Annotated in this window: 55 protein-coding genes and 2 pseudogenes (1 of these 57 running past the window's edge); 52 read left to right on the top strand and 5 right to left on the bottom strand. The window is 29.7% G+C overall.

The features are described from left to right. On the top strand, positions 1 to 189 hold the final stretch of the coding sequence (locus T513_RS0104235) for an LbetaH domain-containing protein (RefSeq protein ID WP_031589091.1). It extends 471 nt beyond the left edge of the window; only the last 189 of its 660 coding nucleotides appear in the window; its start codon lies beyond the left edge, outside the window; it ends in the stop codon at positions 187 to 189. Positions 190 to 198: 9 nt separating this feature from the next. Further along, the gene (locus T513_RS0104230) at positions 199 to 1,155 is read left to right on the top strand and encodes a glycosyltransferase family 2 protein (RefSeq protein ID WP_029071253.1); all 957 of its coding nucleotides are present in this window, start codon (positions 199 to 201) and stop codon (positions 1,153 to 1,155) included. A gap of 61 nt (positions 1,156 to 1,216) precedes the next feature. Here the strand turns inward: T513_RS0104230 and T513_RS0104225 are convergent, their stop codons facing one another. After that, a complete protein-coding gene (locus tag T513_RS0104225) occupies positions 1,217 to 2,113 on the bottom strand; it encodes a diacylglycerol/lipid kinase family protein (RefSeq protein WP_031589086.1) in 897 nt (298 codons plus the stop codon). A 197-nt stretch (positions 2,114 to 2,310) separates the two neighbouring features. Between T513_RS0104225 and pgsA the strand changes: the two genes are divergently transcribed. The 15 genes and pseudogenes from pgsA to T513_RS11690 form a co-directional block, all read left to right on the top strand. Then, the gene (gene pgsA / locus T513_RS0104220) at positions 2,311 to 2,904 is read left to right on the top strand and encodes a CDP-diacylglycerol--glycerol-3-phosphate 3-phosphatidyltransferase (protein WP_029071255.1); all 594 of its coding nucleotides are present in this window, start codon (positions 2,311 to 2,313) and stop codon (positions 2,902 to 2,904) included. A gap of 40 nt (positions 2,905 to 2,944) precedes the next feature. After that, positions 2,945 to 3,352 (top strand): GtrA family protein, encoded by a 408-nt coding sequence (locus T513_RS0104215; protein WP_029071256.1) that lies wholly within the window; start codon positions 2,945 to 2,947, stop codon positions 3,350 to 3,352. A 173-nt stretch (positions 3,353 to 3,525) separates the two neighbouring features. Continuing rightward, positions 3,526 to 5,697, top strand: a complete 2,172-nt coding sequence (locus T513_RS0104210; RefSeq protein WP_031589085.1) for a hypothetical protein — start codon at positions 3,526 to 3,528, stop codon at positions 5,695 to 5,697. A 216-nt stretch (positions 5,698 to 5,913) separates the two neighbouring features. Further along, positions 5,914 to 6,837 (top strand): glycosyltransferase family 2 protein, encoded by a 924-nt coding sequence (locus T513_RS0104205; protein ID WP_031589084.1) that lies wholly within the window; start codon positions 5,914 to 5,916, stop codon positions 6,835 to 6,837. Positions 6,838 to 6,861: 24 nt separating this feature from the next. Next, positions 6,862 to 9,630: a YfhO family protein gene (locus T513_RS0104200; protein ID WP_031589083.1), complete on the top strand. Its 2,769-nt coding sequence runs from the start codon at positions 6,862 to 6,864 to the stop codon at positions 9,628 to 9,630. A 91-nt stretch (positions 9,631 to 9,721) separates the two neighbouring features. Continuing rightward, the gene (locus T513_RS0104195; RefSeq protein WP_031589081.1) at positions 9,722 to 10,378 is read left to right on the top strand and encodes an SWIM zinc finger family protein; all 657 of its coding nucleotides are present in this window, start codon (positions 9,722 to 9,724) and stop codon (positions 10,376 to 10,378) included. 12 nt (positions 10,379 to 10,390) lie between these two features. Next, positions 10,391 to 10,894 (top strand): VanZ family protein, encoded by a 504-nt coding sequence (locus T513_RS11695; protein WP_051654383.1) that lies wholly within the window; start codon positions 10,391 to 10,393, stop codon positions 10,892 to 10,894. Positions 10,895 to 11,090: 196 nt separating this feature from the next. Then, positions 11,091 to 11,444, top strand: a complete 354-nt coding sequence (locus T513_RS0104185; RefSeq protein ID WP_031589079.1) for a hypothetical protein — start codon at positions 11,091 to 11,093, stop codon at positions 11,442 to 11,444. 66 nt (positions 11,445 to 11,510) lie between these two features. Continuing rightward, on the top strand, positions 11,511 to 13,280 hold the full coding sequence (locus T513_RS0104180) for an ABC transporter ATP-binding protein (protein ID WP_051654382.1): 1,770 nt from the start codon (positions 11,511 to 11,513) through the stop codon (positions 13,278 to 13,280). 5 nt (positions 13,281 to 13,285) lie between these two features. Continuing rightward, entirely contained in the window at positions 13,286 to 14,353 is a 1,068-nt protein-coding gene (locus T513_RS0104175; protein WP_031589077.1) for an acyltransferase family protein, read from the top strand. Then, a complete protein-coding gene (locus T513_RS0104170) occupies positions 14,331 to 14,600 on the top strand; it encodes a PqqD family protein (protein WP_031589076.1) in 270 nt (89 codons plus the stop codon). The genes T513_RS0104175 and T513_RS0104170 overlap by 23 nt, the downstream gene beginning before the upstream one ends. Next, positions 14,597 to 15,328, top strand: coding sequence for a hypothetical protein (locus tag T513_RS0104165; protein WP_031589074.1), 732 nt, complete (start codon positions 14,597 to 14,599; stop codon positions 15,326 to 15,328). Before T513_RS0104170 ends, T513_RS0104165 begins: the two co-directional genes overlap by 4 nt. Then, positions 15,325 to 15,750 carry a S24/S26 family peptidase gene (locus T513_RS0104160; protein WP_031589072.1) on the top strand — a complete coding sequence of 142 codons (426 nt, stop codon included), beginning with the start codon at positions 15,325 to 15,327 and terminating at the stop codon, positions 15,748 to 15,750. The genes T513_RS0104165 and T513_RS0104160 overlap by 4 nt, the downstream gene beginning before the upstream one ends. A gap of 6 nt (positions 15,751 to 15,756) precedes the next feature. After that, positions 15,757 to 16,941 carry a nucleotidyltransferase family protein gene (locus tag T513_RS0104155; RefSeq protein ID WP_031589071.1) on the top strand — a complete coding sequence of 395 codons (1,185 nt, stop codon included), beginning with the start codon at positions 15,757 to 15,759 and terminating at the stop codon, positions 16,939 to 16,941. Between the two features lie 478 nt (positions 16,942 to 17,419). Further along, positions 17,420 to 17,650: pseudogene (locus tag T513_RS11690) on the top strand (transcription termination/antitermination NusG family protein); the annotation flags it as partial. A gap of 54 nt (positions 17,651 to 17,704) precedes the next feature. Here the strand turns inward: T513_RS11690 and T513_RS0104145 are convergent. Further along, the gene (locus T513_RS0104145) at positions 17,705 to 17,980 is read right to left on the bottom strand and encodes a hypothetical protein (protein WP_031589070.1); all 276 of its coding nucleotides are present in this window, start codon (positions 17,978 to 17,980) and stop codon (positions 17,705 to 17,707) included. Positions 17,981 to 18,470: 490 nt separating this feature from the next. On the opposite strand from T513_RS0104145, the gene loaP reads away from it, so the two are divergent. Both loaP and T513_RS0104135 read left to right on the top strand, forming a co-directional pair. After that, complete coding sequence (loaP, locus tag T513_RS0104140) at positions 18,471 to 18,983, top strand: antiterminator LoaP (RefSeq protein ID WP_031589069.1); 513 nt, start codon at positions 18,471 to 18,473, stop codon at positions 18,981 to 18,983. 34 nt (positions 18,984 to 19,017) lie between these two features. Next, positions 19,018 to 20,373: an exopolysaccharide biosynthesis polyprenyl glycosylphosphotransferase gene (locus T513_RS0104135; RefSeq protein WP_031589068.1), complete on the top strand. Its 1,356-nt coding sequence runs from the start codon at positions 19,018 to 19,020 to the stop codon at positions 20,371 to 20,373. Between the two features lie 111 nt (positions 20,374 to 20,484). Here T513_RS0104135 and T513_RS11930 read toward each other — a convergent pair whose 3' ends face one another. Beyond that, positions 20,485 to 20,892 carry a transposase gene (locus tag T513_RS11930; RefSeq protein ID WP_162176420.1) on the bottom strand — a complete coding sequence of 136 codons (408 nt, stop codon included), beginning with the start codon at positions 20,890 to 20,892 and terminating at the stop codon, positions 20,485 to 20,487. Positions 20,893 to 21,247: 355 nt separating this feature from the next. Between T513_RS11930 and T513_RS12415 the strand changes: the two genes are divergently transcribed. The 13 genes from T513_RS12415 to T513_RS0104070 all read left to right on the top strand — a co-directional run bounded on the left by T513_RS12415 (position 21,248) and on the right by T513_RS0104070 (position 33,993). Further along, positions 21,248 to 21,385: a hypothetical protein gene (locus tag T513_RS12415; protein WP_201783587.1), complete on the top strand. Its 138-nt coding sequence runs from the start codon at positions 21,248 to 21,250 to the stop codon at positions 21,383 to 21,385. 213 nt (positions 21,386 to 21,598) lie between these two features. Then, complete coding sequence (locus T513_RS12650) at positions 21,599 to 21,775, top strand: CHAP domain-containing protein (RefSeq protein ID WP_201783589.1); 177 nt, start codon at positions 21,599 to 21,601, stop codon at positions 21,773 to 21,775. 301 nt (positions 21,776 to 22,076) lie between these two features. Continuing rightward, complete coding sequence (locus tag T513_RS0104120) at positions 22,077 to 22,787, top strand: sugar transferase (RefSeq protein WP_080703107.1); 711 nt, start codon at positions 22,077 to 22,079, stop codon at positions 22,785 to 22,787. A gap of 1 nt (position 22,788) precedes the next feature. Next, entirely contained in the window at positions 22,789 to 24,939 is a 2,151-nt protein-coding gene (locus tag T513_RS11925) for a glycosyltransferase (RefSeq protein ID WP_080703106.1), read from the top strand. 4 nt (positions 24,940 to 24,943) lie between these two features. Beyond that, positions 24,944 to 25,714 (top strand): glycosyltransferase family 32 protein, encoded by a 771-nt coding sequence (locus T513_RS0104110; protein ID WP_031589063.1) that lies wholly within the window; start codon positions 24,944 to 24,946, stop codon positions 25,712 to 25,714. 5 nt (positions 25,715 to 25,719) lie between these two features. Then, positions 25,720 to 26,910: an O-antigen ligase family protein gene (locus T513_RS0104105; RefSeq protein WP_031589061.1), complete on the top strand. Its 1,191-nt coding sequence runs from the start codon at positions 25,720 to 25,722 to the stop codon at positions 26,908 to 26,910. Beyond that, positions 26,907 to 27,815 (top strand): glycosyltransferase family 2 protein, encoded by a 909-nt coding sequence (locus tag T513_RS0104100; RefSeq protein ID WP_031589060.1) that lies wholly within the window; start codon positions 26,907 to 26,909, stop codon positions 27,813 to 27,815. Before T513_RS0104105 ends, T513_RS0104100 begins: the two co-directional genes overlap by 4 nt. Further along, a complete protein-coding gene (locus T513_RS0104095) occupies positions 27,787 to 28,509 on the top strand; it encodes a GT-D fold domain-containing glycosyltransferase (RefSeq protein ID WP_031589059.1) in 723 nt (240 codons plus the stop codon). The genes T513_RS0104100 and T513_RS0104095 overlap by 29 nt, the downstream gene beginning before the upstream one ends. An 18-nt stretch (positions 28,510 to 28,527) precedes the next feature. Then, a complete protein-coding gene (locus T513_RS0104090) occupies positions 28,528 to 29,109 on the top strand; it encodes a CatB-related O-acetyltransferase (protein ID WP_031589057.1) in 582 nt (193 codons plus the stop codon). Positions 29,110 to 29,121: 12 nt separating this feature from the next. Beyond that, a complete protein-coding gene (locus T513_RS0104085) occupies positions 29,122 to 30,171 on the top strand; it encodes a polysaccharide pyruvyl transferase family protein (protein WP_051654380.1) in 1,050 nt (349 codons plus the stop codon). A gap of 7 nt (positions 30,172 to 30,178) precedes the next feature. Continuing rightward, on the top strand, positions 30,179 to 31,696 hold the full coding sequence (locus T513_RS0104080; RefSeq protein WP_031589052.1) for an oligosaccharide flippase family protein: 1,518 nt from the start codon (positions 30,179 to 30,181) through the stop codon (positions 31,694 to 31,696). A 13-nt stretch (positions 31,697 to 31,709) separates the two neighbouring features. After that, entirely contained in the window at positions 31,710 to 32,858 is a 1,149-nt protein-coding gene (locus tag T513_RS0104075) for a Coenzyme F420 hydrogenase/dehydrogenase, beta subunit C-terminal domain (protein WP_031589051.1), read from the top strand. Between the two features lie 46 nt (positions 32,859 to 32,904). Further along, positions 32,905 to 33,993: an acyltransferase family protein gene (locus T513_RS0104070; RefSeq protein ID WP_162176419.1), complete on the top strand. Its 1,089-nt coding sequence runs from the start codon at positions 32,905 to 32,907 to the stop codon at positions 33,991 to 33,993. Between the two features lie 144 nt (positions 33,994 to 34,137). Here T513_RS0104070 and T513_RS0104065 read toward each other — a convergent pair whose 3' ends face one another. Further along, the gene (locus T513_RS0104065; RefSeq protein ID WP_051654379.1) at positions 34,138 to 35,355 is read right to left on the bottom strand and encodes an IS256 family transposase; all 1,218 of its coding nucleotides are present in this window, start codon (positions 35,353 to 35,355) and stop codon (positions 34,138 to 34,140) included. A 235-nt stretch (positions 35,356 to 35,590) separates the two neighbouring features. Between T513_RS0104065 and T513_RS0104060 the strand changes: the two genes are divergently transcribed. The 20 genes and pseudogenes from T513_RS0104060 to T513_RS12640 all read left to right on the top strand — a co-directional run bounded on the left by T513_RS0104060 (position 35,591) and on the right by T513_RS12640 (position 56,899). After that, positions 35,591 to 36,178, top strand: coding sequence for a hypothetical protein (locus T513_RS0104060; protein ID WP_031589046.1), 588 nt, complete (start codon positions 35,591 to 35,593; stop codon positions 36,176 to 36,178). A 297-nt stretch (positions 36,179 to 36,475) separates the two neighbouring features. Continuing rightward, positions 36,476 to 36,616 (top strand): annotated as a pseudogene (locus tag T513_RS12645) (transposase); the annotation flags it as partial. Positions 36,617 to 36,706: 90 nt separating this feature from the next. After that, on the top strand, positions 36,707 to 37,456 hold the full coding sequence (locus T513_RS0104055; protein ID WP_031589044.1) for a hypothetical protein: 750 nt from the start codon (positions 36,707 to 36,709) through the stop codon (positions 37,454 to 37,456). A 99-nt stretch (positions 37,457 to 37,555) separates the two neighbouring features. Continuing rightward, complete coding sequence (locus T513_RS0104050) at positions 37,556 to 38,446, top strand: hypothetical protein (protein WP_031589042.1); 891 nt, start codon at positions 37,556 to 37,558, stop codon at positions 38,444 to 38,446. A gap of 1,391 nt (positions 38,447 to 39,837) precedes the next feature. Next, the gene (locus tag T513_RS0104040) at positions 39,838 to 40,107 is read left to right on the top strand and encodes a hypothetical protein (RefSeq protein ID WP_031589040.1); all 270 of its coding nucleotides are present in this window, start codon (positions 39,838 to 39,840) and stop codon (positions 40,105 to 40,107) included. A 393-nt stretch (positions 40,108 to 40,500) separates the two neighbouring features. Continuing rightward, positions 40,501 to 41,331 carry a hypothetical protein gene (locus T513_RS0104035; protein WP_031589039.1) on the top strand — a complete coding sequence of 277 codons (831 nt, stop codon included), beginning with the start codon at positions 40,501 to 40,503 and terminating at the stop codon, positions 41,329 to 41,331. Between the two features lie 615 nt (positions 41,332 to 41,946). Continuing rightward, entirely contained in the window at positions 41,947 to 43,659 is a 1,713-nt protein-coding gene (locus T513_RS0104030; protein WP_031589038.1) for a retron Ec67 family RNA-directed DNA polymerase/endonuclease, read from the top strand. Between the two features lie 524 nt (positions 43,660 to 44,183). Next, a complete protein-coding gene (locus tag T513_RS0104025; RefSeq protein ID WP_031589037.1) occupies positions 44,184 to 45,041 on the top strand; it encodes an ABC transporter ATP-binding protein in 858 nt (285 codons plus the stop codon). Further along, on the top strand, positions 45,022 to 45,675 hold the full coding sequence (locus T513_RS0104020; protein ID WP_031589036.1) for an ABC-2 transporter permease: 654 nt from the start codon (positions 45,022 to 45,024) through the stop codon (positions 45,673 to 45,675). The genes T513_RS0104025 and T513_RS0104020 overlap by 20 nt, the downstream gene beginning before the upstream one ends. Before the next feature lie 10 nt (positions 45,676 to 45,685). Then, positions 45,686 to 45,850 (top strand): hypothetical protein, encoded by a 165-nt coding sequence (locus T513_RS12150; RefSeq protein WP_155266066.1) that lies wholly within the window; start codon positions 45,686 to 45,688, stop codon positions 45,848 to 45,850. A gap of 431 nt (positions 45,851 to 46,281) precedes the next feature. Beyond that, entirely contained in the window at positions 46,282 to 46,830 is a 549-nt protein-coding gene (locus T513_RS0104010) for a hypothetical protein (RefSeq protein WP_029071000.1), read from the top strand. 12 nt (positions 46,831 to 46,842) lie between these two features. Continuing rightward, positions 46,843 to 48,255 (top strand): hypothetical protein, encoded by a 1,413-nt coding sequence (locus tag T513_RS0104005; RefSeq protein ID WP_031589035.1) that lies wholly within the window; start codon positions 46,843 to 46,845, stop codon positions 48,253 to 48,255. Positions 48,256 to 48,411: 156 nt separating this feature from the next. Further along, on the top strand, positions 48,412 to 49,413 hold the full coding sequence (locus tag T513_RS0104000; protein WP_031589034.1) for an acyltransferase family protein: 1,002 nt from the start codon (positions 48,412 to 48,414) through the stop codon (positions 49,411 to 49,413). A 478-nt stretch (positions 49,414 to 49,891) separates the two neighbouring features. Further along, complete coding sequence (locus T513_RS0103995; RefSeq protein ID WP_031589033.1) at positions 49,892 to 51,148, top strand: AAA family ATPase; 1,257 nt, start codon at positions 49,892 to 49,894, stop codon at positions 51,146 to 51,148. 1 nt (position 51,149) lies between these two features. Next, positions 51,150 to 51,812 (top strand): RloB family protein, encoded by a 663-nt coding sequence (locus tag T513_RS0103990; RefSeq protein WP_031589031.1) that lies wholly within the window; start codon positions 51,150 to 51,152, stop codon positions 51,810 to 51,812. 687 nt (positions 51,813 to 52,499) lie between these two features. Continuing rightward, positions 52,500 to 53,465 (top strand): choloylglycine hydrolase, encoded by a 966-nt coding sequence (gene bsh, locus T513_RS0103985; RefSeq protein WP_029070992.1) that lies wholly within the window; start codon positions 52,500 to 52,502, stop codon positions 53,463 to 53,465. Positions 53,466 to 53,580: 115 nt separating this feature from the next. Next, entirely contained in the window at positions 53,581 to 53,937 is a 357-nt protein-coding gene (locus tag T513_RS0103980; protein WP_031589030.1) for a hypothetical protein, read from the top strand. Positions 53,938 to 54,170: 233 nt separating this feature from the next. Further along, complete coding sequence (locus tag T513_RS0103975; RefSeq protein ID WP_031589029.1) at positions 54,171 to 54,917, top strand: LytR/AlgR family response regulator transcription factor; 747 nt, start codon at positions 54,171 to 54,173, stop codon at positions 54,915 to 54,917. A 401-nt stretch (positions 54,918 to 55,318) separates the two neighbouring features. Further along, positions 55,319 to 56,179, top strand: coding sequence for a GHKL domain-containing protein (locus T513_RS0103970; protein ID WP_162176418.1), 861 nt, complete (start codon positions 55,319 to 55,321; stop codon positions 56,177 to 56,179). Positions 56,180 to 56,296: 117 nt separating this feature from the next. Next, a complete protein-coding gene (locus T513_RS12640; protein WP_051654378.1) occupies positions 56,297 to 56,899 on the top strand; it encodes a CPBP family intramembrane glutamic endopeptidase in 603 nt (200 codons plus the stop codon). A 207-nt stretch (positions 56,900 to 57,106) separates the two neighbouring features. Here the strand turns inward: T513_RS12640 and T513_RS0103960 are convergent. After that, on the bottom strand, positions 57,107 to 57,671 hold a 565-nt coding region (locus T513_RS0103960; protein WP_031589026.1), incomplete at its 5' end, for an IS110 family transposase.

Here is a 57,671-nt window from a genome sequence, read left to right as displayed (position 1 = left end):
ATTGAAACAGGATTAAAGAAGATGGGGGCAATGCTTGGTGACTATGTAGAAGTTGGCTGCAATTCAGTATTGAATCCAGGAACAGTTATCGGAAGACATTCTAATATCTATCCTACTTCATGTGTAAGAGGCGTTGTACCTGAAAATTCTATTCATAAAAATGATGGAACAGTGATCAAAAAAAGATAGGAGATCATTATGGAAACAAGATTATGTATGGTTATTCCTTGTTATAATGAAGAAGAAGTTCTTCCTACAACATCAAAGATGTTTTTGGATGAACTTCATCTCCTTGTAAAAAAAGGAAAAATCAGTGATGAGAGTCGTATCATGTTTGTCAATGATGGAAGCAAGGATACCACTTGGGAAATTATTAAATCTCTTTCAAAAGAAGATGAACATTTTATTGGCATTACACAAAGTAGAAACAGAGGACATCAGAATGCGGTGTTAGCAGGTTTAATGGAAGCCAAGGATATGTTCGATATTACGATTTCAATTGATTGTGATGGACAAGATGATATTACAGCCATGGAAGGCATGGTAGATGCCTACCATGATGGCTGTGAAGTTGTTTATGGTGTAAGAAGTTCAAGAGATACTGATACATTCTTTAAAAGAACAACAGCTCAGGGCTTCTATAAGTTCTTGAATATGATGGGGGCAGAAGTTGTCTATAATCATGCGGATTATCGCTTGATCTCTGCTCGTGTTCTAGAAGAATTTGCGAACTTCAAGGAAGTTAATCTTTTCTTAAGAGGAATGATTCCTCTTGTAGGATTCAAAAGTACATCTGTCTACTATGAAAGACATGAACGTATTGCCGGTGAATCACATTACCCATTGTCTAAGATGCTTTCTTTGGCGTTTGATGGCATCACAAGCTTGAGTGTTAAGCCAATCCGCATTATTACATGGTTTGGTCTTCTCGTCTCTCTATTGAGCTTTATTGGCGTCATTTGGGCAGTGATTTCTAATCTTACTGGTCATACTGTTACAGGATGGAGCAGTACACTTGCTATTATGTGTTTCTTAGGTGGTGTACAGCTTGTGTCATTAGGTGTTATTGGTGAATACATTGGTAAGATCTATATGGAAGTAAAACATCGTCCACGTTATATTATTAGTGAAAGAACTTGGAATAAAGAAAAGTGATGTGAATAGCATCACTTTTATTATAGAGCCAAAATAAGGCGTAGCTCATTTGAGCTACGCCTTATTCATTTCTTGTAAGTAAGTTGACAGCTTTAGGTAAACAGTTGATTTCAAGAGGGAAGGTACTTCCTTCTTCACCATCTACATCATAGAGAATATTCTTGTCGCATTCGATACGAAGATGTTTTGCCTGCACATATTTGATATTTGGATTATTGAGATGTGCATTGAATGCTAAATCTTTCATTAAAGCGATAAGTTCTGCAACATTTGATTTCTTGATAATAAGCAAGTCAAGCTTGCCATCCTGTACACTTGCTTTAGGAGTAATACCCTTAAAGCCACCAACTGACTGAGAGTTGGCTACTAAGAATAATGAAGCTTCTTCTTCAAACTCATGTCCATCAGCAGTGACCTTCAATTTAAGATTTAAAGAAAGCTGCTGAGGCAACTGAGATAAGCCTGTAATATAGTAAGCTAATGGACCCCATGTGTTCTTATCCTTGCTTGTAACCTGGAAAGCAATATCACTGAACATGCCTCCGGCAACTACGTTGGCGAAGACTTGTCCCTGGACTTCTCCAACATCAATCTTTTCTGTATGGAAATGATTGATCATTTCTACGAAATCATTAACTTTAACAGGAAGGTTAAGATAGTTCGCGAAATCATTGACAGTACCTGCTGGAATCAAGGCAATAGGAATATCACTGCCAGATTTGATCAGTCCACCTAGACATTCATTGACAGTTCCATCTCCACCTACTGATACAATGAAATCATAGTCGCCTTTTTTAAGTGACTTGCATTTCTTATACGCATCATCTTTGCCTTTAGTAAAGAATGTATCAATAGTATTGACATCTGTTTTCATTATTAAAGTTCCTACAAAAGAATTAAGCTTTCTATGGAAAGCTTGTGTTCCTGAAACAGGGTTAATGACAAATAAACACTTCATTTCACGACCTCCAATTACATAGTTTAAGTTTACTAGATTTTTTTTGAAATACAAGTCTATACAAAACAAAAAAACATATTATGAAAAAGCTTACACAAATATGATGTTCTCAAGATTTTTTGATTGATGAAAAGAAAAAATTTTGTTATAGTACATATAGCTCTAGTAACAAATTGAAAATAGAAAGAAGGATTTACGTGAATCTACCTAATAGGTTAACAGTGGTACGTTTAATCATGGTGCCATTTTTTATTGTTGTGTACTTATTCCCTTATAAAATGTGTGGTATCCAGGTACCTGTCTTTGATATCCTATGGACACATATTTCATTGGTAGACCTGATTGCATTTGGTGTTTTTGCAATCGCATCTATTACAGATTTCCTTGATGGAAAGATTGCAAGAGCCAATAATCTTGTTACAACTTTCGGTAAGTTTGTCGATCCAGTTGCAGATAAGATGCTTGTCAATTCAGCATTGATCTTATTAACAGTTGATCAAAAGATGCCTGCAGCACTTTTGATTATCATGATTCTAAGAGATACAATCGTAGATGCAGTAAGATTCTTAGCAGCATCTAATAATGTCGTTATTGCGGCTAGTATCTGGGGTAAGTCAAAAACAATGACACAGATGATTGCTATCTGTTTAATGTTATTGAACAATCCAATCTTTTCCGTATGCCACATTCCGGTAGACTTGATTCTAATGTACTTGGCAACAGCCTTCTCAGTCTTCTCTGGAATTGATTATCTTCGCGGTAGTAAAGATTTTATTATGGAAAGTATGTAAACAGTTCTTATGAACTGTTTTTCATTAATAGGAGAAAAGTATGAATAAATTTTTTGATAAGACATTCTTAAAATTCATTATTGTCGGTGTAGCCAATACACTCTTTGGTACAGCAGTTATGTTTATTGCTTATAACTTGTTACACTTCTCATATTGGGTGTCTTCAGCTTCTAACTATGTATTTGGTAGTATCTTAAGTTATTTCTTGAATAAGTATTTTACTTTTGAGAATAAGTCTAAGGATGTAAAGAATGTTTTACGTTTTATTGTTAATATTACAATCTGTTATTTAGTTGCCTACGGTGTTGCTAAACCATTAGTAAGAACTGTTCTTTCATCTATGTCTACTAAGTTGCAGGATAACTTATCTATGCTTGTAGGTATGGGATTGTTTGTGATCTTGAATTATTTTGGTCAAAGATATTTTGTGTTTAAAGCTGATAAATAATTTCTTGTTTATTAGAAAGTTTTATGAATGAAACTATGGTCATTTTATAATTTGTGAAGCATCTGTATGATGACTAGTGATGGTTATGAAGAGGAATCTATATGATGGATTTCTCTTTTTTATGGTTTATTTTAGTCTTTCACGTTATAATGGCTACTAGTGAGGTGAGAGAGATGAATAAGAAACTTACGTCTATTTATATATCAGCGACAGTTCTTTCAGGGGTGATTAGTGTTCCTTCTGCTTCTACAGTAGTGAAACGCTATCCACGTCTTGATTTTAGTAACTTGATTAATAATATGGGAGAGATTCGTTTTTCTAATGAGAAGTCATATTCTATTAAGAAGACGATGATGGATAATGAGCAGGATAATGATTTAAATAATAATGAAGAGACTTCAGATGAAGATACAACTCAGAATGATACTTCTAATAATGATACTGCAGAGGAGGATTCTTCTAAGAAGACTGTTCAGGGTGAAGTTTCTAATGAAGATGTTAAACAGGAAGATTCTACTAATAAGAATACAAAACAAGATGTATCTTCTGAAAATAGTGTGAATCAAGAAGATACAGTTAAGAGAAAGGGACTTTTGAAAAGTGATGTAGAATCTCCTTCTGAAGATGATCCTACAACTACTGTTAATAGTGTATCTGATGAAGAAGTCCATATCGCAAATCAAAAAGAAGAGGATGCCAAGAAAAAATATAAGGACCTTGAACGTTTTGATCAGGATGATAAAGATATAACTGTTCCAAGAGTAAACAAAGAAGTTAAAACTAATGAAATTGTGGATGTACCACAAGGGTTAGCTATGGATGATAACTATGTCTATATTTCTTCATATGATGGAATAAAGGCTTATCTTAGTGACTTAGGGAAGAGTAATGAACAGATTCAGGTACATAATTCTGTAATCTATGTGTTAAGGCTTAATGATGAGTTAAGAAAGTATAAGACTATTGTTCTTCCTGATACTAATCATGTAGGTGGATTGACTTGCTTGAATGGTCAGTTGTGGATATCACTAGATACTGGTAATTCTAGTGGGCAGAAGCTTGTGTATCTTAATACGAAGACTATTCATGATCAGCTTAATTGGGATAATGATGATGAATATGTAGTGGATCATTATGATGGAGAGAACAAGATTAATGGTGTTACGTCTGCTTCTTTTGTGACTAGTTTTAATGATGATTTGTATGTTGGTACATTCAATAGTTCATCAAATAGTGTTATTAAGGGATTTCATCCTGGTAGTGAGAATGCTTTTGTAAGTTATTCAGTCATAAAGAAGGCGCAGGGAGCGGCCTTCTTGACTGTCGATGGTATAACTTATCTGATGGTGTCTTCTTCTTATGGAAGGGTGAATTCGTCTGGTTTATATGCTTATTCTGTAACTAATGTGGGGCAGAGTGATTCTAAGATCAGTGCTGTTTCTTCAATCGTATTGCCTGGCATGTCAGAAGGTATTGTGGAAAAGGATGGCACATTATATGTCTTGTTTGAATCAGGTTCACATCGCTACAATGCTAATCCTATGAATAGTGCAGTAGCACCTATGGGAAAGGTGATTGCTGGTAAATCATCCAATATGGTGAATATGAAGCGAACTTTAAGTGATAGTGATATTGATGTTAGTGTGAATGCTACATCATTTAGTTACAATGGAAAGATTCGCTATCCAAGTGTTACCAGTGTTAAGTATAAGAACATGTACCTCCCTTACAGCATCAAATACACAGCGTCAAAGACGCCAGGAACATATGTGATGACAATCACGATCAATACACCGACATATAGTGGAGTGAAAAATATCCGTTATACCATCATCAAGGCGAACGCCAATACTTATGGAAGTGTAAGCTTGTCTCGTACTTCCTTCACTTATAACAAGAAAGTACAAAAACCAAGCATAAAAAGTGTTGTCATTTTTGGACATAAGATCAAAGTTAAAAAAGTAGAATACCTCTCACCAAAATCTAAGAAGGTAGGCATCTACACAATCAAGATCACCTTGCAGGACAATCCATACGCTACACGTGTGATTTATAGAACTTATAAGATTGTGCCAAAAGCCACAAAGATCAAGTCCCATAAAGCAAAGAAGGGTGCTATCACACTTAAGTGGAAGAAACAGGATGCGCGTTATGAAATACAGTATTCAACGCATAAGAATATGAAAAATGCGGTAAGCAAGAAGTTTAAGACGGCCACCTCCACAACATTAAAACATCTCTCTCGTAAGAAATACTACTATGTAAGAATACGTACATATAAGATTGTAAATGGAAAATACATTTACTCTGCTTATTCTTCAATAAGAAAAATTCGTACTAAATAAGGAATCACGCAAAGTGATTCCTTATTTTTCTTCATATTCAGTTCATAAAGGTGAATTAAGTTGTACATTTGTCAATGAAATGTCAAATGTAACAACTACACATATTTAATAAGTATTAAATTATGAAAATAGTAGATTTCATTGCCATAAACGGTATTGAAGTGTTAAACTTATGGTGTTATTATTGCAATACTTATAAAGGAGTTTTGGGAAAAAATGGATAAAATATCATTGGTTGTACCTTGTTACAACGAAGAAGAAACTATTCGTATCTTCTATAACGAAGTATTAAAATACGAATCGCAGTTAGATGCAGAATTAGAATTTTGTTTTGTAGATGATGGTAGTCATGACCATACTTTAGATATATTAAAAGCATTGCATGAAGAAGATGAACGTGTACACTATGTATCGTTCTCTAGAAACTTTGGAAAAGAAGCGGGTTTATATGCTGGGTTAGAATTAGCGACAGGTGATTATGTCGTTACTATGGATGTGGATTTACAGGATCCACCTCATCTTCTACCTGAAATGTATAATATCGTAAAAAATGAAGATTACGATTGTGTTGCTACGAAAAGATCGACACGAAAAGGTGAACCACCTATTCGTTCATTCTTTGCGAGAATGTTCTATAAGCTTATTAACAAGATGTCTTCAACAGAGATAGTTGATGGGGCCAGAGACTATCGCTTTATGAGTAGACAGATGGTTGATGCGATTATTAAAGATCAGGAATATAACAGATTCTCAAAAGGAATCTTTAGCTGGGTAGGATTCAAGACTAAATGGTTGGCTTATGAGAATGTAGAAAGAAGTGCCGGTAATACAAAATGGTCATTCTTTAGTTTATTTAAATATTCGATTGAAGGTATTCTTGCTTATTCTGTAGTACCATTGTTTATTTCATCTATTTTGGGATTGATTTTCTTTGTCATTTCTGTCATTGCCTTATTTGGTATTGTCATTAGAGCGATGCTATTTGGTGATCCAGTATCAGGATGGCCATCAATGGTAAGTATCATGTTGCTTTTAGGAAGTATGATCCTATTATGTCTTGGAATTGTGGGATTATATATTTCTAAGATTTACCTAGAAACAAAGAAGAGACAAATCTATATTGTTAAAGAAAAAGCATAATATGCTTTTTCTTGGGAGGGTTCTATGAAACTATTTACACCCGCGATAAGCGAGAAGGGAAAGAGAAAGCAGCTATTTGCGGCTTACACTTTCCTGTTTATCGTTATTGCACTTGTTGTTTATATGGCTTTCTATCTTGGAGGACGTTCATTTATTTGGAGTACTGGTGGCAATACGGATGGTATTGATCAGCATGTTAATGCTTTTACTTACTATGGACGTTATCTAAGACACCTTTTTTATACTATCTTTGTAGATCATAGTCTTAACCTTAAGACATTCGATTTAAGTATTGGCTATGGCCAAGATATCATCTCTACCATTCATTACTATGCGGTGGGTGATATCTTTGCCTTAGTTTCAGGATTGGTTCCTACAAGATATGCTGAAATCGCATTTAATGCATTGGTACCAGTTCGTCTTTATTGTGCAGGGATTGCCTTTATTGTTTACAATCTCTATCACAATCGTAGCAAGAAGGGGATCCTTCTTGGTACGATTGTTTATTGCTTTTCAGGTTTCTCCATCTATTGTATTAAGCATCCCTATTTCTTAAATACGCTTGTCTATTTCCCGTTATATTGTTTAGGAGTAGATCGTATTCTAGATCGTAAGTCTCCTTGGTTTTTCTGTATGGTTGTTGCGTTGTCATTATTAAGCAACTTCTACTTCTTCTACATGTTGGTTATCTTTACCGTCCTCTATGCGATTGTATCGATATTAGGACATGAGAACTTAACTGTAAAATATGTATTCTACAGTGTAGCGAAATGTGTGTGGTATGCCCTTATTGGTGTGGGGATTTCATGTATTATCTTCTTGCCGGTAGTCTATCTCTTCTTCTCTTCAGCGAGAGCTGCTGAGAAGTCGTTCGTGCCACTTGTCTACACTTGGAACTACTATCGTGATCTGTTCTTATCGTTTGGTTCCTCTTATCTGGCACCAGATTGGGTAAGACTGTCACTTTCCGCTATTGCGATTATTGTCATTAATGTCATTGTCGTATCAGGGAAGAAGTATATTAGAGAGAAAGTAACGCTTATACTTATGTTGCTATTCTTGCTTTTCCCATTCTTTGGATCATTCTTCAATGGATTATCTTATGTAGCTAATCGCTGGACGTTCGTCTGCGCATTGGCCATTGGTACAATGTTAGCGAAGATCTATCCAGATCTTGAGAATCTCTTGGAAGATAAGAAGAGAGCGATAGGTGTCTTTGTCTTATCTTCCTGTTATGTGCTCTTCTCATTTATGTTTGTATTCTTCACCAAGGATGCCAGCAAGCTGTGGGCAATAATCATTACTATTGTCTGTATGTGTTCATTATTGATAGTACTTTATGTAAAATCAATAAAGAAGAATATGTTCCCATTGATGACACTTATTGTCGCTGCCAATGTGGCACTTAATGGAGCCTTCTTCTACAATAAGAATTTTGGTGGATATTCCAAAGAATATCTTAAATATGGACATGTGGAAAAGGATCTAATCCTTAATGAAAACTTCAAGTTATTGCCACATAATCAAAACTACCGTTTTGATTATGTAAACTTCACAAAGAAATATAATCGTACAATGAATACCAATCAGTCATCAATCATGACTTATCTTTCATTGTTGCCAGGAGATTCTTATCTTTTCCTAGAATCATTGGGATACACCAACAATGTAACTCACCGTATTAACTTCTTAGAAGGACGTAGTGCTGTGGCTAATCTGTTTGGTGTAAAGTATCTTATCGGAAAAAAGAATTCCGTGACGATACCACCATATGGCTATGAACGCTCGGATAAGCTTTCATCATTTCGATATGATGTCTACGTCAACAAGTATGCATTGCCACTTGGGTTTACTTATTCATCAGTCATCAAGAAATCAGACTATGAAAAGATCAATGTGTTAACAAGATCGCAGGCCTTATTGCAGTCTGCTTTAGTAGATGACAAGGATGCTAAAATCAAGAGTGAACATATCGATCTTCCTGAACAGGAACTTCCTGTGAAGATAGAGAACTTAACACCTGACACGTTGACATACTATGATGGGACATATATTTCTACTGGGAAATCAAAAATCAAATTGATTTTTGATGCACCAGAAGATAATGACATCTACTTTACTGTAGAAGATTTCTCAATGAAATCTTTTACTAAAGAAGATGAAGGATTACCTAAAGTATTAGGAATTGAAGATAAGAAGATTTCTTATCGTGAGAAGAGAATCAAGTCTTCTACTCTTCGTTTACACGGCAGCAATAAAGCAAAGAGATATATAAGCTATAGAACAAAGTACAATAGTCGATATATCAAGAGAAAGTTCTATACAGTGGGGATGTCTTCTTTTAAGACAGGTAAACAGTCCATTACACTGACTTTAGATAAGAAGGGCATCTATAAGCTTGATCAGATGAAAGTCTACAATGTACCTCATGTCCATACAAAAGAAAGATTGGAAGCATTGGGTAAGGAGACTTTACAGAATATTTCCATCGATAACAATATCATTAAGGGTGATATTACTGTAAGTGATAAGAAACTATTGAATATGACAGTCCCTTATTCATCAGGATGGACAATCTATGTAGATGGCAAGAAAGTCCCATCCTATAAGACAAATGGTATGTTTATTGGGACTTATCTTGAAAAAGGACATCATAACATTGAACTAAGATATACCACACCAGGTTTTAAGCTTGGTTGTATTATATCTATTCTTTCTATTATTCTATTGATTATCTCTTTACAGATAAGAAGAAGATATAGACATTTGATCACAGCACAACTATTTAAATAAGAGCCAGAATCATTCTGACTCTTTTTAAAATGATAAAGAAATTAGACAAAAGTATTAAACCCTGTATAATAAATTTTAGAGGGTATTTGATATGAAATGGAAAAGAATGTTTACGCAGACTATAAAAAATAGGGGAAAAAATTACGCAAGAAGAGGAAAGGTTATAAAGATTGCAGAAGAGAATGGCAAAATTATCGGTGAAGTAAAAGGAAGTCGAATTTATCATGTGAGCATTTCATATGCCAATGGGAAAGTTACAAGCATGACTTGTGATTGTCCTTATGCCAGACAAGCTTTTAATTGCAAACATATGGCAGCACTTTTATATGAGTGGGAGAAAAGGCATCAGAATGTATTCATGTTAGATATCTATGCTCAACAAATTGAAAAAGATATCAAGACTGGTGACAATGTGTGGCTTTATAACCGTTTATATGATCACTATCTATATGATACTGTAGAAAATCTCATTTTTGATGAACAGAATCCTTTAGATGCTTTTGATCTTATTAATTATGTATTATTGATTGCTGATGAATTAGATCTCTTAGATAATAATAAACGATTTATTGAATACATGACTATTGTGACAAAAGATTGGCTTACCTGTTATAATTTTGCATCAAAGAAAGAGCGTAATGATATCATTTACTGGTTTCGCCAACAAATAAAAAAATGTGATTACTCAAAGTGTGTAGAGAAAGAAATTAATTCTTTTTTTGAATGTTTTTTTGTAGAGGAAATATAGAAGGAGTTAAAAATGGAGTATGTCTATTCGTTATCAGAATTAGCTATGTCCATCAATCCACTACGCTCGCTTATAGTGAGCATAGTGGTATTGATGTGTGTTTGTTTATTTCAATATAGAAAGCACTTATCGTTTAAGAAATGCATTCTATTATATTTGATAATTATGTACATGTATTTAGTGCTATGCCTTACTCTATTAGATCGACATAGTACTATAAGAATGGTAAAGCTCATACCACTATGGTCTTATCCTGTCATCTTTCAAGGAAGTAGGGAACTATTTCTTGAAGTGATCATCAATATTGTCATGATGATGCCTTTGGGATTTCTTCTCCCCTTAGCAACAAGACTTAAGACAAACAGTGCAGTTGCACTGTTTGGTTTTCTTTTTTCATTGAGTATAGAATGTTCTCAGTTTATCTTTATGAAAGGCTGGTTTGAGATTGATGATATGATACACAATACTTTAGGTATTGTCCTTGGCTATATGATTTATAAAAAATTAAAGAGATAATCCAAACGAATCGAGAGATTCGTTTTTCTATTGAATGATTTTTTGATAAATTGATGATAATTTGACAATGTAAGCGTTTAATGTTACATTTAAGTCATAGTTTAGTTATATTTTTAACAAACGGTTGTTTAATGAGGAGTAGATCATGAACAATAAATCAAAAACCTATAGGTAATTTTTAGAAGGAGGTTTATTTATGAAAATGAACAAACCATATATTGAAATCGTACGATTCGATGCTGAAGACGTAATTGCTACAAGTGGTGTTATAAATTGTACAGTTAATTCGTTGCAAACAGGAGATAGAATTTTGCATCGCAATAATCAAAACAATAGTTATTTTGTTTATGATTATAATTCTAACACTAACACACCTGTTGCTGAACTTGGTAGCAACACAGAATTAAAACATAACGGGGGGACTACACAATATACAAGTGGTATTACCTATGATGGATCATCTACTGGCTATAGTGCTTATATTTATGATGGACATAGCGATTGGTCTTGGTGGAATGAAGCTCCCGACGCATCACATGGCGATTATTAAATGAATGCTTTAAAAGATTAGGAAGGCTACTCACTTCCAATCTTTTTCTTATAGGGGGAATGAGGTATGGAAAAAAAGAAATACTCAGGTGTGAATAAGTTTATTCAAAGTGGGGCTGTTCAATTGTTGATGGACAAGATTGACGATGGAACTTTTTCTGAATTCATTGACGATTGGAAATGGATTTTTTCTTTTTCCAAAAGATATCGTTGGATTATTGTTTTCTATACTTTTTTAGGAATATTCAGTTCTACCTTATCATTAGGAGCCTCGTATATAAGTCGTATGCTTATCAATATTATCGTTGAAAAGCAATATCAAAATCTTTGGATCTTGATTATTACTATGCTTATTTCCACACTTTTTTCTATGGTTTTTAGCTCTGTCATGAGTCGTATTTCTATGAAGATCTCTATTTTTGTAAACAATGATATTCAATCTGAAATCTTTGATCAGATTATTGATGCTAAATGGGAAGATTTAAACAAATATCAAAATGGAGATCTATTGAATCGTTTTAATTCTGATGTCAGCACCATTTCTAGCAATGCCATTGGGTGGATTCCTAGTCTTATCATTAATGTCTATACATTTATTATCACCTTTGTGGTTATGGTAAGAATGGATGCTATTATGGCTTTAATAGCCTTTTTATCTGCACCTGTTCTTATGGTCATGTCACGATTCATCATGAGAAAGCTGAAAGAGTATAGAAAGAGGGTCTTGGAATTGAATTCTCAGATGATGTCTTTTGAAGTAGAGACATTTGAGAACTTTGATACAATCAAATCTTTTGGAATTATTGACCATTATTCAAGAACATTAAGAGAGTGGCAGAAAAAGTTTAAGATCTTTAATCTTGATTATAATAAATTTGAAATCAAGGCTAATATCATGATGACACTTCTTTCTACCGCCGTTGCGATGGTGGCCTTCTTTTACTGCCTCTATCGTTTATGGACAGGTCAGATTCTTTATGGGGATATGACATTCTTTCTCCAACAAAGAAGTGCCTTGTCTAGTAATTTTAATTCATTGGTAAGAACATTCCCCAGCATGATGAACAGTGCTGTTTCAGCTCACCGTGTAAGAGAATTGGTGGAATTGCAAAAAGAATATCATGATCCACAAAGCTATGAAGATATGAAGAAAATGGCAGACAAAGGCATTTCTGTAGAAATGCGTCATGCCACTTTCTCATATAGAAAAGATCATGTTATCTATAAGGATAGTCATTTCATCGCTAGACCAGGCGAGATTGTAGCTATCTTAGGGCCTTCGGGAGAAGGGAAGACAACCTTATTAAGAATGTTGCTGGGTCTTATTCATCCTGAAGAAGGAGAAGTCCTTCTTTATGGCATTGATGGTCACGAAGTGAGTATCAATGCTGATCTTAGAAAGCTTTTCTCCTATGTACCACAGGGGAATACGGTTCTTTCAGGGACAATCGCAGAGAACATGCGAATGGTCAAGGAAGAGGCCAGTGACGAAGAAATCGTAGATGCATTAAAGCTATCTTGTGCATGGGAGTTTGTAGAACAGCTTCCAGATGGCCTTAATAGCCGACTTGGCGATAATGGGCGAGGAATATCGATGGGACAAGCACAACGTATCTCTATCGCAAGAGCCATTCTTAGAGATTCACCTATTCTAATGCTTGATGAAGCCACTAGCGCATTAGATAAAGAAACGGAAAAACGAGTGCTTAAAAATATCATCCAACAACGTCCCAATAAGACATGCATCATATCTACACATCGTACAAGTGTGTTGGATCAATGTGATCGCATCTATAGACTTCAACATAAGACAATCATGGAAGATAATAGGAGGTGATAATCATGAGAAGACGTTATTACTATATTGATATACTAAGATGGGTTCTTATGATCTTTGTCTGTGTAAATACTTTCTCATTTCCAGGACAGCTAGGCGCTTATTTAAAAATCATTAGTGGTTTTGCCTATATTTGTTTCTTTATTCTCTCTGGTTTTCTTGTCTTACGTCATAATCACCATATTGAACAAAAAATAAAAGCAGCAATACGTCGCACAGGCATAATGGCATTAACATTATTTTTCTTTTATTTACTTCTTAATATTGTTTATCTTGCATTAAGAAAACAATCATTTTTAGAAGTCATGAAAGCTTTCATGACTTCTAAAAGAATGATCTTCCAGTTTGTTGCATTGAACGCCTGGTTCTTACCAATTGGAGATACGTTCTGGTTTATTCAATGTCTCCTTTATGGCTATGTCGCAATTTATATACTTAAAAAGCTGGATCTTTTGAAGTATGACTACATCATATGTTTGATTTGTCTTATTATAGCTGTTTTAACAGGTGAACTAGCAAATATCATTCATTTCAATTTCTTAGGCTATACTCATATTCCTTCAACCGTGATAACAAGATCACTCCCTTATCTTCTGCTAGGAAGAATCATTGGCAGAAACAGAAAGTATTTTGTTAAACATAGGATGGAGATTTATTTAACATTTATCCCTGTTTCAGTCTGGTTAACTGTAGTAGAAATACAAGCATTATCTAAAAGCAACAATCTCATTTATACAGGCCATATGATAGGGAATGGGTTATTGGCGTGTGTGCTATGTGGTTATGTCATTATGAGAGAAGACTGGGGACAGCAACCTATGTACAAAGATAACTATTTAATCAGTAATGCGAGACATTATGTGAAATACGTTTATGCTTTTCATCAAATATGTGGAATCATTTATTTGTTGATGATTAGAAATTTGTTATCTCGTTACTATTATTATCTCGCTCCATTAGTTTCTATTGTGGCGTTTATTACAAGTTTACTTATAGGAATCGTAGTGAGAGGATGCGTGGATTCAATGCGTTTTGAGGAGGATGAAGAAAATGAAGTTAAGATATCAGTTTAAGATTGTGGATATGGGAGATGAGATTGTCGCTGTACCAGTAGGTGATGAAAAGGATCAATTGCATGGTGTAATTCGTCTAAATGATATAGGCGTAGAGATCTTTTCATTACTAGAAGAAGATACAACACCAGAAAAGGTTCATGCGGCCATGATGGAAAAGTATCCGGATTCTAGTAAGGATGAAATAGGGAAGATGCTGGAGTCTTTCTTTAATACATTATTACATGAAGGTGTGCTTATTCCGTGATCAAAGGAATCTATAGAATTGCGGATACTCTTGTAGAGATTGATTCTCTTTATCAGGAAGTGCATGATCTGTGTTCTGATTATAGGTGTGATGGAGTGCCGCAGTTTATTATTACAACTATGCCAAGTGATATCGACTATGAGCGAATGAAATCAAAAGAAGAAGATCTTTATGAAGGAAATCCTATTCGTATATTCTCCGATAGTTATTTAGAGACACTTGCGGTGTACCGCAAGCTTGTCGAAGAGCTGCTTTCTCAAGATATTCTTTTGTTTCATGGAAGTGCTATTGCCGTGGATGAAGAGGGGTACCTCTTCACCGCCAAGAGCGGCACAGGCAAAAGCACACATACTAGGTTATGGAGAAAGCTCTTTAAAGAAAGAGCGGTAATGATTAATGATGATAAGCCCTTGATTAAGATTGAAGAAAACCAAGTTATCATCTATGGGACACCCTGGGATGGCAAACACCATATCAGCACCAATATAAACGTCCCCCTCAAAGCCATCTGCCTACTCGAACGCTCCCCCCACAACAACATACACCGCCTCACATTCACCCAAGCCTTCCCTGCACTACTAAAGCAATGTTACCGTCCGACTGATATTGACAAGATGGAAAAAACCATGTTTCTTCTAAAAGAATTAGGCACCAAAGTGCCACTGTATAAATTAGAGTGCAATACACGAGAAGATGCGGCGAAAGTCGCCTACGAGGGTATGCAATGAAATCTACATTCGAAGAAGAACTACAAAAACATGGACACATTGCCTTTACAAATGTAGGAGTAAGCATGATGCCTCTCATTCGCCAGAATAAGGACATCATGCTTATAAATAAGAAAGGAAAAGAGAGATGCAAAAAATATGATGTGGTCCTTTATAGGATAGGAAACAGATACATATTGCATCGTATCATCAAAGTCAGAAAGAATGACTACGTGATTATAGGAGATCACTGCGTCCATAAAGAATATGGCATTACTGATCAGCAAATTATTGGGGTTTTAGAAGCGGTGATCAGAGACGGAAAAAGAATAGATCAAACAAATAAGATTTATCAGATTTATGTACATTTATGGTGTGACTTTCTATATATTAGAATAATGATTCTTTATATGAAATCACTCCTAAGAAGAATAAGGAGGTAAAAAACTATGAACGAAGTAGATAAGAATGTATTAACATTATTATCAAAAGCATTAAACAATGAACAAATAGAAGAACTTCCTCATTGGAATGAAACATTAGAAGAATTAAAAAATCATACCGTTTTTTGTCTTCCTTATAAAAACATTGTAGAAAGCAACCTCTTAAAATCAGAAGAACTTAAGGAATATAAGAGGCTTTGTTTTCAAAATATAGCTCATAGCTATCAGCTGCTTCACGCACAAACACAAATGTTAGTACTGTTTAAAAATGCAGACATTCCCCTTGTTATATTAAAAGGTGCAGCTGCAGCTATGTACTATCCTCATCCAGAATATCGTACTATGGGTGATATAGATATTATTGTTAAGCCAGAGGATTTCAATAAAGCTTATGAGTTACTAAGTAGACATTATGTACTTGTTTATGACAAGCAGAAAAACTATAAGTTTAAGGATGATTTGTATAAAAATGATCGTCATATTAGTTATAAGACAAATGAAAACATTATAATTGAGTTACACAATTATTTTACATATGGTGAACGTACCAAAGAAAAAAATCTTTTAGATCAGATGATCTATGAAGGTATTGATCAATGTGAGTATCATTCTATTAATGAACATACATTTCCGTGTTTACCACCATTGATTAATGGATTGGTATTATTGAAGCATATCTTGCAGCATTTTAAAAATAGTGGTGTAGGATATCGACAGCTTATTGATTTTTATGAATGTATAAAGCATATAAATGATATCGAAGAATTCTTAAAATATAGTGAAAAAGTCAATCTTCGTAAGTTTGCGGAAGTGTGTATTCAAATATGTATAGATTATTTCGGATTCGCTTATCATGATTTGGATTGCGATAAGGACTTAGAACAATATATATTTCAAAGCGTGACAAGTTATGGGAATTTCGGTAGAAAGAGTATAGATATAACTAAAGCAGAAATGGTTATAAAATTGTATTCACAACCATTTCATGTTTTCAGAAATCTACATAGGTGTGGCAGAGTTAATTGGAAAGCATCAGAGAAATACATTGTATTAAGACCATTTGCATGGATCTATCAGATTATTTATTACATAAGACAAGTGAGAAACAGTAGAGGAATCTCTACTGTAGTAGACGGATATAAAAATTATAAGAAAAAAAATAAAATGATAAAAGACTTACATTTGAAATAGAGATTATCGAAATAATCTCTATTTTCTATTTTAAAGCTAACATATTTATTAAAATATGATGATTTTATGATGAACTATTAATAATTCTGTATTTAGGATAATTAGATGTGTAAGCGTTTAAAATACGGTGAAGGGCGATTTAAGAGTTATATTTACGTAAAATAAAATTGTTTTACAACACAAAATGTAATATAGTAGAAATATCAAAAAGTCAAAATTTTGTAAAAATTGTTTGATTGATAAATCGTCGCTTTGTCGCGTTTAAAGATAAAACATGTCATATTTAAATGATTCGCTTTTAAAAAAGCGAAGTGGCGAAGCATGCCTTTTGGGGGAATAGGAATGTATGAGAACTGGACAGGAACAAGTGATAGCTGATAAATGTCAGTCACTTATTTCTAAAGATATTCTAGAAGAATGTGTAGTCTTGCATTATGAACATATGAAGAAGTAACAAGGAAGATGGCACAAGGAAGAGAAAGTTTTATTTCCTGGTTATCTGTTTATGGTTACAAATAAGGTTGATGAGTTATATGTCAATCTAAAGAAGATTCCTGATTTCACCAAGTTACTTGGTGAAAGTGAAATCTTTCCTATCTATAAGGAAGAAGTGCTTCATCTTCTTAAGTATTCTGATAAACATCTTATTGAGATGTCTAAAGGAATCATTAAAGGGGATCAGCTCATTATTGAAATTGAGCCCTTTTGATCGGCGTATGCCGATCTTTTCTATTGAAAAACGGATAGAAATTCTATCCGTTTACTAATAACAAATTTTACATGCTTTTAATTTCTTCTTTTTAGCATTAGCTAAAGAAGTAGAATAAAGCTTCTTAGAACGTTTAAGACTACGGCAAGACTTAGTACTGTGGTACTTCTTGCTTTTTTTTGCATAATAGACCTTCTTTGCTTTCTTTTTCTTTGCAGACACATTAACTATCACTGGTGTTGACACTTGCTGCTTAGTAGCTTTGTCAATACCAGACATTAATGTGAATGCAAAAAGAACTGATAAAGCTATCTTCATGATACTTTTCATAATAATTTCCTCCTTAATTTGAATATAATTAATCAGGGTCATATAAATGTAAATAATTCACAGGTTAGAAATATTTTTTAATTATATCTTTATCAAATAAAAGAAAGGTATAGGTATCTATATAATAGAAAATAATAAAAAGTCAATAATTAGTTAATTTCATAAATATACAACCGAATGGTTGCTTAATAATTCAAAAAAGTTAAGAATAGGGGGGATGATTATTCTTTATTTTAAATAATGAAAATATTAGGAAAATGTAAAATATAGCGAAATGTTACCGCTTTTTCCTTAACTATAATATTACTTAAATTTGACTATAATATCTAAACGTAGTATATTAAAGATGTAGAAAAATGTTATTCTAACTAACAAATTGTTTATTTCGATAAATCGTCGCTTTGTCGCGTTTAAAGATAAAACATGTCATATCTATAAGGATTCACTATGAAAGTGAAGTGGCGAAGCATGCCTTTTTGGAGGTGTTCTTATGTATGAGAACTGGTATGTACTACAGGTGATGACTGGACAGGAAGAGCGTATTGCCAATAAGTGTGAAACTATGATTTCTAAATCTATTCTTAATGAGTGTGTTGTTATTCATTATGAATATATGAAGAAATATCATGGGAGATGGCATAAAGAGAAGAAAGTGATGTTTCCTGGTTATTTGTTTGTGGTTACTGATCATTTAGATGATCTTTTTATTCAGTTAAAGAGGATACCTGAATTTACTAAGTTAATAGGTAAGGATGATATTTATCCTATTTATAAAGAAGAAGTGCTTCATCTTCTTAAGTATTCTGAGGAACATTTAATTAAAATGTCTAAGGGTATTATCGAGGGAGATCACATTATTGTAGAAAGTGGCCCATTAAAGGGATATGAAGGTTTTATTAAGAAGATTGATCGACATAAACGGTTAGCATTTATTGATGTAGAATTGTTTAATACAGTGACTACAGTTAAAGTAGGATTAGAGATAGTTTCTAAGTTTTCTTAGAAACTTTTTTATTATATAGGGAAGAAAATAGTTTATGAAGGAAAAGAAAAGAAAAGTTACCTTTATCAGAATTATCAAGCTGATTAATATTTTGTTGATGACATATCTCTTTAGTATCGTGTGGTTTAAATGTTTTTCATGGAGATTAACTGATCCATTCTTTTATAAAGGTAATTATTATGTTGTATTCATTTTTATGTTACTTTATATAGTATTAGTGCAAGTCTATGATGGATTGATGATATCTTATTCTAAGTTTTCTGAATTAGTATATAGTCAGATGTTATCAGCTTCTATTTCATTATTTTTTATGTATCTATTGATTATTCTCTTGGTAAGAGAGTATACAGTCAATCCAATTCCATTAATTATGTGTCTAATCGGACAATTCTTTGTATCCATTATTTGGTCTTGGCTAGCACAAAAAATATATTTCAAGATCTATGAAAAAAGAAAATCCGCAATAATCATTGGTAATGAGAGAGAAGTATCTCATAAGCTTTCAGAGTTCTACATGGATTCTAAGTTTACTATCTTAAAGATTATTAAAATTGATGAAATATTACATAATCATGAAGATATGCTTGAAGGCATTGATACAGTCTTCTTTGTAGACGTACATTCAAAAGATAGAAATGAAATTATGAAATATTGTGTGCAGAATAATATTTTATGTTTTGTTATTCCAAGAATTGGGGATACACTTATGATGTCTGCAGAAAGTATGCATTTCTTCCATTTACCTATCTTTAGAGTTACAAAATATAACCCTAAAATTGAGTATTTAATTGTAAAGAGACTAATAGATATTATTGCTTCTTTATTAGGTATAATCATTCTTTCACCAGTAATGATTATTGTAGCTATATTTGTTAAGTCTGATGGTGGACCAGTATTCTATAAGCAAGTAAGATTAACTCAAAACGGAAAGAAGTTTAAGGTGTTAAAGTTCAGATCCATGAGAGTTAATGCAGAAAGTAATGGTAAAGCAGTACTTTCTGCAGGAGAAAATGATCCTCGTATTACTAAGGTAGGGAGAGTCATTAGAGCGATTAGATTTGATGAATTGCCTCAGTTAATTAATATTCTTAAGGGTGATATGACAATTGTTGGACCTAGACCTGAAAGACCAGAAATAGCTGAAGAGTATTATGAAACTATTCCTGAATTTAGATTGCGTCTGCAGTGTAAAGCAGGTCTTACAGGTTATGCACAGGTATATGGTAAGTATAATACTGAACCATATGATAAGTTATTAATGGACTTAATGTATATTGCTAAACCTTCATTATTAGAAGATCTTAGAATTATTTTTGCGACTGTTAAGATTTTATTTGTTAAGGATAGCACTGAAGGTATTGATGTAAATCAGGATACTGCAATGAAATAGATTAAGTATTTATTAATAATTGAGAAGATTTATATGTATTATCGTAATAATTATCGTAATAGATATTATGGATTAATTTCAAGAGTGGGGGTAAATGATTTTTGAAATCATTTATCCCTTTTTTGTTTCTTCAAAATTAAGAGTGTATCTGAAGCCTAAATGAAGAAGGATTCTCTTTCTCAGATTTATGAAGTACTTATAGCCGAATGCATTTCTTTTGACCAGTTTAACCTTGTTGTTCTGTGATTCGCAAAAGCCGTTGTTGAATGATGTCCTGTATGTGATTCCATTTCTTCTGTAGTATGCAGTGTACGTCAAAGATCTCAGTATGGCCAGGAACCAGTTCTTCCTGAAGTTCTTGGCTGATGCACTGAATGCCTTGCACTCACCGTCGATGCATTTGTCTATCCAGTTGTTCAATGCTTCCTTGTAGTCGCTCTGCGGGAGATGCAGTATGTCCAGGAACTCCTGATAAAGATCATATGCAGGTTTGAAGTCAGCGCATTCCTCACGATCCACTTTTATTATAGAGCCGATAAAATAAGGGAAAACGCGAGTTTTTTCTTTGCTAAAAAATTGCGAAAAATCATCAAAAATTCACTTTAGATACCTTTTCACAGGTGTTTTTGAAATAATAAATATTGTGATATAAAAATGAAAAGTAGGTGATTTTATGGGGCTATTTGACTTGAAATATTTAAGAGAATATAAATCTTTAATGCAGCAAATAGATGATTTGAATGAAAAATACATAAAAGAGATTTTTTAGAAATTTAATTCAATACAATATTCTACTGAGAAAGTATCAATTGAAGACGGAAAATATAAAACTATATTAAAAATAAAGATTACAAGCAAAAGCAAAGAAGAAGTTATGAAAGATCTAGGTTTTAGTCAAACTGAAATAGCAAGTGTCAATGAACTATTAAGTGACAAATATGATTCTCTATGGAGAAACTTAAAATATGGATCTTTGAATGGGAATAAGCAGATAGTAGAAATAGCCAAGTAGTAAGTAGGAAATATAGGAAGAGAACCTTATTGGAGATGGTACGGATTTGATCACAGAATTGAATGGTGTGCAGTTTTTGTAAGTTGGACTGCAAATCAAGCAGGAGTACTAAATGATAAGATTCCAAAATTTGCTGGAGTTGCTACTGGAATAGAATGGTTTAAATCTAGAGGGCAATGGCAAAGTAGAGGATATTTTCCATGACCTGGAGATATTATATTCTTTGACTGGGAAGTAGATGGAAAACCAAACCATGTTGGTATAGTGGAAAAGAGTGAAAATGGATACATTTACACAATTGAAGGTAACTCTACTGACGATGGTTGCAGAGCTAAAAAGTATTCTGTTGATAGTAATGTTATATATGGATTTGTGTTACCATCCTATTAAAAAAATACTTTTTATGATATGCAAGGATACGTTGTCTCTAAAATGTTGGATATTTTAATGATAAAGTATTGAATTATTTGTTTTTTATGGCATGATACTACACTCTTTGAAAGAGGGGGTTAACCATTTTTGTAATATAAAAACGTTTGAGCAAGAAAATACGTCCAAATGGTTGTTGAAAATGTAAAATAAGTGTAAAATATAACAAGATAGTCACTTAGGTGATATTTTTTATTAGGGGCAAACTGGTTAGGTACACAAAAACATTTTTGGTTTTGTCATAAGGAATGGATGTAGGGTTATGAACGAAAATATTGTTGAAACTTACGTTACTTTAAATGGAAATGTTATTCACAGAAAAATTTATTCACAAGCATTGATAGTTGTATTTGCTGGAATTAAATTTATGTTTGATCGTCTTTTAGCTATATTTGGATTAATGGTTGCATCACCATTAATGATAATAATTGCTATTGCAATTAAGTTAGATAGCAAAGGACCAGTTTTATTTAAACAAGAAAGAACAGGAAAACATGGTAAAAACTTTTATATATATAAATTTAGAACTATGGTAGAAAAAAATGATGTTCATGATTTTAGTAAAGCTGATGAGCATACAAAAATTGGAAAAATCTTACGTAAGACGAGTTTGGACGAGCTACCACAGTTATTTTCAATTGCAATTGGAAAGATGTCGTTCATCGGTACTAGACCATGGATTACAGACTATTATGACAACATGAATGAAGAACAGAGAAGAAGATATGCAGTTAGACCGGGCTTAACAGGTTTAGCTCAAGCGATGGGAAGAAATAATATCTCAATATTTGATAAAATTAATTATGACTTAGAATATATTAGAGATTATTCTTTATATCAAGATATTAAAATAATTTTTTTAACAATAAAGACAGTGTTTACTGGCCACGGAGCAGACGCTGGTAAGAATACGATAAAGAAAGAATTAGATGATTTAAAAAATAATAATAAGCAAATGGAGGTGAGTAAATAGTATGAAAAAAGTTTTATTTACTGCTACTGTTGATTCACACATATTACAATTCCATTTACCTTTTTTAAAGATGTTTAAAGAAAATGGGTATGAAGTGCATGTTGCTACTAATGGAAATGAAAAAATACCATATTGTGATGTTAAACATGTTGTGTCTTTTGAGAGAAGTCCAATAAAAATCAACAATTTAAAAGCAATTAAACAATTAAAAAAAATATGTGAAAAAGAAAAATTTGATATTATACATACTCATACTCCAATGGGTTCTGTTGTTACAAGAATTGCTGCAAACAAATCAAGAAAAAAATATAATACTAGGGTTATTTATACAGCACATGGTTTTCATTTCTTTAAAGGAGCTTCAATTAAAAATTGGATAATTTTTTATCCAGTTGAATGGTATTTATCTAAATTTACAGATACTTTAATAACTATAAACGTCGAAGATTATGAACTTGCAAAAAATAAATTTTCTAGAAGATGCAAAGATATTCAATATGTTCCTGGTGTTGGAATAGATGAGAAAAAATTTAATTTTGAAATGACTGATAAAGAAAAAAAAGAATTGAAAGAATCAATAGGATTAAAAGAAAATGATTTTGTAATGATTTATCCTGCTGAATTAAACAAAAATAAAAATCAATTGTTAATTATTAATGCAATGGAACAATTAGTACAAAAGTATTCAAATATTAAAGTGTTGCTTCCAGGTGTCGATTCATATAATGGGTATTATCAAAAACTTGTTAAGGATAAGAAGTTAGATAATAATATTATTTTTTTGGGATATAGAAAAGACATCCCAAAATTGTTAAAGATTTCAGATCTTGCACTTGCTACTTCATATAGAGAAGGATTACCATTAAATGTTATAGAAGCAATGTATGTTGGATTGCCAATTATAGCAACAAATTGTAGAGGACAAAAAGATTTGATTAAAGATAATAAAAATGGCTTTTTAATTAATATTGATGATAAAAAATCTTTAGTTGAATCTATTGAAAAGATTTATTTGGCTAAAAATGATTATAAAAGATTTGGACTTTATAGTAAAAAGGAAATAAATAATTATTTGTTAGATAATATTCAATTACAGATTAAAAAGATATATTTTAGAAAAAAAGTAGTTATTCATTTGCTGTCAAGTAATTTTTATTCTGGTGCTGAGAATGTTGCTTGCACAATAATTAATAATATAAAAGATGACTATGAATTATACTATTGCTCACCAAATGGCACAATAGAAAATAATTTAAAGACATACGGAATTAATTATATTCCAATTAATAATATTTCAATTAATGACCTAAAAAAAATTATTAATAAATACAAACCGGATATAATTCATGCTCATGATAATAAAGCAACTGTTATCTCTTCTTTTTTTAGCAGTAGATGTATGATTATATCTCATATTCACGGAAATAATAAAATTATGAATACGATAAATATAAAAACAATTTTATTTAATTATTGCTCAAAAAGAATAAGTAAATTTATATGGGTATCGAAAAGTTCAATAGATGGTTATTATTTTCATAAAAAAGTTATGAATAAGAGTATTATATTGCCAAATGTTATAGATGATAAGAATATACAATTAAAAGCAAATGAATCAAAAATAGATAAAGAATTTGATGTTGTATTCTTAGGTAGAATTGGTTATCCTAAAAATCCTGAACGTTTAATTAAAATAATTGAATTATTATACGAGAAAAATAATAAAATATCAGTTGCAATCGTGGGGGATGGTGAGGATAGATTGAAAATAACCAATATTGTTAATAAATCAGTGTTTAAATCAAATATTACTTTTTTTGGTTTTTTAGCAAACCCTTATCCCATATTAAAAAATTCTAAAATATTGATTATGACATCATTATACGAAGGCACTCCAATGTGCGCTTTGGAAGCACAGTGCTTTGGAAAACCAATTGTTGCTACTCCTGTTGATGGTTTACTTAATATTGTTGAGAATGGATATAATGGTTTTTTATCTGACATAGATGAAGAACTAGCCGATAACATTTTACTAATTTTAAATAAAAAAAATTATAGTTATTATTCAAATAATTCTATTAGTAGATTTAAAGAAATTAATAGTTTAGAAAAATATTTAAAAATCATTAAAGATGTATATGAAGGTGATTAGAATTATGAATAATATACCTAAAAAAATTCATTATTGTTGGTTTGGAGGTGCTCCATTACCTCCAATTGCAAAAAAATGTATTGATAGTTGGAAAAAGTATTTCCCTGATTATGAGATAATAGAATGGAATGAATCAAATCTAAATATTAATATTAATAAATTTTCTCATGACGCATATGAAGCTAAAAAATACGCCTTCTTCACTGACGTTGCAAGATTATATATTATTTATAATTATGGTGGATTGTATTTTGATACTGATGTTGAAGTAATAAAATCATTTGAAAAACTGATTAATAATGATGTGTTTTTCGGTATTGAATCTGAAGGAAAAATTGCTACTGGGCTAGGTTTTGGTGCTATCCCTAAACATAAAATAATTAAAGAAATGTTGGATGACTATAATAATATAGATTTTACAAGTAATAAAAACAAGCTAAATACAATATCGTGTCCCATAGTTAATAGTAAAGTATTAATAGAAAATGGCTTTTCCTTAAATAATACATATGAAGAAAAAAACGGAATAGCAATATATCCATCAGATTATATGAATCCTAAGGGAGGCTATGGGAAAGAACTTTTAATCACTAAAAATACTGTATCTATTCATCACTTTGATGGTTCATGGTTACATAAAGAGGAAATAAAGAGGGCTAAACTATTAAAAAAGATGAATGATAAATATGGTAAAAAAATGGGAACTATGTTATATAATACTATTTTTATTCCATATAGATTTATGTCAAAAATTAAACAAAAAATTGGGAGTTGAACAATGTGAATAAATTAGAAAAATTTAACGTTTTTAGTATAACATTACTATTAACAATCACTCAGTTATTATTTAATAGTAAATATATTCCAATTGTTTGTATGCTTTTATTAATTCTTTGTTTTGCATTAAATTATAAAAATAATAAAGCGAAAATTAACAAAGCATTATTCTGTTTTATCATTATAGGCAGTATAATTTCTATTCTTTTACCTCTATACAATCCGTTATTTATTAAAAATATTAGCAGCACTCTACTAGTATGGGGGACTATTATTCTATTATTTTTAATAATTTCTACACAAGAAAAAAAAGAAGAGATATTTTTAAAAGTCTTTAAAAATTTTTCATATATTACGATTTTTTTAATATTATATGGTTTAATTGTTTATTATTTTGGAAATAAAAGTATGTCATATGATCCAATCAGTAAAAGTTATGTCCAGGAATTATATATTGGAGGAATTAGATTAATTCAATCTGCTGTTGGAGATCCAAAATATGGTTTCTTAGTCGGTTCATTAACTGGAAATGCTAATACATTATCTTCTATGAGCATGTTTTCTTTGACATACTTTTTAATACTTGATGATTCTAAAAAAAGTAAAAGGCTTTTTAAATTGATAATATGTATTTTTGGATTGATAATATCTGGTTCTAGAATGGGGTTCATATTATTATTGTTTATTTTGATCTTTAACTTTATTCTAAAGAAAATTGATTTCACTAACAAAAAAAATGCTTTAGGATTGTTTTTTGGTTTTATATTGATTGTTTTTATATTATCAATCAACTTTAATAATATCTTTTCAAGTGTTGATTTAAATGGGAGAAATACAATGTGGGAAATTGGGAAAAATAATATCCAATTGATTGGACATGGTATTAATTCTGATAATATTTTTCTTAATAATTATCTAAATTTTAATACTTCTATGCATAATTCATATATTTCATTATTAGTAAATTATGGAATAATACTTTCATCATTTGTAATATTATTTTTCAGTATTACACTTATTAATAGTATAAGATGTTGCCATATACATAATATTAATAGATTTATTGTTATTGTTTATATGTCCCTTTTAATTATTGGTTTATCCGAATCAGTCTTTTTCATTTTTGGTTTTTATAATTCAATACTTTTCTATATATTAGATTATTATTATTTAAATATAAGGAGGTTAAAATGATAACAGTATTTACACCAACTTATAATAGAGCAAAAAAATTAGAAAAATTGTATAATAGCCTAAAATCTCAATCTGATCATGATTTTGTTTGGCTAGTTATCGATGATGGCTCTTCGGATAATACCTGTGAATTAATAGAAAAATGGAAAAAAACAATGAAAATTGAATATATTTATCAAAATAATTCTGGAAAGCATATTGCAATAAATAATGCGATAAAAAATTGTAAAACAGAATATATGATATGTGTTGATTCAGATGATGAATTATCAAATAATGCTATCTATATGATAAATAACAACATAAAAAAAAGCTTTAAAAAGGATATTTGGGCTGTTGTAGGGCCTAGAACAAAAACGGCAGGTATTAAAAATAACAAATGGACAATTGGAGATAATACTTGTTGTAAATTTGCAGATATTTATTGTAGATATAAATATGTTGGAGATACATATATTATTATCAAAACAGAATATATAAAATCATTTAAATTCCCTAAATTTGATAATGAAAAATTGATTCCAGAAAATATTTTATATGATTATTTGGATAATATGGATTATTATATTTCCACAATAGACTATCCATTATATATTAGCGAATACTATGAAGATGGTTATACAAAAAATAGTACAAAATATTTGTTGGCGTCTCCTAAAGGGACATCTTTATCTAATTTATCTGGAGCATGTAATAAATTTAATTCGTTTAAAAAAAGGGTACTTTGTTATTCAAGATTTTTATCGATTAATAAATTGTTTAAGATAAAAAATAATGATGTATTTAAAGAATATAAAGTTAATAATATTGTGCGTATGTTCTCAATTATTCTTTTTCCAATCATGTTTTATCATTATTTGAAAAAAGGAGTAAGTAATGAAAAAAATCATATTAATAATATATAGTTATCTATTGTTATTTTTATCACCTTTTAAGACAAAAACAACAATTTATTCTGAAAAAAAATTAATTGATTTTGTTAAAAATAATAGAATGTCATTGATAAGGTTTGGAGATGGAGAATATAGATTAATGTTTTCAAAAAAAGGGATACATTATCAAGGATATGATCCAAAGCTTGGAAAAGAATTACTAACTATATTTGAAAATTATGATAAATTTAAAGATAAATATATAATATGTATTCCCCCTTTTTTTAAAAATAATATTTTTTGGTTTTTAAAAAATAGAATTGAATTAGCAATGTGTTTTGCAAAACCTAGATTACTATTTAGAATAAAGCAAAATAAGAAAGAAATTTATGGAGATGCTTTTGTATTTGGTAAAGGAAAAGATGACATTTATTCCAGTTTATGGGATGAAAAGGAAAAAATAGTATTGATTCACAATGATGAAAAATGGGTAAAAATATTTAATAAAAAATATAATAAAAAAGCTATATTTATTAAAACTAATTGCAATGATTCTTATAAAATAATAGATGATATTGAAAAAAAAGTTCTAAATGTTAAAAATATAGAAAATTACATAGTTTTAGTATCCTCTGGTCCAATGGCTAAAGTGTTAGTATATCGTCTTTCAAAAAGAAATATTCAAGTAATTGATACAGGCCATTTTATTGATGACCCGCTTGTATAAATATGAAAGGACTATGAAATGAAAAGAATTATAAAAAGATTATTATTAACATTTAAAAATAAAAATTGTAAAATTATGAGCAAAAATGTATCTTTCGATGTAAAACTAGAATCTAATGTTAAAATATATAATAATGTTTACATTGCTAATAAGGTTTCTATTGGTAGATTTACATATATAAGTTTTGATACAAAAATATATGAAAACACTAAAATAGGTGCATTTTGTTCAATAGGTCCTAATTGTGTAATTGGACCAGGTAATCATGACTATAAACTATTTACTACACATCCAATTTTATATGATAAAACATGGAACAAAGATATAACTAATCATATTAATATTAATAATAAGGATACTGTAATAGAGAACGATGTGTGGATTGGATGTAATTCTATAATTCTTAATGGAGTAAGAATTGGAACAGGAGCAATAATTGGTGCTGGAACTATTATTACAAAAGATGTTCCCCCATATGCAATTGTAGTCGGTAATCCTGGTAAAATAATAAAGTATAGATTTGATAAAAATCGAATTCAAGAAATATTAGATAGTAAATGGTGGGAGAAAGATATAAGTGATATAACAAAAATGAAATAAAAGGAGCAAAAAATGAAAAAAATAGGAATTGTTACAATTATAGGAGATTATAATTATGGAAATAGATTGCAAAATTATGCTCTTTATGCTGTATTAAAATCTTTAAAATATGATGTTGAAACAATCAACTTTAAGTATATGAATTGTAATGTAAAAAATAGAATAAAAATTTTATTTAGAGATGTTGTAGTTTTTTTGGGGCTTGGAAGATATAAAAGAAATAAAAAATTTAGAGATTTCAATAAAATGATTCCTTTCTCAAAAAACATTTATAACAATACTAAGATAGAAGTTGATAAATATGAATATTTTGTATGTGGTAGTGATCAAGTTTGGAATTATCATTTTAATGAATTTGGTGACAATACTTTATTAAAATTTTCTCAAAAAGAAAAAAACATTGCTTATGCTGCTAGTTATGGAGTAAGTAGCATTCCAAAAGAATATGAAGAAATATATATTACGGGATTAAATAATTTTAAAAGCATTTCTCTAAGAGAACAAGATGGTCAAGTTTTAACAGAAAAGTTGATTGGAAAAAAGTGTCCTGTTGTACTGGATCCAACTTTATTACTTTCAAGAGAAGAATGGGATTCTTTAGTTAAATCTAAAATAATTAAGAGAAAATATATTTTGGTTTATGTTTTAGGGGATAAATTAAAAAACATAGAAAGATTATTTGGAAATAATTTTGAAATTATTTATATGAATGATAGGAATAATAAAGATATTTATTCTTGTGGACCAAATGAGTTTCTTGGTTTAATAAAAAATGCTGAATTCATTATAACAGATTCGTACCATGCATGTATTTTTTCTATCATATTTGAAAAAAAATTTGCAATATTAGATAGAATGATTAACAACAAAAAGCATATGGAAGGAAGAATAAATACACTTTTAAAAATGGTTGAATTAAACAGCTTAAAAATTAATTCAATAGATGAAATTGTAGAAAAAGATTTATTAAATAAAAATATTGATTATGATAAATGTAAAAAAATAATCAACAATGAAAAAGATAAATCATTAAAGTATTTAAAAGATAGTTTGAATAGGTGAGTATTAAATGAAAAATGAGAGAAAAAAAGGAGCAGTCTTATCTTATATAAGCATATTTATTAATATGCTTATTACATTACTATATACTCCTTTTATGCTAAAAACTATTGGACAATCAGAGTATGGCTTATATTCGATGGTAAGTTCAATTATGCAGTATCTTGCTGTATTTGATTTTGGGTTTGGAAATGCAATAATAGTTTTTGCATCAAAGTGTCGTGCTAAAAATGACGAAGAAGGAGAATATAAAATATATAGTATTTTTAGTAAAGTTTATAAAATAATAAGTTTTATAACTCTTTTCTTGTGCATAATTATTTACTTTAATATCCAAAATATATTTGGATCGGCAATGACAGCATTTGAGATTGAAAGATGTAAAATAATGGTAATTATTTTAACAATTAATTTATGTATTAATTTTCCAATGTCTTTATATGATTCAATTATTACAATAAATGAGAAATTTGTTTTTCAAAGAAGCTTAACGATTGCGCGCATTATATCAAATCCGATAATAATGTTACCTTTACTAATACTTGGATACAAATCTATTGCTATGACAATGGTTGTTGCCTTTATTAATATTGTATGTAATATTATTGATTATATTTATTGTAGAAAAAAATTGAATTATAAATCTAAAAAATATAATTTTGATTGGGAATTATTTAAAACCATGTTCTCATATTCTTTCTTTATTTTTGTTGCAAGTGTTGTTGATAAATTAAATTGGAGTACTGATCAAATAATACTTGGAAGTGTTTGTAGTACGGTTGCAATTTCTATATATACTGTAGCAACATCTTTTAACAATTTGTTTATTAATTTTTCAGGTGCTATAAATGGAGTATTATTGCCTAAAATAAGTAAACTTGTTACAACAAATAATAAGCCATCTGTTATTACTCAAGAATTTATAAAAGTAGGAAGGATTCAATTTTATGTAGTCTTTTTAATGTTAACTGGATTGATTATTTTTGGAAAAGATTTTATTGTTTTATGGGTGGGAGAAGAATATATAAATTCATATTATGTTGCTTTATTACTAATTGTTCCATTAACAATTCCTTTAATTCAAAATTTGGGTTTAACTATTTTACAAGCACAAAACAAATATAAATTTAAATCATTTGTTACATTTATTATGGCTTTAATAAATATTATAATAAGCATTCCTCTTGCAAAAAAATTTGGACCGATTGGTAGTGCATTAGGAACTTGTATATCTTTGGTTATTGTTAATATAATAATTATGAATGTTTATTATTATAAGATTATTAAAATAGATGTTATAACCTTTTGGAAGAACATTTTTAGATTAATAATACCTTTGTTTATTCCTATAGTAATGATAGCTTTATTAAAGCATTATGTATTTACTAGAAATTATTTATATATTGTTGTATATGCTGGTATTTATTCAGCAATGTATTTTGTTATAGCTTATTTATTTTGCTTTAATAATTATGAAAAAGATATATTATTAAATATAAATAGAAAATTAAAGAAAGTATTAAGATAATTATGTGATATATATGAACAAAAATACTGTAGAAAAAATAGAAAAAAATTATTGTTCTGGTTGTGGATTGTGTTCAAATATTTGTCCTAAGGGAGCAATAATAATGAAAGATGATGAAGAGGGGTTTTTGTATCCAACAATTGATAAATCAAAATGCATAAATTGTGGAATGTGTTATTATAAATGCCCTATTAATAAAGAAGAACAAAGTAATAATAAAAATATTTCATATGCATGTTATAGTAAGGATGATTATTTAAGAAACAATAGTTCATCTGGTGGTATATTTGGAGTAATAGCGAAAAATGTCTTAAAAGAACATGGCGTTGTTTTTGGGGCTGCTTTTGATGAAAAAATGAGTATTAAACATATATATATTGAAAGTGAAAGTGAATTAATCAAGATTCTTGGTTCTAAATATGTTCAAAGTAGTATTGGTAATTCTTATAAGGATGTTAAACATTTTTTATCTTTAAACAAGAAAGTTTTATTTTCTGGAACACCTTGTCAAGTAAGAGGGTTAAAATATTTTTTAGGAAAAGAATATGATAATTTAATTACAATAGATATAATTTGTCATGGAGTTCCTTCACCAAAGATATGGAGTAAATATTTAGATTTTAGGGAGAATAAAGATAAAGAAAAGCCTAGTATTATTTCTTTTCGTAACAAAGATAACGGATGGAACAAGTTTAATATTATTTTCAAATACAAAAGTCATAACTATATAATGGATCATAACAAAGATATCTATATGCAATCTTTTTTATTAAATAGTTGTTTAAGAAATTCTTGTTATAATTGTAAATCAAAAGGAGATAAAAGAAAATCAGATATAACATTAGGTGATTTTTGGGGAATAGATAAAATAGATCCTAAAATGAATGATGGCAAGGGTGTATCTTTGTTAATAATAAATACTGATAAAGGCCAAGAGTATTTTGATAGAATAAGTAATGATATTATTAAAATACATGTTTCTTATGAACACGCTATAAAAGATAATGTTGCTTTAATATCTTCTGTTAAAAAACCAATTAGCAGAAAACATTTTATTAAAGAAGCTGATAATTATGATTTTGATGATTTATTTGAAAAATATGGTTATATTTTACCGTTATATAAAAAAATAATTTTGAGATTATTAAATAAATTGAAATAAAACGAATTATATAATAATGCTTAATAATATATGGTATGGTGATTTTGTGAAAAAGAGAATAATAGGAATAGATTTACTTAGAATATTATCCATGTTTGGAATAATAGGTTTGCATTTTATAAACCAAGGTGGAGTAATAGATAACTTAAATGTTTTTTCTCTTAAATATATTCCGGTGCTGTTATTTTTAACAATTTTATATACTTCTGTTAATGTTTTTGGACTATTATCTGGTTATTTAAACATAGAAAAAAGAACAATTAATTATTCAAGAATTTTAGATTTATTATTATGTGTATTATTTTGGTGCTTTACTATTACTTTTGTATTTTATATTTTTAATATAGTAGGTTTTAGAAACAAAGGCATTTTAGAAGTTTTTAAAGGATTGTTTCCATTTCTTTGTGGTAATTATTGGTATATAACTTGTTATGTTTTTTTGTTTTTTATAATGCAATATATTAATTTATTTTTAATTAATCTAAGTAGAGAAAAATATAAAAAATTATTAATTATACTTTTTTTCTTTTTTTGTATTATTCAAAATGTATTGTTGTATACAGATTTATTTAAGATTAATTTTGGATATAGTCCTTTCTGGCTTATTTATCTATATATGATTGGCGGATATATAAAATTATATAATCCATTTATCACAACTAGAAAAAAAATAATAATATTGGTATTTTCTTTAATTTGTTCCTTATGTTTCAATTATTTATTAAAGATTATTTCATTTAAATTAATTGGTGACTATATAAAACCAAATTGGTTTATTGATTATATATCTCCATTCACTTTAGTATCTTCAATTATTTTATTACTACTTTTTATAAATATTAACATAAAAAACATGAAAATTTACAATATCATTAGTTATTTTAGTGGGTTCTCTTTTTCAGTATATATTATTCATTGCCATCGAATAATATATTATAATATTATAACAAATTTGTTTGCACCTATAGTGAAATATAACTTTATAATTATTATAACTATTATCATAATTTCTATTATTGGTACATATATTATATGTGTTTTATTAGATTTGATAAGAAAAGTATTATTTAAATTATTTCATGTACATAAAATAATTGATTTTTTTGGATTTAAAATTAATATATATTTATCATGATATTTGATAAATAATAAAATGAATAATTGTATTTAAAAAAGTAAATTGATAGATAGCGTCAAGAATTTTGTGTAAATTCTAATTCCTTTATTAAATGATTTCTGTATGTTGGTACTTCCATTACTGCATGCAGTAATGGAAGTACTACTCTTCAGTGGACAAATGGGTCTCACTACCTTCACTGAACCAGAAGTCAGTGACCTTCCCAAATCCCTTGTGTATGCGATTAAGGAACTTCTCGTTGTATCGTTCAAACTGTGACACAAGGAACTTTTCTTCTGACAGTTCTGTAGGAAACTGTTCCTTTGCCTTGAAGTGACGCTTGAGCTGCTTGTCGTAGCTTTCAATCATGTTCGTAGTGTAGATGCTACTTCTTATTTCACTTGGAAAATCATAGAAGGTGAACATGTTGATGCTCTTGAGAGACTCGATTATCTTGGGATACTTTCTGCTCCACTTCCTGTTGAAGTTTGCCAGCTGATCCTGTGCAGCGTTCTTGTCAGCAGCAGTATAGACAGCCTTGAAGTCTTCAGTGATTTCTGCACGATCACTGGCTCTGCACTTACTGCTGATGTTTCTTTGCACATGTAGCAGGCATCTCTGAATTCTTGACATGGGATAGACGGAAGCTATTACCTCTTCCATCCCGTTCAATCCATCGGTGCAGAAGAGCGCAACACGCTCTACGCCACGTTCCCTGATTGATTCAATCATTTCCTTCCAGTTTGATTTTGATTCACTGGGTGCAATGGAATAGTCAATGATTTCCTTTGTTCCATCGGTGCGAATTCCCAGTGCGATGTGTACTGCCTCCTTCTGGACTGTATCACGTCTTAGAGGCATCATTGTCGCATCGACATAGACAACAGCATATTCCTTTGCGAGATGTCGATTTTTGAATGAGTCTATATTGGATATGATTCTGTTTGTGATGTTTGATACGGTTCCTCTGGAAACCTTTGCACCAAACATCTTCTCGACTGCTTCGGTGATTACGCTGTTTGTGAGTCCAAGATCAAACAGATCGATGATTGAATTTTCAGTCTCCTGAGTACGTCTCATGTAGGCAGGAATCAGTGAAGACACAAAAAGGCCAAGACGGTCTCTGGGCATCCTGATTGTAATGGGACCGTATTTCGTATCTATTTTTCTTTCAGGCTTGAATCCGTTTCTTGAACCCTTTTCATTGGTATGCTTGTATCTTTCATAACCAAGGAACTGCTCCAGCTCATAGTTCAGGACGTCATTGACCGCTTCTTCGAGCTGCTGACGGAATACTTCAGAAAGAACGCTTTCAAATTCAGGAAGATTGTGTTCGTTATTTAATAGATTTCTGATAAGCAATGTAGTAAAATGATTCATGGGTATACTCCTTTGTGGTTGTTTTGTTTGCAGAAATCATTCTACAAGGAATATACCTTTTTTGTCTATTGAATAACGTTAAATAAAATTCGACAAAACGAATTTACACAAAAAATTTTGCACTATGAATCTTGAAGTTAATTATTTAAGAAATATGATTGATGTGATTGATTTCATTAACAACAGCATAATTAATCTGATAATTCGTAGCAATAAAAAAAGGAGTGAAAGGATAATGAATTTAGAAAATTATTATTACTTTATAATATCAGTTACAATTTCTATTATTTGTTCAGTTGTTTCGTACTATTGTGGAACAAAGAAAAAGGTCAAAGAAAAAGTGCATGTATGTGCTCGTGATGAAGATTTATTGGAAGATATGTTAAAGTCAGATAATATTTCTTTATATACTGTAAACTCTTTTACATGGGCTACTATCTTTCAAAATGAATTATTAGGGAATCCTTCTATTCGAATAAAAAAATTAGAAATATTAATTAGAAAAATGGAAAACGAGACGAGTGAATATTTGTCAACTTTAGATGATTGTATAAAAATATGGAAGAATTTGCATAGAAAAGGAAGTATACAAGAATTAAGTATTTATGAATACAAAAACAAATCAGACAGTTATTATACAATAATTGGCAATACAGTCGTTCTTACAGGCCTTGTATATAAAGATGATACTAATAATTCAGAAACATCTATTGATTATCATCCAATTTACTTTGGTAGCAAAGTGTACGATGGAGATGAGATAATCAAAAGATATAAAAAGCATTTTGAATTATTGCTGAAAGAGAGTAAAAAAATTTATTAACGAATAAATTTTTTTGAAGAAAAAAGAAAACTTAATGAATTAAAACTTTACTATACATCTATGGTGGTGAGAGAAAACAGATAGTGTAAATAAAATCGCTAAGTTTAAGAAAAATGTTGCTACTAGATCATTAAATTTAGCTTAACACCTGATTTCTACTTTATAGCCACCTAACTTAAGTCATGATTTTTTAAATAATTGTAAAATGATCTTAAAAGGTCAGGTGAGTGCTATGATAACTGAAAACCAGGTAAAAACTATTTAAGATCTAAGGATAAGGATTATGTAAATAAACTTATCGAATCATTATATGAACAGGATGATGAAGACATTGATCCATCTCATAAGGCATGCCCTATATGTGGTTCAGTTCATTTCAAGAAGAATGGAAAAGATAAGAACGGACATCAGAGATATATCTGTCTTGACTGTCACAAGTCTTTTAGTGATAGAACCAACACCTTATTCTACTGGTCTCATTTTACTTTGGACCAGTGGCTTCACTTCATTGAACTGGAACTATATAAAATGCCTCTAGAGGGTGAAGCTCAAGTCTTGGGGACAAGCAAGACAACCTGCTTCTATATGCGTCATAAACTTTATCATGTAGCATCTGAAATCATAGGTCATCAGAAATTATCTGGTGAAGTTGAAATAGATACACAGTATAAAAGTATCAACCTAAAGGGAACACGCCCTCAGAATATGCCTAGATACTCAAAGAAAAGAGGTAAACAGGCTGCATATAGAGGAATATCTCATCACAAGGTTGCCATTGTCTGTGCTACAGATGAAAATGATCATATGATGATGCAGGTGTCAGGTCTTGGAAGTGAGTCATTCGATAAATATAAGGCGAATAAAGACTACTTTAAGGATGTGGAAGAGTTCATACCAGATTCAAAGGCAAGCATACAGCAGTTTGCCAACTATCTTGAAGCAGTAAACAATAAGATAAAGACATCTCCTTTAGAGAAACGATATCTTACTGATGATGGTAAATCATTAGGAGCTGTCAATGAGATGATGACAGAAGTAAGCTCAATGATACAGACAACAAGAGGCATTGGAACCAGATACATACAAGGTTATCTAGATTTCCTGCTTCTTAAGGAGCAGGCTAAGTATACATTCAAGAGAAAGGAAATGGCATCTGAGATTCTAAGAATGATGATGGATACTGAGGCTTTCAGTAATGAAATGGTAAGAGCTACACCTATGCCTATTTCACTTAAGGAAGCATATTACGAATATCGTTATGGTATTTTTGCTGAATAAGATTACCCAAAGCAACACTTTTCTTAAATTGAGTAAAAATGCAATAGATGATTAATAAGACTGTTTTGATTTGATTCGTTCTTGAAAAGAGGTGTTTAAATGGAAAAGAATATTTATTATTATGAGTTAGTTGTTAAAAAGAAGAAAGACAAATCTGAAATTGCTTTAAATAATAATGAAATATATCAAATGTTTGAAGATATATATAATCATACAAGATCGGTTGATGTTTATAAAACATGTGAATTGGATGGATTGTATTATTATGATTTTATGATTTTTAATCAGGAAGAAATGTTTTTAAAAATCGGTAAAGCAAATATGAATAATGCGATTGAAATAAGGGATAAAGATACTTTTAAAAGTGGACCAATTAATATTAAAGAGAATCAACAACTTAATACAATATTATATTTTTATATGGACTTTAACACTTGTATTGCTACAATATGCAGTTCTGAAGGTATTGGATATGGAACGGCTGTAAAAAAGCTCTTGATTGATAAATATAAAAAGGATATCACAAATGTGAGTTTTGCTAATATTTTATCTAAAGATATTATTAAAACAATTATGAAAAAAGATATTATTAGTAATATTGAATTTAGTTATGCAGTTCCTTCAGATGAAATTTTGAGCAGTATTCATCTAAATAGAGATGTATTTAATGATATTCAAAACAAAAAATCTATGCAAATGACATGTAAATTATGTATTGATAGAAATAAATCGGCATTTGATGATAATAGGCGAGTACTGACGGTGTTTAATGATATAACCAGTAAGTATAAACTGCTAAAAAGTTTTCATATAGATGCAAAAAATAAAGGTGAAAAAAAAGAACGTTTTAATTTATTAGAATATAGATATAAAGACAAAATAGAATACAATGAGCATGACTTTTCAAAGTATAAAACTATGTATGAGTTGATAAAATCTAAATATTCAAATAAGAAATATGAAATATGCGAACTTATACAAAATACATAAGTCTATTTTTTGTGGCATTATATAAATTTGATTGTTCAAAGTTTGTTATGAAAATTGAAAATGATATGTATACATTATCAGTGGATATTCTTGCAATTGTACTTACTGTTGTAACAATTATAATTGCATTAATTGATCACGAAAAAGTAAAAAGGTTATCAAAATATGGATATTTGGATCGATTTAAAAAATCAAATAAGACTTGCTTGTATGTAGGTCTATTTAATATTATTTTACATTATATCTATAAAATTCTAGAATTTATTAATTTTCAATATATTAAGATTTTTGTATGTTTATATTTATGTTCTTTTGTTGTAATGTTTATATCCTTGATTTTAATTTCTTATGATATAATGTGGTTGATGAAAATTGTTTTTAAAACTGATTAACATGGAAATGGTTATAAATGAAATTTAGAAAGGTAAGGTATATATAATTGAATGCAAATTTATATGGTTAAGATAATGTTAGAACATAGTGTAAAATTTTTTTGTGTAAATTCGTTTATCAGAATTTATGTCTGTTGTATAGATTGGCTGATAGACAAAAAAGGTATACTCCTTTGTGATTGTTTTTGTTGCAGAAATCATTTAATAAAGGAATTAGAATTTACACAAAATTCTTGACGCTATCTTCTATTATGTAAACATTAATATGAATATAGCTATTCACTTATATAAAAATTTAATAAAATTAAATATGTAGTATAGGGCTGTCTTCATTTTGAAGATAGCCCTTTTTTCTTTTATAGATCATTTATTATCGCTCAGCAGAGTCAGTATTTGTATCAAAATATACCCAAGATTCACATAACAACTAACCATTAATTCACATGCAATTAATATGTTTTCTGAATTTGTATTATAAATTAATCAAAGAAATTCAAAATTTTTTTAGAATTTTTTTATTGTCCGTTTTCTATTACATGTAAAACGTTTAGACACATATAAAAAGTAATGGAAAATACAGCATAAAAGAAAAAAATCTTCTTATGGTTTTAATACATGCTTACATACTATTTTTGAAATTATGTCGATGTAATCAATAGAAAATAATACTTTACTATTTTTTGTTTTAGTGTCTATAATCAAAGTAACAAAGAGGTCAATTTATTATTTAAATTAGACCGAATTGCTATTTTTCACTTTATAATTCTATTCAAAAGAATAGTCAATTTCTTAAAAGAGGAGATGAATCTAAATATCTAAAAGAAGAGACATAGCTTTCAATGCTTCAGGATTTAAAGAAGCAGCAAATCATTTAATACATTAATAAGTAAGAATGGTGCGACTTTATTAGAATATGGTCCAGCATATACTACGAATTTATCTTTATCATGTGAACTGTATTTAAAAGCTCTTTTATGTGATGATACTACAGGCCATAGTTTGGTATCTTTATTTGAAAAAGTAGATGATAGTATAAAGAAATCAATCATAAGAAATTATGAGAATAAATGTGAAGAATATAATAAACGTTCTAAGTTATCTTATGATTTTATAACATTAGATGAGTGTTTAAGAGAGTATGATAATGCATTTGAGGATTGGAGATATTATTATGAGGGAAATAAGAAATCTAATCTGCTAGGAGGTTTAGATCTTAGTATCTTTATAGATTGTATCGAAGAGGAAGTTGATAAATTAGAAGAGTTATAAATAGAAAATCTAATAGATGATGATACCACTGATCATCATCTAATCTTTAATCACTAGTGAGTGTGTTTATGCGAGTAATACAATAGATTGATCTTTATATTGATTAATTTAATTCACTTAGTATGAGTGAAGTTAGTAGTAATGTGATTCTATCAGGATTTATATTTACTTTTATGTTTTTACTTAGATGTTTGAGATAAATTGGATTAATTTAAACTTTAGTTTTTCCTAGGGTTTGCTATCGAGAGATCACATAGAACAATGAATGTTCTTTTATCAATGATAATAACAATAAAATCATAAAGAAAGACATGTATTTTAATAGGAAAAATATAATACGTGATAATTTATCATTGAACAAAAATAAACTAATATTTTAGGAAGTGGGAATACGTGAGAGGAAAAAAATGGTTGGTTTTTATAACAGGATTATTAACTGTTTTGAGTATAATAGTTGTTTTAGTTATTTCAAAAAACCAGTGTTCAAAAGTATATGATATATCTTTGGCTATTTTTGGTAGTTCTATTCTAGGATTAATTATGTCATTGATTGAGTATTTCTTTGAAAAAAGATTGGCTATGGAGAAATTTATATCAAGCTCAACAGTATATATTGATGCTTTTTTAAAGATTAAACCATTATGCTTTGATCAACCACTAGATTTAATACTTAGAAATATGAATGAGTTCCAGTCTGATGAAAGAAGAATAGCACGCAATGAATTAAAGAAGTGGTTGAAAGAAAATGGAAAAGATGATTCTGAAAAGAATTGTGATCATGTAATTGAAACAGCGAAGAATAGTTTCAAACAATATATTAATAACCTTGAAAAAATACTTGAAATATCTTTCAATGAATTGGATTTTTCATATGGAAATCTCGATTTTATTTTTAATAAAAATGTTCGTAATGATTTAGCTTACAAAGATATTTATTTAAGAATAGAAGATATGATTGATTTATTGAAAAGGTATCAGATTCACTTTGACTATTTAAAGAGTGGTGAGGGAAGTTTTAGACAGTGTTGTAAACTGATTGTTGATATAAATAATAAATTATTTGTTATGAAGAAAGATGATAATTGTATATGTATTTATAATGTATTTGTAGAAAAATTGATTAATAGTACTAACGAGTTTTGGGGGTTATATTCTAAAGAGCCAGTTAAAGATATTGAACCTTTGCTAGTTTTTTCCAAAAATGAATATACTTCTAAAAAATAATATTTTTATGAGACAGTTAGATTTAAGCTCTGAAAAGAATAAAATTCATTTTTCTATGTAACAAAGCTAGCAAGATACAATCTTGCTAGCTCTTTTATTTTCTCAATTCATTAAAATATTCCATACTTTTAGTTGAATAACAATCATAAAAGTATCAATCTTTTTATTAGAATACAGATTAAGATAGCAATAATTCTTGTATCTGTATTTTTCTATCGGATTGAAAACTTGATAGAAGTAATTTGCATTAATAAAACATTTTTTTAAAAAATAATATTTATTTTTGAAATGAGAAGATTATTTAGTAATATTAAATTAAAGAAAGGTATAGAAATATTTTGATATGGAAGGTGATTTAGAACATTAAATTGATAAAATTACTGTAGATTGGTAATGTAAATAAACAATATGACAAGGTATGCGCATGATTAGATCTTTTGACTCATGAATCGTGAGTCTTGGCGGAAAGGGTACTCGACGACTGTTTAAATAATTTTTAATATTATGCTTTATAGCACGCCCTTTCAGAATATATTTATAAGCACTTTTTAGAATATTCACGTGTTTTGTTGTTTTATAATGAGTTATCATGCGCTTTTTTTTGAGGAAAAATTTATGCGATTAAAAGATGTAAAAAATCGAAAGGATTTAGCACAATTACTTGATGTGAAGGTTAAAGTACTAACTTATTGTTTGTACGTATTGCCAGAAACAATGAGATATTCATCATTCGTAATACCAAAGAAAGATGGCTCTGAAAGACAAATATTAGTTCCTTGTGCTCAATTGAAAAGAATACAGAAAAAATTAGCTGAAGTGCTTAATGAGGATTATTTGGAGATTAATTCAAATAATGTTGCGCAAGGGTTTATTAAAAATAAAGGTATTATTACAAATGCGAGATATCATAGAAATAAAAGAGTAATAATAAATGTAGATATTTCTGATTTTTTTGGTACTATCCATTTTGGAAGAGTAAAAGGTTATTTTGAAAATAATAAATTCTATAAGTTAAACAATAAAGTAGCAACAATGATTGCACAGTTAACATGCTATCAAGGTAAGTTACCACAAGGTGCTCCTACATCACCTGTTATTGCAAATATGATTGGACAAATTATTGATTATCATATTCTAAAGCTTTGTAAGCAGTACAAGCTTTATTATACAAGATATGCTGATGATATGACTTTTTCTACGAACATTAATTATTCTCTTGTAGAGATTGAAAAATTTATTTGTGATTTAAGTGAAACTCTAAGTAGACTCGGCTTTGAAATTAATACAAAGAAAACTAGAGTTTGTTTTAATTCAAGTAAGCAGGAAGTGACTGGTGTTATTGTAAACAAAAAATTAAACGCAGATAAAACTTTTATTAAAGAAACAAGAGCAATGGCACAAAATCTTTATAGCACAGGCGGTTTTGTTATAGATAATAAAATAGGAACAATGGATCAATTAGAAGGGAGATTCGCATTTATTAATCAATTTGATAAGTATAATAATATAGTTAATAATACTTCTAAAGGAAAGCATTTAGAAAAATTAAATGTTAGAGAGAAAGCTTATCAGCAATTCTTATTTTATAAATTATTTTTAGGAAATGATAGACCTGTAATATACACAGAAGGTAAAACTGACTCAAGATATATAAAGGCGGCTTTAAAGAAATTATATATTCAATATGATGATTTAATTGAAAAAAATGAAAATGGTAAATTTGAATATAAAATATTATTTGGATCAAGAAATAAAAAATATGAATACTTTTTAGATTTTATGCAATATGGGGCCGATTCATTTAATATTATTGCATTGTTATATACTGGCAGAAATGGATATGCAAATCTATGCTCTATTCTTAAATCTAAAATGCGACGTAAACCAAACGCACCTGTTATTTTATTAATGGATAATGAGCAAACTAATGGAAAACCTCTAAATAAATTTTTACAGAGTTATCGAGATGAGCATTATAAAAATCTAACAGATCATGAGAAAGCTTTTTTTAATGATTATAATTATATTAGATTAGTTGAAAATCTATATTTAGCAACATTTCCTCTAGAGCCTGGGGTGGAGGAAATGGAGATTGAGGACTTGTTCAGTAAAGAATTTCTCGATGGAAAAATTAATGGTAAGTCTTTTAAAAGAAGTCCAAAAAAAGGCGAAACAAATGTTATGAGCAAAGACGAATTATCTAGATATGTATTGTCACATTATAGAAGTATTAATTTTAGTGGTTTTAAGGGATTGCTAGATGTAATTAGTGCTATAAAAAAAGATTATGAAAAATATATTAATATGGATGATAATAAATGGTATTAATGATAATTTTTATTAGAGTTTGAATCTTTTGATAAATTTTATTCATCAATTAGAGTTGTGTCTATATGAAATTATTAAGGGCAATAATGTATATTTTTCTTATAACAAATGAATAAAATAAAATACATGTCATAGGGCTGTCTTCATTTTGAAAGCAGCCTTTTTTGATATGAATATTAGATTAATTAAACTATGAAAAAATAATTACTTGCTGATAAATTAGCTCTTTTTTCTCTCATCCACCAATAATATATATTTCTAAAAATATATTGATATAATAGATACTAGAGTACATGACTCAAAGTATACATAAGATAATTAATAATAGGAGGTGTTCTGTAGCAACAAATTAACATACTTAACTCAGTAGTTTAGACAATTATATTGTAATGGATTTACTATTTATTAAGCTAAAGAAAGTCAATGTATCTAAAAGGATAAAACATATTGTTCACGTTAATCATATTAAATAGAAATAGATTAACGATTGTATATATGATATTGCAATCTTAGCGAGGTATAAAATGAATACAAAACCAGTAATAGAAGTGCTAAACATAAGTAAGAAGTACGAAGATTTTCAACTACAGATTAACAATTTAATAATTAATGAAGGTCTTATAGTTGGTTTAATAGGAGAAAATGGAGCAGGTAAGTCTACCTTTTTGAATCTACTGTTAAATCAAATAAAAAGTGAATTAGGTAGTATTAAAATATTAGGACTAGATTATTCTAAAGATGAATATCGAATAAAACTTAACTTAGGTGTAATCTTAGAACAAAATTATTTTCCTGATTCATTCTCAGTCTTACAAGTTGAAAAGATGCTAGAGGGTATTTATCCCAATTGGGATAAAGAACTGTATCATTATTTAATTGATCATTTTTCTTTACCTACCAATAAGGCTATAAAGAATTTCTCAAGAGGGATGCTAGTAAAACTGAATTTTGCTTCAGCATTGTCTCATCATCCTCGCCTCTTAATTGCGGATGAAGCAACAAGTGGTCTTGATCCTATTGTAAGGAAAGAGATTTTATCTTTGTTAGAGGGGTTTGTAAAAGAAAATAAAATGACAGTATTGTTGTCGTCTCATATCTTAAGTGATTTAGAAAGGGTTGCTGATTATTTTGTTTTTATTGAAAATGGTAATATTTTATTAAAAGGTGAAAGAAGTGAATTACTTAATCGTTTTATAATTAAGTCTGATATTAGTGGTTTATCTTTGAATACTATTAAATATAAATTATACCAAGATAACACTGTTCAATATCTCGTTGATATATCACAAGAAGAAAATGAAAATAATCATTATGCGTCATTAGAAGAAATATTGTTATTTTTAGCAAAGGGAGTGAAGATGGATGATCGGACTTCTTTATAAAGATTTTCAGCTTATCTTAAATAAAGTAGGTGTAGTAAACAGGATACTCATTGCACTTGTATTGCTACTGGTAACAATTTTTGGTAGAGAGTCTGGCACGATATTTCTATCGGTAATGATTCCAATTGGATTAGCATCTATTCCAACTGGTTTATTAGTTGCTGATGATGAAAATGGCTGGAATAGATATGTTGGTGTTTTCCCAATTACTAAAAAGAACATAGTTCTAGCTAGATATATTTTCTGTATTTCTTTAATTGTATTTGTTAGTCTTATTACTTTCATTTTAAGTGTTGTTACAGCTCTTATTTTTCAGCAATTCAGTCTACAGATACATATATCTATTTCAATGGTTGGCTTATTGATTGGTATTATGTATGTCATATTCTTACTCCCGGCAGTTTATGCTTTTGGCTCATTTGGGAGTACAATTGTAAATATATTGGTTTTAGTTCTCATCATGGGAATGGTCTATATTATACAGAAAACAGCTTTAGGTATAATGTTTGTTTCTTGGATCAGTCATGCGAATGCTTTGTTATTGATTGTTATAAGCTGTATTATAATTGCATTTATATCAGTCATTTCTATGATCATTTCTACAAGATTATATTTCAATACTTTTAACAGATAGGAGTAATAATATGAACTATAAAGTGTATCATCTAATAGCAGTTGTATTAGCAGTTATTTCAATTGTACTTGCGGTAGTATTACTAATCTGGGGAGAAAAGGGATCAATCTTTTTTGCAATCATTCCCGTCCTTATTGCGGGAGCAATAGAACGAATGGGGAAGAAAACAAAATAGTAAGACTGCTGACTACACAGAGTGAATAGTTCTCCGCGCTGTGCGCGGCAAACGATTACAGCCACATCTACCATTAGGTGTGGCTGCTTTTTTTATGTCTTAACGTTTGTAGCTGTTTTAGCTTTGCTATTGATTGTTGCTTTCTTCATTTAAATCACAGTTTACTGTTTTAAAAGCTCCTCAATCTTCTTGTTTCTACTATCAGTTCTATAAATTAAGCATCAGAAATGTTGTAGGATTGAGCACACATCTTACCTATTATCTTTTCTTTCTCTTATTATTAACTTATTGCTTTCATCTCATATTCAATCAGTAATTTTAACAAATATATTTTTACTGGGACACATCAGTGGGTCATTAGTGATGTTATTATCTAGTAGAAATCATAAGAAAGCCATTCTTAAAAGTATTTTAGAAGGAGAGACATAAACATGGGAGAATATGTAAAAAACAAAAAAGAAATGAAATTTAAAAATCAAGAATCATTAAAGGCAGTCGAAAACGTTATTGTAGAAGCAAACGAAGCCTTACATGATAAAGGAAGAAATCTAACCAATTCACCATTTAGTGAAACCATTGCTGGTGCACTAGGAGCAGGAGCAGGAGGAGTACTAGGATTTGCAGGATTATATTTTGGAGGAACTGTCGGTCTAAGTGCGGCAGGTATTACAAGTGGGTTAGCTACAGCAGGAGGACTCATCGGAGGAGGTATGGCTGCCGGTATCGCTGTATTAGCTGCTCCGGCTGTTGTTCTTGGTACTGGTGCAGCTTTGGCTACATCCCGTGCCAAAAATAAAAAATTACGAGAAGCAAAAGAATTAGTATATAAAGAAGCATTAGCTAAACAAACAGCTATTTGCAAAGCTCTTAAAGAAGAAGCTGATGCTGATAAGGAAAGATTTGATTACTTAAACGGACTTAACCTTATGTTAAAAGCAGCCATCAAAGATTTACAGCATGATTTAGGAGTAGAAGCTTAAGGAGAAATTGATATGGGACAATTTCAGTATTCTAAAGAAGAATTAGACATCAATAAGGTCTTAAAAATGAATCTAGATGCTTCTAGTGACTTGCTTAATGATCCAATAATGAAAGCTATTAGAAATCAATCAGATGAAAACATAACATCATCACAAAAACTATTGTGTTCATTAAATAAGAAAAAAGAAGTAGACGATCTATCTAAAAAAATAAAGGAGAAAACAAGAAAACTCGAACATTCTCCAAAATTAGAATCATGGGAAGAAATTGTAGAACAAGCTCATTCAAAATACACAGATGTCGTTGAAATCGAAGATTTCATGACACCTGATGAAATCCAATCAGTATTTGATGAATTAGATGAAATAAATGAAAAATTCTCTAAGAAAACATCAATTGGTAATAAAACAGATTTAGCAGTCTTGACAGTTGCGATTGTATTACAGGTTACTAAGACATTATTATTCCCATATATTGCTAATAAGTTCGAATATGGAAAAAGCTTTGATCCAAAGGATAGACTTGATCATAATGACAAATCAATAAAAAAAGCACATCGAGAAGCAAATGATAAGTACAGAGATAAGAAATTAAAGAAGAATGATGCAGGTAAGTGGATAGAAATACTATATCAAACAGTCCCCTATGATATTACCAAAGGATCTGCTAAGCAGGGAATCCATATGGAAGGAAGATATCATAGACTCCATACATTAGGACATGATCCTATCCTTGGCTGGATTTTTGGAACAGCGAACATACTTACTGACTGTATTACTTTCGATAATTTGCAAACAAATAGAATCATTAGACATGATCCAAAAACACATGCCAAAAATATGAAAATTACACATGAAATTGTTCCCTTATCAAAGATGTTTCAAGAATCTTATGATATAACAATGGAAAATAAACTTAATCTTGCGGCTGCTATATTTGCACAATCACAACACCTAAAGTCTGACAAGAATACCAAATTAGGGTTGCCTGTTCCAGTGCTGGAGATTTTTAATAAAGAGCTTGCAAGTAAATTATACAGAGAAAATTATGATGCATTGTGCTTTTCAAGAGATGTTAAAATTGTGGGTACATCTGCCGCTGTATCACGTTTTTTTGATATGATCATCGCTTTTGTACACGGATTGTATAAAAAGCCTGATGAAGATGTGGATCTATACAAAGTTAGAACCCGTAAGATATTATTAATCTCTAACTCTATTGCATCAACAAGCGCTATTATTAATGCTGCTATAACAAAAAATCCTAAATCGCTAGATATAGGCGGTTTACTAAATACAGTTTCTCATTTGTTCCTGGATATAAGATTTATCACTAAAATCAAGCAAGAATTTGTAGAAAATGAAATCAGTGAAAGACTTCAAAAAGAATTAGATGAAATTGATCAATTGTATGATTCAATGTAATAGCTGTATATTTAATCAGAAAGAACTGATATCACTAGTTGATATCAGTTCTTTTATAATATATCCCCAAACATCCACTAAAATTAGATTTCAAATAAATAATATAGTAGAATAAAACAAGGACAATTTCTTTAGAAGGGCAACCGGAGGAAAAACATGAATGCAAAACGATATAACTCCATAGATCTATGGAAACTCATTATGGCATTTTGTGTGGTAGCCCTACACACAATAACACTAGAACAATCAAAACTAACTATTATTAATGAACTATACGATAGCTTTGTAAACATGGCAGTCCCATTCTTCTTTATAGCCTCAGGCTTCTTGTTAGCTAAAAAATTACAATTACCACTACATAAAGAAGAAAACATAGACATAATTAAAAACTATCTAATAAGAATAGTGAAACTCTACTTAATATGGAATATCATCTATCTTCCACTTGCAATAATTGGTTTTATCTTAGATAAAAGTACTCCATTAATGTCCATATATCTCTATCTAAGAGGACTATTCCTAGTAGGACAACAATATAACTCATGGCCATTATGGTATCTTCTTTCTACGATATATTCATTATTGTTTATTATCTTCTTATTAAAAAGAAAACAATCATTAAAAACAATAACAATAATAGGTGTCATTCTATTCCTACTAGGAATAGGCCTCACTTATATATCAGATTATACTGGTCAAGAAGTTATGATCATCAATGTTATCAAAAGAATACTAAGTCTAACTATTAGTTCAGGAAGAATATTTAGTGGCATGTTCTATATTCCAATGGGAATGATGTTTTCTAAGAAATCATTAAAAAGCTCTTATTGCTGGATTCTATTGTTAGCAGGATATATTATTAACGTGTTAATAACACAACCTCATATAAGTTCAATATTAATCTCATTATCATCGATAGGACTATTTGGAATAGTTTCATCTATTTCATTTAAAGACTCCATTGTTTACCCATTCATAAGAAAAATGAGTACAGTCATATACTTCATGCATATGTATGTATGGAGTATTTATTACAAGTTAATCTATAACCATAAAACATTTGGATTAGATTCCTTCTTTGTAACAGCAATCATAAGCAGTATGATTGCCATTGTGTATCTTCTTTTAAAGAAGAGATATAAAGGTAAAGTAACATGAAAACATTAGACTTTCTTTAAGCAGATTGTTCTGTTGTATGTTTTTATTGTTATCAGTGCACAAGTAGCAACGTATGATTCATTAAATATTTTGTAGGTGGCGTGGTCAGTTTCACTGATGCCACACTAACAATCGTTTAAAGGCCCCCGCTTAAAACGGGTGTCCTTTTGTGTTTAATGAATAAAAAACAAAACGCCCTCAAGTGTGCATGTGTTTCCACAGAGGCCTGAGGGAGAAGTTGTCTATATAGTATCATATTTTTATTTTAGGTCAACATTAAAAAGTAGTAATCCTAAATGAATAATCTGACTGAAAGTCTTCTACTGATATAATGAGGATTACTCTCAATAGAATGAATTATTTATAAATATATATTTAGTAATATCTATATTAATGAGAAAAATTCTCATTTAGTATTTAATGTGAGAAAAGAGACGTATATAATAGTATATAAGAATATAAGATGGGGTGAAGTATCATGTTAATACAGTTTGATTTTAAAAACTATAAGTCGTTTCGGGACGAAACAACTTTAGATCTATCTGCTACAAATATTACTGAGTTCTCTGAAAGAGTTGAAAAAGTAAATGGAGAAAAGATTCTTCCAGTAGCGGCAATCTATGGCGCAAATGCTAGTGGTAAATCTAATGTGTATAGCGCATTTGCATTCATGTCAAAGTATGTCTTAAATTCATTTAATTATGGTGATGATAGAAAAGAATATGATGAAGTACGTCCTTCTCCATTTTTATTTGATAGTAAATCAGAAGCAGAGGATACAACTTTTGAAGTGTATTTTACTCTTCCAAAAGATCAATCAGAATATGTATATAATTATGGATTCTGTCTTGGTATAGAAGGTGTTACTGAAGAATGGCTGAATTATAGGGTAGCTAACTCTGAAAAATCTAAAACTATATTTTATCGTGATAAAGACACACTTGATTTATCAGGTATCTCAAAAAAGAGTCGTGATAATATTAAGATTGCTTTAGAGCAACAAGTTCTAGTAGCATCATTAGGAGCTAAGCTAAAAATTAATGAATGTAAAATGGTACGTGATTGGTTTAAAGAAAATGAATTTGCGGATTTTGGTAATGCGGTTAGCAATTTCTTCTTATCAAGAATGTTGCCGTCTGGCTTTGTAGAAGATGCGAGTGTACAAGATGATGTAGTAAATTTCTTTTCTTCATTCGATGATCAAATTAAAGGATTTGAAGTTAATAAAATACCATCTCCTGATAATGATAAGGCAGAAAGATATACTATTGATGCATTACATAAAAAACTCAATTCAGAAGAATTGGCAAAGATTCCTTTATCTTCTGAATCTGCAGGAACATTAAAGATGTTCGCTCTTTATTCTGAATTACAGTCTGTATTGAAAAAAGGAAGTATATTATTTGTAGATGAATTAAATGCTAGATTACATCCATTGTTAGTTAGAAATATCATTCTAACATTTTATAATCCGAAGGTTAATGTGAATAATGCACAATTGATTTTTACTACACATGATACTTGGCAGTTATCAAATCAACTTTTACGTAGAGATGAAATCTGGTTTACTGAAAAAGATAAGAACGGTGTTTCTACGCTTTACTCTTTAGTAGATTTTGTGGATGAGAAAGGTACACGTATTAGAAAAGATGAAAGCTATGAGAAGAATTATCTTTTAGGTAAATATGGTGCTATTCCTACATTGAACAATATTGGTCTATTAGAGGAGAATTAATATGACACGAAAAGAAAGAAATGGGAAACGAAAATCTCGTCGTATTAACAGTAGAATTCCGTCATTAGGATATTATTTAATTGTAACTGATACAAATGCTACTGAACGAAATTATTTTATTGGCCTTCGAAATGCTTTGCCTGAGGGGATGAGAAATAAATTGATTATCCATGTTGAAAAAGCAAAAAAGACAGACCAGCTTATTAAAAAGTGTGTTGAATTATTTTCTAATGATCCGCAATATCGTATACCGTGGATTGTGTTTGATCGTGATCAGGTAACAAGATTTGATAACATCATTGAAGATGCAAAAAAAAGAGGAATACATGTTGGGTGGTCTAATCCTTGCTTTGAAGTTTGGATGTATGGTTATTTTGGGAAAATTCCTCAAATGGTTGATTCACAAGAATGTTGTAGGAAGTTTGGTGAAAAATACAAGCAGAAAACAGGACAAGAATATTCTAAAGCTAATAAAGAAATATATGAGCTATTAACAAAGAATGGGGATGAAAAAAGTGCTGTAGAGATTGCTAGAAATAGATATGAAGTTTCTATTCAATATGGAAAAAGAAAACCTTCAGATATGCATCTTTGTACAACTGTTTATGAACTTGTTGGCGAAATAGTCCAAAAAGCATCAGCATACAAAAACAAATTGATATAATTTATTGAAAAGTAGAATATAAATATAACATACCTTACACAGTCTTCTTCTAATGTTTTTAATTTGAGGATTAATCTTAAGAGTCAAGGACTTATAGTTAGAGTTATTGTTTAAAGAACACCTGCTGTGTATAGCGGGTGTTCTTTTTGTAAAGCCGTATTACAAAATATGATAGAGATCTTTTGTAATAAGATTAAGAGATAAGAGTGTTGAGTCTTTATTACTGAAAAAAAATAAAGAATTATTTATGTCTGGAGAATAACATAAAAAAAGCTATGATGGATGAAAAAAACATATCAGTCTTGACTGCCATGTTTTTATTTTCAATTCGAAAATATATTAAATTTCATAATATTTTATATTATACTATATATAATAGAAAAATATTACAACAGACATAAATTCTGATAAACGAATTTACACAAAAAATTTTACACTATGCACTAAAGAACACTGAAAAAGTTTTTCTTCTATAGACAAATCTTAAATTGTTTTATCGTATTTACTCATAAAAAATACTTTAATATCATATTAATAGAACTTCGTATTTAAATGGATAGATAACTTTTGTTGCAATGTACCTAATTTAGCACTCCAAGTTGGAGTGCTTTTTTATTCAAATCGTCACAAATTTTAAAAATAACGTCACATAAAGGTTATAATATTAATTAAGAAGGAGGTGTACATATGTGTACAGTAATTACATATCATTCAGGAAATCACTATTTCGGTAGAAATCTAGATTTAGATTACTCTTATAATGAGACTGTAGTCATCATGCCACGCCATTATAATTTTATTATGAGAAAGATGAAAGCTATTGAATCTCATTATGCTATTATAGGAATGGCTACAGTAGTAGGTAATTATCCACTATTCTATGATGCAACTAATGAAGAAGGATTATCCATGGCAGGACTTAATTTCCCAGATTACAGTTATCTAAATCCATATAATGAATCAAAAGATAATGTTACTTCATTTGAATTCATACCTTATATCCTATCAACATGTAAGAATGTTAAAGAAGCAAGAGTTAAACTAAAAACTATTAATCTCTATGATGAACCATTCTCTAAAGAATATCCTAATTCTACTTTACATTGGATGATTGCGGATAAGGAAGAAGCTATCGTAGTAGAGTCAATGAAAGATGGTTTACATATCTATGATAATCCAGTAGGTGTTATGACAAATAATCCTCCATTTAACATCATGAACTTCGCCTTAAATGATTATGCATCATTATCCCCAAAACAACCAGAAAACACATTTGGAACATCCTTACATCTTTACTCTAGAGGAATGGGTGGATTAGGATTACCTGGTGATCTATCTAGTAAATCTCGTTTTATTAAAGTAGCTTATACTAAACTAAATTCTAAATCAAAAGAAGATGAAAACAGTGCCGTACATCAATTCTTCAAGATATTAGGATCAGTAGAGCAACAATACGGTCTATGTGAAGTAACACCTGGTGCTTATGAATATACAATCTACTCATCATGTGTAAACATAGAAGAAGGTATCTACTACTATACAACTTATAATAATAGTCATATTCACGGAGTGAATATGCATCACACTGATCTAGATGCATCTACACTAACTATACATAAACTCATTAAAGATGAACCATTGGATATTATCTAGTATATATTTCTAGAAGAGGAAGGTGGTAGTTTTTCTCTATTTGCTACCATATAGTTGTATAATTACATGTGTATATGTTAAAATATAGTCATATTAAGAAAAGTGAGGGGAAAAAATGAAAGTTTTTAAGTTAGTTAGTGGTATTTTATCTATAGTATTTTCTCTAGTTGTTCTTTTTCAGTCAGTAGCTGCAGGATTAGGGGAATCCTTAGGTGGAGCAAGCACATCAGATGGCGCATTAGGATTTTTTGTTGCGATTCTAATGTTAGCGGGAGGAATAGTCTCGATTGCAGTAAGAGGAATGAAAAAAAATGGAGGAAATATCGCAATTGTAGTTATCTATCTTCTATCTGCATTATTTGCATTTACTGGTGGAAGCTACTTTAAGGATCTTTCTGTTTGGGGAACATTCTGTTTAATTATTGCGGTTCTTGCAATTATTGATATCTTTAAAAAGAAAAAACATGCATAATCTTATAGAGATAAAAAGAGTCTGTAACGAAAAGCACCTTCACATAAAGTGAGGGTGCTTTTCAACTAGAATCAATCTACTACAATAGTGAATACGAGCTAGCAAATAACATGCATGAGTTTACAACTCATGTTTTAAAATAGTTAAATAGTGGTGATAAACAGGGCGAAATTGCATTACTGATATGTATATGCTAACATCTTCTTAAACTATATAAATTAGGGGGTGGATATATGAAAGTAGCTATTTGTGATGATGAATTAAACCACTCTATGAGAATGGAACAACACCTGTTAACAATCACAAAAAAATATACAAACATAAAAGTAGAAATAGAAGTATACCAGTCAGGAGAAGAACTACTTAAAATATTAGAAATAGAAAAAGAAAGACCTAAGATTTTATTTCTAGATATAGAAATGGGAGGTATGGATGGTATACAAACAGGAAAGAAGATTAGAGAATTCGATCGTAATATGATTATTATATATGTTACAAGTTTTGATAAATATACAATGGATAGCTTTGAAGTCTCTCCATTTCGATATCTATTAAAACCAGTAAATTATGAAGATATCAATCAAGTTTTCTCTATAGCTGTTGAAGATATTCTCAATAACTTAGAAAGCGTATTTTTTAAGTCCAATAATAAACAATATCAAATAAATTGTGAAGAAATTATAGTTATCATCTCAGAAAAAGGACGTATGTTACGAGTTGTTACAAGAGAAGAACAATCTGAAAACTTATTTTATGAAAGAATAAAAAATATAGAGAAACAACTTAACCCCTTAATATTTATTAAAGTTAACCAAGGTACAATCATTAATCTTAACTACGTTCATATCATTTCAAGCGATGAAATACACTTAACTACAGGACTTATTATTCCTATAAGCAGAAGTAGAAGAAAAGCAGTGAAACAAGCATATAGTCTCTATGTACAAAGGAAGGTTGGAATATGTCAATCATTGAAATAATCTTATTCTATTTCTTTATTATACTTATAACTTTTCTACAAACATATATCCTCTATACGTATTTTAATGGTTTCTTTTCATTCAAAGTGAATAAAAAAATATTTATCATAATCTCATTTATTTATCTGATAATGATAAAATTCATACCTGATAATATATTAGGACGTATCCTATTACTTATATTCTTCATGTTAATACTAGCTTCATTAACCTTGAATGGATCAATAGAGAAAAAAATATATCATGTTATATCATTTGTATTTAGCTTAACTCTTTTTGAAAGCACATATGCAACTTTCGCACTCAGTGATATAAGCAGTAACGATATAATCAAAGTAGCTATCTGTTTCATCATTAATATCATATTTTATTTCTCCGTTATCGCAATAATAAAAGTACTCATGTACTATCGAGAAGATAATGCTATTGGTTTAACATCAAGAGAATACCTCATCTTATCCATTATTCCAGCATCTTCATTAGTTATTCTTTATCTTATATCAGACTTATCACCACTTTTAAGATTGATAAGTTGTATAAGTCTGATACTTATTAACTTAAGTTACCTCATAATCTATAACAAGTTTCTAAAAGAAAACTATGAAAGACAACGGTTCTTAGAAATAGAAAAACAAAATCATTATTATCACCAACAAATAATAAACCAAGATGAAATAAGAAAACTCAAACATGATTTAAAAAATATCTTAATCACAATAGATTCAAGTATACAAAATAACGATGTAATACAAGCACAAAAACAAATAGATACCTTGTTACATACAAAAGTACTTCAATACGGTAAATACACGGGTTGTATAGCTATAGATTCCATCTTAACTAGTAAATTGTTAGAAATGAAAAAACACAATATCACATATACAACTAATTTGAAAATTCCCAACAATTTAGAAATCAATCACAATTTACTCATTGATATTAGTGCAATATGGGGAAACCTTTTAGACAATGCGATAGAAGGTGTACTTCGTTTAAATAAAGATAAACAAAAAATTATCAATATAACAGTAAACTATGATAGAGGAAAACTCATCTTTAATATTCAAAATACTGCTAATCTAATAAAAACAGACATTTCAAATAAACTGATTAAATCAGAAAAAGGAAAAAGATATGGAATAGGTATTAGCAGTATTAAAGAAAGAGTTGATCGTCTTAAAGGATATTATGATTTTAATTATCATAATGAAAAATACACTGCACTTATCATTATTCCAATCAATAAAGAGATATCCCTTTAGATAAGAGATATCTCTTTTTATTACCAATTACGACATCATTTTATACAGAATACGACATATCTACGCATAAAGAGAATATTTAAGCTAGGATAGAAAACAATAGGAGAGGACGATAAGATGAATGATTACTTAAAAAAAGATTATGCATTATTAACCAGTTTAACAATTTCCGTAATAACTTCATGCATTTTACTTTTACTAATGATTACTTTCAGTATCATTCCTGTAAAAACAAAAGAAATATCTATGTTAATAACGCTAACGCTACCTACAATCATTTCACTTTATCTCTTACCAAAATCATTGAGTAAGTTCTTAATAAAAAATAAGAATATTTCTATTAAAGAAATCATATTTACAATCACATTTTTATTAGTATTCTCAATAATTTATGGATTACTATTCATAAATAAATTTGATTCACTCTCCATGATGATCATAATTATACTACATTACTCAATAGTTAGTCTTGGAGAAGAATATACATATAGAACACTCATTTTAGATGTCCTTAAACAAAAATATAAAGTGTGGATATCAATTGCTATAAGTGCTTTATTATTCTCATTTATCTTACATATTAACGAAGATATTCTTATCAATCTATTAATACGTTTTCCAATCGGATTAATTCTTGGTTATATATCTAATAAAACAAATACGATAATGTACTCAATTATCTTACATACTATTTACAATTTAATGATATTTATCTACTAAAGCCAACTATAAGGAATTCAAGTAAAAATTGAAGTTTTATCACATTATCTTTGTTCCTTGGCTGATCTCATTAAATAACAGTTGCGATTTCATACTAATCATCTGTTATTGAACCATATTATTTTAGAAGTATATTGAAAACTGAATATTTGTGTACACAAAAGGCCCTGGCCTTCTAGCAATACTATGAATATAGTTATGCAAAGGTTATACTAGCGCAGTTTCATCAAATTTGATATTTTGTGTCAGCAGCTTGTAGATTACTCTGATCAGTTTTCTTACGCAGTGGCCCTGAGCGCATAAATGTGTTTTACCCTGGCTCTTCTTTAGGTTATAATAGTTCTTGAAAGTGGAACTGTTATTACACACTGTGAGGATACACTGATAAAGAGCCTTACGAAGATATCTAGAGCCTCGTTTTGAAATGGCTAGGCCGTTTCCCTGGTATTCTCCAGACTGATATACGCTTGGATCGACACCTGCGAAAGCGACAACTTTTGTGGCAGATGAGAAAAGAGCGATATCTCCAATTTCACTTAAAATGGATAGTCCAGTCGTATAACCAATGCCTGGAATACTGAAAATAGGAGAATTTAGCTGGCGGGCATATTCTTCTATTTTTTTCGTATAGATTTTCTTCTTTTCCTCAAGAAATTCGATCATTCCCAGAAGATATTCAATCTCAAGATTGTTTGCATCTATGTTCTGACCGATAGATCTCTGAGCAAGTGTTTTCAGTTCATGTGGGTCAACTTTTGTATGATTGCCTCTT

It is taken from the genome of Kandleria vitulina DSM 20405, assembly GCF_000702065.1.
In the GTDB taxonomy this organism is placed as follows: Bacteria; Bacillota_I; Bacilli_A; order Erysipelotrichales; family Coprobacillaceae; genus Kandleria; species Kandleria vitulina.
The sequence above is the reverse complement of the archived record's forward strand: the minus strand, read 5'-3'. Positions and strand labels throughout refer to the sequence as shown.

What these genes read in the sequence shown, in the direction of transcription:
- T513_RS0104050 (WP_031589042.1), top strand. Translation starts at nt 37,556, where the DNA reads ATGGAAAAGAATATTTATTATTATGAGTTAGTTGTTAAAAAGAAGAAA.
- T513_RS0104210 (WP_031589085.1), top strand. Translation starts at nt 3,526, where the DNA reads ATGAATAAGAAACTTACGTCTATTTATATATCAGCGACAGTTCTTTCA.
- T513_RS0104230 (WP_029071253.1), top strand. Translation starts at nt 199, where the DNA reads ATGGAAACAAGATTATGTATGGTTATTCCTTGTTATAATGAAGAAGAA.
- T513_RS0103970 (WP_162176418.1), top strand. Translation starts at nt 55,319, where the DNA reads ATGTACTATCGAGAAGATAATGCTATTGGTTTAACATCAAGAGAATAC.
- T513_RS0104030 (WP_031589038.1), top strand. Translation starts at nt 41,947, where the DNA reads ATGCGATTAAAAGATGTAAAAAATCGAAAGGATTTAGCACAATTACTT.
- T513_RS0104175 (WP_031589077.1), top strand. Translation starts at nt 13,286, where the DNA reads ATGAGAAGACGTTATTACTATATTGATATACTAAGATGGGTTCTTATG.
- T513_RS0104155 (WP_031589071.1), top strand. Translation starts at nt 15,757, where the DNA reads ATGAACGAAGTAGATAAGAATGTATTAACATTATTATCAAAAGCATTA.
- T513_RS0104205 (WP_031589084.1), top strand. Translation starts at nt 5,914, where the DNA reads ATGGATAAAATATCATTGGTTGTACCTTGTTACAACGAAGAAGAAACT.
- T513_RS12415 (WP_201783587.1), top strand. Translation starts at nt 21,248, where the DNA reads ATGAAAGATCTAGGTTTTAGTCAAACTGAAATAGCAAGTGTCAATGAA.
- T513_RS12640 (WP_051654378.1), top strand. Translation starts at nt 56,297, where the DNA reads ATGAATGATTACTTAAAAAAAGATTATGCATTATTAACCAGTTTAACA.
- T513_RS0104075 (WP_031589051.1), top strand. Translation starts at nt 31,710, where the DNA reads ATGAACAAAAATACTGTAGAAAAAATAGAAAAAAATTATTGTTCTGGT.
- T513_RS0104180 (WP_051654382.1), top strand. Translation starts at nt 11,511, where the DNA reads ATGGAAAAAAAGAAATACTCAGGTGTGAATAAGTTTATTCAAAGTGGG.
- T513_RS0104090 (WP_031589057.1), top strand. Translation starts at nt 28,528, where the DNA reads ATGAAAAGAATTATAAAAAGATTATTATTAACATTTAAAAATAAAAAT.
- T513_RS0104135 (WP_031589068.1), top strand. Translation starts at nt 19,018, where the DNA reads ATGAAGGAAAAGAAAAGAAAAGTTACCTTTATCAGAATTATCAAGCTG.
- T513_RS0104195 (WP_031589081.1), top strand. Translation starts at nt 9,722, where the DNA reads ATGAAATGGAAAAGAATGTTTACGCAGACTATAAAAAATAGGGGAAAA.
- T513_RS0104060 (WP_031589046.1), top strand. Translation starts at nt 35,591, where the DNA reads ATGAATTTAGAAAATTATTATTACTTTATAATATCAGTTACAATTTCT.
- bsh (WP_029070992.1), top strand. Translation starts at nt 52,500, where the DNA reads ATGTGTACAGTAATTACATATCATTCAGGAAATCACTATTTCGGTAGA.
- T513_RS0104215 (WP_029071256.1), top strand. Translation starts at nt 2,945, where the DNA reads ATGAATAAATTTTTTGATAAGACATTCTTAAAATTCATTATTGTCGGT.
- T513_RS0104010 (WP_029071000.1), top strand. Translation starts at nt 46,282, where the DNA reads ATGGGAGAATATGTAAAAAACAAAAAAGAAATGAAATTTAAAAATCAA.
- T513_RS0104200 (WP_031589083.1), top strand. Translation starts at nt 6,862, where the DNA reads ATGAAACTATTTACACCCGCGATAAGCGAGAAGGGAAAGAGAAAGCAG.
- T513_RS12150 (WP_155266066.1), top strand. Translation starts at nt 45,686, where the DNA reads ATGAACTATAAAGTGTATCATCTAATAGCAGTTGTATTAGCAGTTATT.
- T513_RS0104065 (WP_051654379.1), bottom strand. Translation starts at nt 35,355, where the DNA reads ATGAATCATTTTACTACATTGCTTATCAGAAATCTATTAAATAACGAA.
- T513_RS0104145 (WP_031589070.1), bottom strand. Translation starts at nt 17,980, where the DNA reads ATGAAAAGTATCATGAAGATAGCTTTATCAGTTCTTTTTGCATTCACA.
- T513_RS0103990 (WP_031589031.1), top strand. Translation starts at nt 51,150, where the DNA reads ATGACACGAAAAGAAAGAAATGGGAAACGAAAATCTCGTCGTATTAAC.
- T513_RS0103975 (WP_031589029.1), top strand. Translation starts at nt 54,171, where the DNA reads ATGAAAGTAGCTATTTGTGATGATGAATTAAACCACTCTATGAGAATG.
- T513_RS0104225 (WP_031589086.1), bottom strand. Translation starts at nt 2,113, where the DNA reads ATGAAGTGTTTATTTGTCATTAACCCTGTTTCAGGAACACAAGCTTTC.
- loaP (WP_031589069.1), top strand. Translation starts at nt 18,471, where the DNA reads ATGTATGAGAACTGGTATGTACTACAGGTGATGACTGGACAGGAAGAG.
- T513_RS0104110 (WP_031589063.1), top strand. Translation starts at nt 24,944, where the DNA reads ATGAATAATATACCTAAAAAAATTCATTATTGTTGGTTTGGAGGTGCT.
- T513_RS0103980 (WP_031589030.1), top strand. Translation starts at nt 53,581, where the DNA reads ATGAAAGTTTTTAAGTTAGTTAGTGGTATTTTATCTATAGTATTTTCT.
- T513_RS0104095 (WP_031589059.1), top strand. Translation starts at nt 27,787, where the DNA reads ATGAAAAAAATCATATTAATAATATATAGTTATCTATTGTTATTTTTA.
- T513_RS0104055 (WP_031589044.1), top strand. Translation starts at nt 36,707, where the DNA reads ATGCCTCTAGAGGGTGAAGCTCAAGTCTTGGGGACAAGCAAGACAACC.
- T513_RS0104085 (WP_051654380.1), top strand. Translation starts at nt 29,122, where the DNA reads ATGAAAAAAATAGGAATTGTTACAATTATAGGAGATTATAATTATGGA.
- T513_RS0104005 (WP_031589035.1), top strand. Translation starts at nt 46,843, where the DNA reads ATGGGACAATTTCAGTATTCTAAAGAAGAATTAGACATCAATAAGGTC.
- T513_RS0104185 (WP_031589079.1), top strand. Translation starts at nt 11,091, where the DNA reads ATGAAAATGAACAAACCATATATTGAAATCGTACGATTCGATGCTGAA.
- T513_RS0104170 (WP_031589076.1), top strand. Translation starts at nt 14,331, where the DNA reads ATGAAGTTAAGATATCAGTTTAAGATTGTGGATATGGGAGATGAGATT.
- T513_RS0104100 (WP_031589060.1), top strand. Translation starts at nt 26,907, where the DNA reads ATGATAACAGTATTTACACCAACTTATAATAGAGCAAAAAAATTAGAA.
- T513_RS0104025 (WP_031589037.1), top strand. Translation starts at nt 44,184, where the DNA reads ATGAATACAAAACCAGTAATAGAAGTGCTAAACATAAGTAAGAAGTAC.
- T513_RS11695 (WP_051654383.1), top strand. Translation starts at nt 10,391, where the DNA reads ATGGAGTATGTCTATTCGTTATCAGAATTAGCTATGTCCATCAATCCA.
- T513_RS0104160 (WP_031589072.1), top strand. Translation starts at nt 15,325, where the DNA reads ATGAAATCTACATTCGAAGAAGAACTACAAAAACATGGACACATTGCC.
- T513_RS0104020 (WP_031589036.1), top strand. Translation starts at nt 45,022, where the DNA reads ATGATCGGACTTCTTTATAAAGATTTTCAGCTTATCTTAAATAAAGTA.
- T513_RS0104000 (WP_031589034.1), top strand. Translation starts at nt 48,412, where the DNA reads ATGAATGCAAAACGATATAACTCCATAGATCTATGGAAACTCATTATG.
- T513_RS0103995 (WP_031589033.1), top strand. Translation starts at nt 49,892, where the DNA reads ATGTTAATACAGTTTGATTTTAAAAACTATAAGTCGTTTCGGGACGAA.
- T513_RS11925 (WP_080703106.1), top strand. Translation starts at nt 22,789, where the DNA reads ATGAAAAAAGTTTTATTTACTGCTACTGTTGATTCACACATATTACAA.
- T513_RS0104120 (WP_080703107.1), top strand. Translation starts at nt 22,077, where the DNA reads ATGAACGAAAATATTGTTGAAACTTACGTTACTTTAAATGGAAATGTT.
- T513_RS0104080 (WP_031589052.1), top strand. Translation starts at nt 30,179, where the DNA reads ATGAAAAATGAGAGAAAAAAAGGAGCAGTCTTATCTTATATAAGCATA.